Below are 57,671 nucleotides of genomic sequence, written 5' to 3'. Positions count from 1 at the left end.
TCAAAGTTAAATACACCTTCATCATCCCATCCATGCTCGTCATCTCCAATAAGTTTACGAGAAGCATCAGTAGATAAAGTAGTTTTACCAGTTCCTGATAAACCAAAGAATATTGCAACATCACCTTCTTCTCCAACGTTTGCTGAACAGTGCATAGAAGCAATACCTCTTAATGGTAAATAGTAGTTCATCATAGCGAACATACCTTTTTTCATTTCACCACCATACCAAGTACCACCAATAATTTGGATTTTCTCAGTTAAGTTAAAAAGAACAAAGTTTTCAGAATTTAATCCGTGTTCTTTCCAGTTAGGGTTTGTTACTTTAGAACCATTCATTACAACGAAATCTGGCTCACCAAAGTTTTCTAATTCCTCTGCAGTTGGTTTAATAAACATATTTGTTACAAAGTGTGCTTGCCAAGCTACCTCAACAACAAAACGTATTTTTAATCTTGTATCTTCATTTGCTCCACAAAAAGCATCTACAACAAATAATCTTTGATTAGATAACTCCTCAGTAACTAAACCTTTAAGCTCATTCCAAACAGCTTGTGTAGTTGGTTTGTTATCATTAGGTGCTTTTTCAGAATTCCACCAAAAGTTTTCTTTAGTTGCATCATCCTTAACAATAAATTTATCTTTAGGAGAACGACCAGTAAATTTACCTGTCATTACATTAACAGCATCTAATTCTGTTAATTGACCTACCTCAAAACCTTCTAATCCTGGTTTCATTTCTTCTTCGAAAAGAACTTCGTAAGAAGGATTGTGAATAACTTCTTTTACATCTTTAATTCCTAAGTCATTTAATGACTTTACTACTGATTGGTTTAAAACTTCCATAAATCTTGTTTTAATCTATTATTTATTCAATTATTTTTTTATTACTTTTTTCTAATAATTTCTTTAACAAATTTACATATAAAGAAAGGTTCCTACTTATGACATATGTCAGTAAAAAACAACTATTTACTAAAACGTTTTCATTACGTATTTACCTCATATACTGAACTTTAACTCACTGTAAATTATTTATAATTTTGCGAATACGATTTCGATTAAACCTAAAAAAACGCATCTTTTTTATGTCTACAACTATAATTCAATAAATTTTATTTGTTTTAGTAAGCTTTTTTCTTAAGAAACTCAATTGCCAAGAAAATCCACCCCACAATAAGTATTAAACCTCCTAAAGGTGTTACAAACCAAATGCTTTTAGCATCTACACCAAAGGTTATTGCATAAATAGACCCTGAAAAAAACAAAATCCCTACAAAAAACAACATGCTTACTACATTTTTACTCTTTTTAGTAAAGTTTTTAAAAGTGTTAACAAACAGTAATACTAACACATGATACATTTGATAACGCACACCTGTTTCAAAACTTTTAAGCTCCTGTAAACTTAAAGTTTCTTGTAAGGCGTGTGCTCCAAAAGCGCCTAATATAATTGTAGTAGCACCTAAAATTGCAGTTACAAACAAATTTTTATTCATTTTATATGGTTTTATGAACCAAATATATAATACATTATTTAATTAATATTCTTATCTTTAAGTAAAAACGAATCTTATGGAAAATCAAAATGGAAAATTATTAACTATCCTAAAAACTAGTTTATTACATCAAGTGCAAATTGCCAAAACTCTTTTAGCTAATAATAATATTATTAGCTTTATATTAGATTCAAATGTTACCTATACTGGGCTACCATCTTCGGAAGGATACCGGTTAAAAGTAAATTCCTCTGATTATGAAAAGGCAAAAGAAATCTTGGATGAAGTAAATTCAGAAAATAATTAATATTATTAAAATCATTTATAACTTTTTAAATTAGTATTTTCGTATTTGTAGCATCTTTGAAAAAAAATAAAATGCAAAATATTTTAATAATTGGAGCTGGAAAATCATCTTCTTCCTTAATTACGTACCTATTAGAAAAATCCGACTCGGAGAATTTGCATATTACAGTTGCAGATTTTTCTCTTGAGCTTGCGAGTAGCAAAATTCAACATCATAAAAACGGCACAGCCATTTCATTTGATATTTTTAATGAAGTTGAAAGATCAAAAGCAATAAAGAACGCTTCTATTGTTGTTTCAATGCTCCCTGCTGCTCTACATATTAAAATTGCAAAAGATTGTTTAAAATACAAGAAAAATTTAGTTACAGCATCTTATGTTTCAAAAGAAATGAAATTACTAAATAATGAAGCTATAAACCAAAATCTTATATTTTTAAATGAAGTTGGACTAGATCCAGGAATTGACCATATGAGTGCTATGCATCTAATTGATGGCATTAGAAATAAAGGTGGTAACATACTTCTTTTCGAATCGTTTACCGGAGGTTTAGTTGCTCCTGAAAGTGATGATAATTTATGGAACTACAAATTTACTTGGAACCCTCGAAACGTAGTTTTAGCAGGACAAGGTGGTGCTTCCAAATTTTTACAAGAAGGAAAATACAAATATATTCCATATCATAAATTATTTAGAAGAACCGAAATTTTAACTATTGATGGTTACGGAAAATTTGAAGGTTACGCCAATAGAGATTCCTTAAAATATAAGACTGCTTATGGATTAAACAATATTCTAACACTTTATAGAGGAACAATTAGAAGAGTTGGCTTCTCGAGAGCATGGAATATTTTTGTGCAGTTAGGAATGACGGATGACAGCTATACAATTGAAGATTCAATTAATATGAGTTATCGCGATTTTACAAATTCATTTTTGGCTTATAGCCCAAATGATTCTGTAGAATTAAAATTACGCCATTACTTAAAAATAGACCAAGATGATGTTATCTGGGATAAACTTTTGGAAATCGATATTTTTAATCCGAATAAAAAAGTAGGTTTAGATAATGCTACTCCGGCACAAATTTTAGAAAAAATATTAAAAGATAGCTGGACACTTAAAGAACACGATATAGATATGATTGTTATGCAACATTTAATAGGATATGAATTAAATGGAAAAAAACATCAAATTGAAAGTAGTATGGTTTGTAAAGGAGACAATCAAATTTATACTGCTATGGCAAAAACTGTTGGTATTCCAGTTGCAATTGCCACTTTAAAAATATTAAATGGAGAAATTAACGCCAAAGGTGTTTTAATACCAGTTTCAAAAGAAATTTACGAACCCATTTTAAATGAACTTAAAGAGTTTGGTATTTCATTTTCAAATAAAAAAGTTCCTTATTTAGGTTATAATCCTGAAACAATTTCTAGTTAAATTTAACCATTACAATGAAAATTAAAGACAAAAAGGATTTAATATTTATCCTTATACTTATATTTATTCACTTAATATATTTCAGTATTTCTTTTTATTACGATAATTATCATCCTTTTTCTGGTACAAATTTCAAAATGTCAGATTCATATCAGTATTTAATTGAAGCTGAAAATATTATTTCTCAAGGAATTTTTTACTCTGGTGATTTAAATTTACCCATAAATCCACAAAACTATACGCTTAGACCTCCAGGATATCCATTATTTTTGTCATTATTTAATTATTTTGATGCTCCATTTTATGTTATTCTCTTTTTTCAAAATATTATTTCTATTATTTCTATTTATTTAATTAGAAAAACTATTCTTCTTTATAATTATGATAAAAAATATGACTATCTATTTATTTTCTTATTATTTATAACACCTTCACAATTTATATACGCGAATGCAATTTTAACCGAAGTACTATTCCAATTTTTTATTGTACTTATGTTTGTAAACGCTGCAAAATATTTAAAATTTAAAAATCCTAGGGCTGTTTTTTGGTATAGCTGCGCATTAATTGGAGCAGCGTATGTTAAACCTGTAATGTATTTATTTGTAATTCCAAGTACAATTTATATGTTGTACTTAGCTTTTAAACATAAAAAATATCACCCCGCAGCCTTCTCTATATTACCAATCTTGGCTGTTCTATTAATTTTTAAGTGGAATTATAATAGAACTCAACGTATTCAATATTCAAGTATTGAAACAATAAACTTACTAGATTACAACGTCAAATTTTTCCTGCTAAGTAAAATTGGAGAAGAAAAAACTGACAAAATAATAGACAGCATACACAAGGAAGCCAATTTATTAGAAACCTATAATGAAAATTTTACTTTTTTAGATACATCGGCAAAAAATATTATAAAAGAGAATTTATTCTCATACACTATTTATCACTTACAAGGAAGTATATATGCTCTGCTAGACCCCGGAAGGTTCGATTTATCATACTTCTTTATGTTTAAAACACCTAACGCAAAAAATAAAGGGATTTTATTTCATATAAATAATGGTGGTATTAAAGGTGTACTAGCATTTTTAACCAACTCCTATTCTCCAATATTACTGCTGTTTTTGGGTATCATAATATTATTTAACATTATAAAACTATTGGGTTATTTATTATTTATATTTAGCCCATCAATAAATTTAAATATTAGAATTATTTCTGGGTGCTTTTTCTTTTATATAGTTTTACTTGTTGGCCCCGTGGGAGCATCCAGATACTTAATGCCTCTAGTACCTATAATTATAGGTTCAATTCTTTTGAATAATTCTATGCTAAAAACTGTTTCAAATACTTTAAAAAAAAGCTTCTCTAAATAAAACAATGAGTTCAAAAGATCATAAAACAGCAATAATTATAGGTGCAGGACCGGCGGGACTTACTGCTGCATATGAGTTTATAAAACATACAAAAATTAAACCTATTATTGTTGAAATGTCTGGCGATATGGGCGGAATTTCAAAAACCGTTAACTATAAAGGCAACAGAATTGATATTGGAGGACATCGGTTTTTTTCCAAATCAGATAAGGTTATGGATTGGTGGCAAAACATTTTACCCATTGAAAACAATAACTCAGACTCCAAATTAAAAATAAAATATCAAGGGAAAGAAAAAGAAATTGAACACAACAACTCAAAAAAAAATGATTTAGATCCGAATAAAGTTATGCTTATTCGAAAAAGAGTTTCACGTATATTTTTTCTTCAGAAATTTTTTAATTATCCTATATCTCTAAGCTTCCATACCTTAAATAATTTAGGGCTGTTAACTAGCTTAAAAATTGCCTTTAGTTATCTATTTATAAAGATTTTTCCCATATCAAACGAAGTTACCTTAGAAGATTTTTTTATAAATAGATTTGGAAAAACCTTATACTATACTTTTTTTAAAGATTATACTGAAAAAGTTTGGGGTAAATCATGTGCGGAAATTCCTTCCGAATGGGGAGCGCAACGTATAAAAGGTGTTTCAATAAGCAAAGCAATTTTACATGCATTTTCAAAAGAATCGGATTTAAATCAAAAAAATGTTGAAACTAGTTTAATTGAAAAGTTTTTATATCCAAAATTAGGACCTGGACAAATGTGGGAGGAAGTTGCAAAAATAATTAAGCAAAAAGGAGGTGAGATTATAACAAATAGTAAAGCCACGGAACTAATTCTTAAAGAAGGCAATATAAAAAGCGTAACTATTGTTGATTCAACAACAAATTCTAAAATAGTTTTACAAGCGGATTATTTTGTCTCAACAATGCCTGTTAAGGAATTAATAAATAATATAAAGCCTACTGCACCGTATAGTGTTATTAATGTTGCTAATAAATTATTATATAGAGATTTTATTACAGTTGGACTTTTACTTAAAGAATTAAAAATAAAAGATAAAAAGTCTAAAACATTAATTAAGGATAATTGGATTTACATTCAAGAGAGTTCTGTAAAAATAGGGCGATTACAAATTTTTAACAACTGGAGTCCGCACCTAGTAAAAGACCCTAACACAGTTTGGGTTGGGTTAGAATATTTTTGTAATGAAGGTGATTCTTTATGGCTAAAACCTGATTCTGAATTTATCGAATTTGCAATTAATGAACTAGTTTCAATTAATATTATTGAAAAACAATCTGTATTAGATTCAACTATTATAAAAATGCCAAAAACCTACCCTGCATACTTTGGCGGATATAAGAATTTTAGTACAATCCAAAAGTTTACTGACTCAATTGAAAACTTATTTTTAATTGGAAGAAATGGAATGCATAAATACAACAATCAAGATCATTCAATGTTAACTGCAATGATGGCTGTTGAAAACATTAAAAATGGAGTAAAAACCAAAGCTAATATTTGGGAAATAAATACCGAACAAGAATATCTCGAAGAAAGTTAGTTTACATTTTCAAATAAAAATCTTTAACCAATTTTATATAATCATTGGTATAAATATGACGGTCTAGCTCAATTATAAGCTCATTTTCTTCCACAAGTACACTAGAAGATGAAAGTTGAATTAAGCTGCGTTTAATTTTAGAATTTTCTGTTCCTTTTACACGGGTTAATCTGTTTGGATATAATTCTAATTCTTTTGCAATAGAAATAAAATTCCCCTCTTCAGAAAAAGGAATAATAAAAGCACAGCTACCATTTTTAGCCAATAAATTAGCAACTCCTAAAAGCAACTCTTTATAAGTCAAACTTTCCGAATGTCTTGCCATTGCTCTACCATTTTCTAACTCCTTATAAGTTGATGTATAAAAAGGAGGATTCGAAATTATTAAATCATATTCCTCATCATCCATTTCATTTACCAATTCTTGAAAAGATGCATGGTAACAAAACAGACGATCTGCCCAATCACTTTGTTCAAAATTCTCTACAGATTGCACATATGCTTCATCATTTAATTCTACAGCATCAATCAATTCGCAAAAGCTGCGCTGAGCCATCATTAAAGCAATTAAACCAGTTCCTGATCCAATGTCTAAAATGCTATTAACAGAATTATCAATTTTAGCCCAAGCCCCAAGTAACACACCATCAGTTCCAACTTTCATTGCTGTTTTATCCTGATGAATTTTAAATTGTTTAAATTGAAACTGATCACTCATTCGAATTTTATTAAACTTTAATTAATAAAAAAACCTGTTTATTCGTTTTAAATGAAAAAACAGATTTTTAAAATTGTATTTTTAATTTGGGGTATTTTTACCCAGTACCTTTTAGCCCTCCAGATAATGCATTTACAAGTAATAATAATTCCATTAAATAACTATCGCTTTCTTTCGGATTTGAGTCTTTAAGGTTTCTCCATTTCGTTAAATAATCTATTTGAATTTCATGCAATGCTTTTAATGAGTTATTCCTTAATTTGTTATCGTTTAACTTAGAAATTCGCCTCACTTCTACTGAGCTTTCCGTAATTTCTTCAATTTCATCTAAACAATTTTTATAATCATTTAAAATTAGTGTCATTAACTCTTCTTTTACCTTTGGATTCTCAACAAAATTGGTAAATGAATTCATTATTTCAATATCAGAATTTAATAAATTAGATTCGATTTGAATGAGGCTATATTTTAAGAAAGGCCAATCTTTTGCTAATGATTTTAAATGTTCAAAATCATTTGGATGCTTTTTCTGAAACTCCACTAAAGCAGTTCCTGTTCCAAACCACCCACTAATATTAAACCTAGATTGATTCCAACTAAAAACCCAAGGAATAGCACGAAGATCTTCTAAGGATCTTTGACCTGTTCTACGAACTGGCCTTGATCCAATCTTACTTTGCTCTAAAACATCTATTGGAGTTACGGCTGTATAAAACTCAATAAAATTTGGATGGTCTAATAATTTTCTATAAGTTGTTCTGGTAAGCTCAACTATTTCATCCATTATTTTATAACGTTGTTCATCTTTAACTTTAGATTCTTCAACCATAGCTTGTCTTGCTGTCCCTGCAACAAACATTTCTAAATTATAAGCTGCAGTAAGACGATTGGCAAATAAATTAGCAATAGATTCTCCTTGCACAGTCATTTTTATTTGCCCACTCATAGAACCTGCCGGCATACTATCTAAAAATCTATGAATTTTTCCTCCTCCTCTACTAATTGTTCCTCCTCGTCCGTGGAAAAAGCAGAGTTTTACATCAAATTCTTTCGCTACTTTAGTTAGGTTTTCTTCTGCTTTGTATATATTCCATCGGCTTGTTAAAATTCCACCATCTTTATTACTATCACTGTAACCTAACATTACTTCTTGAATAAATGACTTAGAATTTAACCGTTGCTTCTCAACAATTGGATGTTTTAAGAAAGCGGTTAAAATTTCCGGACCAGCAATTAAATCATCAACAGTTTCTAACAGTGGAACTACTGGAAGGTTCGTATCTTGTAGTCCAACTTCTCTAAGTAACAAATACACTAATAATAAATCGCTTAAACTACGAGTCATACTAACAATTACAGATCCAATTCCATTTGTACCGTATAAATCTACATATGTTTTAATTTCTCGCAAATACCCAAGAACATTATCAGCCTCTGGCCCACAAGAAACACCAGCTACTAAAAACGGACGCTTATTTTTTAATTCTTTATTTAAAAAGGACAATCTTTTTTCTTCATTCCAACTTCCATAATCAAAATCCGTAAAACCTGAGGCTGCTAATATTTGACTAATTGCTTTTTCGTGGTAAGCGCTATTTTGTCTAATATCTAATTTTGTTAAATGGAACCCGAAGTTTTGCACTAATCTTTCAATAGGAAACAACCACTGCTTAGCAATTTTTACTGCACCTAAATCAATAAGCAACTGCCTTAATTTTTTAAGTTCAACATCTAAAACATCAGCCGATTTAAAATAACTTGCCTCTCCTAAAGTATGATTATCTTTAATTGTATTATTTAATTGAAGCAATAGTAAATTTATAAATTGACGTAATGGTTCTGACGGGTTTCGCTTTAATGCTTTTTCTCCTTTTGCTCCAAATAACGAGGCTTTTTGTTCAAGTTCGTTAAGAAAGTCCGACGCAATTGTATTTTGAAAACTAGAAAAACTAAGTTTAGCCGCCAAATCAACTAATTGTTTTTGAATCATTTTCAACATTAATCTTCTATGCAATCTTAAAGTTGAAGCAGTAAATTTAGGTGTTACAAACGGATGTCCATCACGATCACCACCAACCCAACTTCCAAACTGAATTAAAGGAAAATGTTCTGGCCATTCTAATAATTCCGGAGAAAAATCCATTTCTTCCCAAGCATCTTTCAAACGCTGATCTGTTAATTTAACCGCTTCAGGAAACACATTATTAAAATAATGCATAAGATTATTTCTCTCATCTTCTAACCGTGGCTTTTCAAGATAAATTTCACCTGTTCTCCACCAACGCTCCATTAAACTAATAATTTCTTGTTTTAAAAGCGATTGCTCTGAAGTTGACCAATTTGGATTTTCCTTTTTAACCAATAACAAGTACAATTCTCGGTGAATATCAATTACAGTTAATCTTTTAGCTTCCGTTGGATGGGCTGTTAAAACCGGCACTACTTTAACTTCTCTTAGTTTTTCAGCTATCTTACACTCATTAATTCCTTCTGTTTTCCATTGATTTAGCGTATAACCCCAAGATCCTTTTGTAGATTCAATACCAAATTGTGTTTCTGATTTTCTTCTATATTGTGTTGCGGCATTTTCTTCAACTAAATTCAATAGCTCAAAACACATTCCAATTGCTTGTGTAAATTTTTCATTGGAATAATTAGCTGTTTTTTTTACAGAAAAGTTATCAATTGGCAACCCATCAGCTAAGTTACTCTCTCCAATTGATGTCAACATTTCTTTAAATAAAGTTATTAAATACTGGTAATCTTCTCTTATTTTTCTTAATCCTTCTTTTTGAAGTAATTCATTTGCCATATTTCTTTTTTTAGTTATTGTAGAATACGAGTATTTAAATTGAACTAATTGAAACTCTGTATTTTCTTGTCAAATTTATTGATTGTTAAGTTAATTAACAATTTTTATAAAATGTAGTTACGTAAATGTTTTCGTTACTTTTTTTTTAAGTAAAAACAAAGCAGGTATCTTTTTTAAATATTAATACGATAATTTAGTCTTAAAATACTTTCTTTTGCAAGTTCATTTTCTATAGAAAACACTACATTTGAAAAAAACATGAGAAAGTATTTCTTATTAATTTACACCACATTTATTACTGTATTCTCCTACTCGCAAATTACTTTTGAAAAAGGATATTTTATTAATAATTTGAACAAAAAAATTGAGTGCTTCATAAAAAATGTAGATTCGAGAAACAACCCAACTAGTTTTAAATATAAAATATTTGAATCGGATAATGAAAAATCAATTGGTATTGATTCCGTTAAAGAATTTTATATCTATAAAGCTTCAAAATATATTAGAAAAACTGTTAAAATTGACCGATCAAGTAATAAACTAAATAAGTTAAGTAGAAATAAAAAAGTAATTCTAAAAGAAGAACAAATATTTTTAAAAACGCTTATTGAAGGCGAAGCCAACCTTTATTTATTTGAAGATGGGGTATTGATGAGATTATTCTACAGCTATAAAAATTCAGATATAGAACAATTAATTTTTAAAAATTACTTAACAACAGATAATAAAATAGGAGAAAATAACAGATTTAAACAGCAATTATGGAGTAACTTAAAATGTTCTTCCATAAAATTAACAACCATAAATAAACTACAATACACAAAAAAGAGTTTATTTAACTTTTTTAATCAGTACAATAAATGTACTAATTCAGAATATTCAAATTTTGAATTGAGGCAAAACAGAGATTTATTTAATTTATCAATTAGACCTCAATTTAGAACATCATCCTTATCAAATGAAAACTTTTTTTTAGATTATAAATACACTGATTTTGGCAGTAAAAGTAGTTTTGGTTTAGGAATTGAAGCTGAACTAATATTGCCTTTCAATAAAAACAAATGGGCTTTAATTTTTGAACCTACTTATCAATACTTTAAATCAGATATTTCAAAAGTTGTAGGTGAAGCTTCAGGAAGAATTAATATAACATCCGTAAAATACAATTCTATTGAATTACCTATTGGTATTCGTCATTATTTTTTCCTCAAAAAAGGTTCTAAATTTTTTATAAACACTTCAATTATTATTGACACACCATTAAACTGTTCAATTGATTATAAAGAAGAGGATGGTTATGTTTTTAGTAAGGTTGATATAAAAAGCGGAATTAACCTTGCATTAGGAGCTGGCTACAAAATGAAAGATAGATATAGTATGGAGGCTAGATTTCATTCTGTAAGACAATTAACAAACAGCAACGCTTCCTATGATTCTCCATATAAAACTGTTTCTATAATTTTGGGATATTCATTCTTATAAAAAAGAAGCCTTACATTAATGTAAGGCTTCTTTTGCAGAGAGGAAGGAACTAAGACTATTCCCACAAGCCCTTTTCTTAAAGGGCTTATAGCTCCACTGTTTTTTACTGACCCCGAATTAGCCCCTTTTTATTTGATTTGAAATGTATTCATTTATGATATCTATTTCAATTCCTGAGTATTCTGAAAACTCATTGATTGTAATAAATTGATGAGGTTGTTTACCTAAATGCTCCTTAATTTTATTTAAAAGTTTACGCCCATAGCGTTCACTTCTGCCTGTGATGCATTGAATGTCTTTTGGGTATATGCAAGCTCTTACTATCTTCATTTTAATACTCTATCCATGCTTTATCCTACTAGTATCCTACTAGCATCTATTCTTGAATGAATCCCTCAATTTGGATTAAAAAGGACGTTTTCGGAATGGATGGATTTCAATTTTTGATTTCTTTTATAAAGATAAGTTGCTTTGTTGAGAATTAAAAATTTTATAACATTATGGCCAAACAAACTGGTATTATTAGATTGAAAGGAACTATTGGAGGTATTTCCTTTTACAAAACTGCTGATGGACATCTTGCCCGTGAAAAAGGTGGTGTAGATGCTTCAAGAATTAAAAATGATCCTGCGTTTCAAAGAACACGTGAAAACGGTGCTGAATTTGGTGTTGCTGGAAAAGGTGGTAAAGTATTGCGAAATGCAATTCGGCTTCTTTTACAAAATGCTAAAGACAAAAGAGTGGTGAGTAGATTGACAACTGATTTGTTGAAAATTGTAAAAACCGATGCTGTTAATGAAAGAGGTTCTAGAACTATTGAAGATGGTAACCTGGAACTCTTGGAGGGCTTTGAGTTTAACATCAATGGGAAATTGGGTGCTACTTTGTATACTCCTGCCGTGAATGCGTTTGATCGAGTAGCTGGCGATGCAACTGTTGGCGTTGCTCCTTTTTCTGCAAAAAAACGTATTGCTGCGCCTGCAGGAACCACACATTTTAAAATGGTTATGGGAGCTGCTGAAGTTGACTTTACCAAAGAAACTTTTGTTTTTGAAAGTGATGAGACTGCTGTATTACCTTATGAAAATGCACCAACTGCACAAATCGATTTGACTGCTACTGTTACTGCAAATTCTACTTTACCTGTAGTTCATGTATTGGGAATTGAGTTTTATCAAGAAGTAAATGGTGAAATGTATTCATTGAAAAATGGATCATACAACGCCTTGTCCATTATTGATATTGACACTGTTTAATGTATTTACTATTACACAGAACTTATTTTAAGGAGGGCACGAATAGTGTCCTCTTTTATAAAAGACAATTTTTAGGCTTTGCCATTGAATTACCTTGGTTGGATAACAAGCTAAACATTTCTTGTATTCCTGAAGGTGTTTATACGTTGAAACCTCGTTATTCAGAAAAGTTTAAGCATCATTTATTGGTTGAAAATGTTCCTGGCAGAAGTTTGATCTTGATACATCCTGCCAATGATGCAAAAAAGGAATTGAAAGGTTGTTTGGCTCCTGTTTCAACATTGACTGGTATTGGAAAAGGATTGCAATCTACACCGTTATTTCAAAAAATAATTTCTAGTTGTTACCAAGCATTTGACCGAAAAGAAACCATCACATTAACTATAAAATCTTAATTATGAAATTAACTCAACGATATAAAAAAAAGACTCCTAATTTTTTTAGAAAACTTAGAAACATTGGCATTGCTTTGGCTACTGCTGGAGGTGTTATTATTGCTGCTCCAATTGCAATGCCCGCTATTGTTGTGACTATTGCAACTTATTTAACTGTGGCAGGAACTGTAGCCACTGCTGTAAGTCAAGCTGTAGTATCTGACACTAAAACTGATCCCGAAACTACAACTAATGACAACAAATAATTATCAACTAAAATCTGGTGTGTTTGGGGGCACACTACTATCAACTGTTTTCAATATCAGCTTGCATGATGTAGTTTTTACTGCTGTTATGGCTGTTATTGGAGCAGTGATTAGTTTTTTTGTTTCTTATATACTACGAAAGTTATTTGCCGATAATAGTTAAAGTGTGAATAGTAGTAAGATATTATACAGCAAGGGAAAGAATGATGAGTGTTATACACCTGCATATGGCGTTACTCCTATATTAAAATATATTCCTAAAGAAGCCATTGTTTGGTGTCCGTTTGATACAGCCGAAAGCGAGTTTGTAAAACAAATTAGTAAGCAGAATAAGGTTGTTTTTAGCCATATTAACAATGGGCAAGATTTTTTTTCTTATGAACCTGAACAATGGGATGTATTAATAAGTAATCCACCTTTTTCTAACAAACGTAAATACTTTGAAAGGGCTTTATCATTCAATAAACCTTTTGCACTGATTATGACCAATACCTGGCTTAATGATGCGGCTCCAAAACAACTTTTTAAACACAAAGAATTGCAACTCTTGCTATTTGACAAGCGCATGAAGTTTCTTAATAATGGTATTACTGAACGTAAAATTACGTTTAGCAGTAGTTATTATTGCTGGAACTTTTTACCTCAACAAATTGTAATTGAGGAGTTGAATGTTTAGCTGTTTAATTTAAGAGCATTAAACATTTCTTCCAATTTAAGGCTAATTAAACAGGTTTGTATATTCTCTAAACATATAAATCTTTCCTCTTTTAGCTCCTGTGGTTTCTTTTATTATGTCTAGTTTTTCTAAATCATCGATTAATTTATATACAGAAGGCAATGAGAGGTTTGTTAAATCTTTCACCTTACTAGCGTCTAGAATTGGGCGCTGAAACAAATAATTTACAATTAACTGAGCATTATTAGAACGGCTTCCTAAAGTTTGAATTTTAACTTCTACTTCTTTTTGTAACTTAAGAATACTATCAAAAGTAGTTACACTGTTCTTAGCAGTTTCGATAACTCCAACTAAAAAAAATTTAAACCATTGCGTTAAGTCATTTTTTTCACGTACTCGCGTTAAATTGTCATAATATAAAGACCTGTTTTTCTCAAAAAAATCAGAAAGGTATAAAATTGGTTTTTTCAGAATTCCTTTTTCAACTAAATATAAAGTAATCAATAATCTCCCAACTCTTCCATTTCCATCTAAAAATGGATGTATTGTTTCAAATTGATAATGTATGAGCGCAATTTTTAATAAGTCCGGGAAATATGATTCTATACTATGAGCAAACTTTTCTAAGTCCCCCATATAATCGTTGACACTTGAATGAATTGGAGGTATAAACGTAGCGTCATTAATGCTGGCTCCACCTATCCAATTTTGGCTACTCCTAAATTCTCCAGGCAACTTATGCTTTCCTCGAACTCCCTGTAATAGAATCTTATGAGTTTCTTTTATTAAGCGTGATGAAAATGGTAGTTTTTCAAGATTTGCAATTGCTGAATTTAAAGCTTCTATATAATTTTGAACCTCCTCCCAATCATCTCTTTTTTCATCATTCACATCTTCTATATCCAATAAAGCATCTTCAATATTCGTTTTAGTCCCTTCTATTTTGCTAGATTGAGTTGCCTCTTTTAAAACGTGCATACTTATAAAAAGATCAATATTTGGGATGTATTCTGAATACATATCTAGTCTACCAAGTTGCCTATCAGCCTGACTTAACAGATTTAACAGTTCCATATCATCAATTTTCCATTCTTGATTTATCCTATTAGGCTGAAAACTCTTATAAGTCCCTTGATGTATCTGATTTCCTGCTTTAAAACTTTTCATATTGCTTTTTAATTAAAACTTTATCAAAGGTACTTCTTATTTAAGAAAATCACAAAAAACTTAATTAAGGAATTACTATTTTAATTTTTAATAGAAAAACTTAAATAGCGAAGTGTCTTTATTAAGATTTTTAATTTAGAATAACTATAGAATTAATGATAACAAATCAGAATATCTAAATTACACCTATTTGCTAGTTGAATCATATTGTTGGTTCCTTTGCTTTTCCCATCCCAAAAGGCTATTAATGCATTGGCATAATTTGCCATTTCTTGATTTCTTTTTGGCCCAGCTGACTTTCCATATTTATTCCAGTTTGCAGGGAATTGAGTGATTTCATATCCTCGTTCTTTTGCGTACTGTTCTCCTAGTTTATCTGCTCCTCGGCATGTACCACTTACAATTTCAATATTGTTTTGATCCCGGAGGAATTTGTCACATATTTCTTTTAATTTTTGGTAATCGGTAAAGGATCTGGATCCTGCTATAATTATTTTCATTTTCTTTTAGTTTTAAATGATGAGATCCCCCAGTCGAGCTGAGGGTGACAATTTGAGATTCCTGCCTTCGCAGGAATGACAAGAAAGTTTAAGACCTCAACAAAGCAATTTTCAATTTTGAAATTGCTACTAGTTGTTGCTGTAGATTTTCTTCAAAAGCATTGATTTTTTTAAGCTTTTCAACCTTGGTTTTCCACTGTTGTTGCTCATAGTTATGGAGTGCTACATTAATCACTTTTTTAGCATCTGAAATACAGATAAATGGAATGACACTTCCTTTTAAATAGTATGCGAAATACTTGCCTATTTTAAGAGATAAGCATAAATAATATAGAGATTCCCGGGTTTCCTCTAAAGGTGTTGTAATGACATAACAATTTGGGCAAGGCTTCTCCAGTGGCTTACCACTGTTTAATCCTTTATTTAGAATAAAAAAGTGCGGTGTATTATAGGCTCTTCCGCTTCGGTGGGTTTTGATTTCATAAGTTGGCATAGTTCTCGAATTAAAAATAACATCCTGGCGCCATCTGGCTCTATCGCTAAAAGCGTCCACTGGACACTTTTTACGCTCAGCCCTGCTTCGCGCATATAAATTTTTAAACAAAAAGAAAAAAGAAAGCACCCCTGTTGGTTGTGTGGCAAAGGCTGTCAAGGTTTTTGTAAAAAATACAACCGGTGTTTTTTATAAAAATTTGAAACGAGCTGTAAATGAGGTGGAGATTTTTTTCAAAACCCGAAGGGCTTGACCTTGAAAGTCTAAGTGCGGCTGGAGAAGGGAACAACCGATTTTTGCGACCTTTTTTATTTTTTAAACCTCGATTATTCTTTGAAATGATTATAAGAATGTTCATTTCAGCAGGTAATGGTAAGCCTAATGCGGTAGCATTAACGCGAGCCGCCGCGAGCAGGAACAAGGGTGTTGGGGCAAAAGTACGTTGAGGTTCGAATAAGTACGTGCAACAACTACGTGGTACACGCAAGGGTGGCGGTGTTTTTGATGCTGCTGGAAAAGCAAGGGCACTTTATGGAGTGAATTTTATGTTGTCATTATTCATTTTGCCTTGATGCAAAACGAATCAAAAAATCAAGACTTATTAGAATAGCTTTGCATTCTAAGTCATCTCACTTTCACACCCAGGTCGCTGCGCTTTTTGGGTTGCTCATACGCTTCGACAACTTGAATTGCTATTGCTATTTTAATAGGTCGTTTTTGTGAGTTGAGGTTTTTAGTATATTTCTACATTTTGGAGTACAATGTTAACGGAATACATTGCTCTTGTGCGCGTTTGCAATATGTTTTAATTGCGAGTGTTAAGGAGTAATTAAATTATATGCAAAATGGAGGTCTTCAAAAACTGTGACACCCTTTTTTTAGCCCGAAGTGACCAAGCAGGCGAGCCAAATTGTGTAATAGCGGTTTGCCCCTAATAATTATGAATGGATACTTTATTGGGTTTTAGGGGCAAAAGATAGCTATGCGTGAGGAATATGTGGAATGTGTGCAGTAAAATAAATAAATTGTGCTAAATGAGGACTGTGGACGATTAGTGCAATTTATGGTATATGCAAGGGAATTATTAACCCCTCCGCCGATGGCACCTCCCCTTTAAAAAAGGAGAGGATTTATGTTTTATTTATTGAATGCCCTTGCAGATATATTTTATGAAACAAAATGGAGCGTATTGTGAACACCTTATTACCTGCACGAATATTTCTAGCTTGTAGGAATGTTTCTAATGGAAACGGATTTAAAAAGCGCAAAGGCTAAAAGTAAGTGCCACATTTTTGGTGGCTCTTTCTGCGCGAAATTGGAAGCTTTATGAAATGGAGAGCAAACGGTATGGAATAATGCTGGAGATGGTGCTATTTTCAATTTTGATTCATAGGTGAGAAATAGACCTTCTATTGAATTAATTTGGTTTAATGTTACAATGGATTAAACTGATATAGGTTGCCCTTTGTTTTGTTAATATTCGTTTTTGAATAGTTAAATCCATTATACTAATTTGTTATTGATTTAATAAGAGTGTCAGTTCAACATATACTTTAATAAATAACTATCATTTTAAATTAAATAGTAAAAATTCTATTTACTCTTAAAAACTTGAAAACCACCTAAATCATAAATTTTAGATGGTTTAAGAGCTAATTGTATTTAGCTTAAGTACATTAGTTTTTTAATATCCTGTATAGCCATTTTAAATAACTATTACATTGCAGATTGATAAATTGCAATAGCATCGTCAACATTAACCTCTCTAGGGTTACCTCCGGTGCAAACATCAAGAATTGCGTTTTCTGCCATTTTTTCAAAATCTTCTTCTTTAACACCTAATTCTTTCAGGCCAGAAGGAATTCCAACAGCTGCTGATAGTTTTTCTATTGCTTTTATTGCAGCATTTGCACCTTCAAGATCACTCATGTCAAGCACACCAACACCCATTGCTCGAGCAACTCTTTTAAGTTTATAAGTACAAGAAGGGATATTAAATCGCTCAACGTGTGGTAATAGAATAGCATTTGCTACTCCATGTGGTAAATCATACATACCACCTAATTGATGTGCCATTGAGTGAACAAACCCTAAACCTGCATTTGAAAATGATTGACCCGCAATAAATTGTCCCCAAGCCATTTTACTTCTAGCCTCAAGATCATCTCCATGTTTTACGGCTTGCTCTAAACTTTGAGAAATTAATTTTATAGCCTCCAAAGCCAAGGCATCTGACCAATCAAACGCTCCTTTTGTTAGGTAAGCTTCTATAGCATGTGTAAGAGCATCCATCCCCGTTGCAGCAGTAAGTACAGCTGGTTTCCCCAACATTAGTTCAGGGTCATTTACGGCGATTGAAACTAAACAGTTTTTATCAACCATCACCATTTTCACTTGTCTTTTTACATCTGTAATAACATAGTTTATGGTTACTTCGCTAGCTGTACCAGCTGTTGTATTAATTGCAATAATAGGTAAGGAAGATTTTTTAGATACATGAATACCTTCATAATCCTTAATATTACCTCCATTTGTAGCTAAAATACCAATCGCTTTTCCGCAATCTTGAGGAGACCCTCCGCCTAAAGTTATAAGCATTTTCTTGCAATAATTTTAATCCATTGTTAACATTTTTAACAGTCGGATTTGGCTGAACATTGTCAAAAGTAACAACTTCAATATTTGAAGTTGTTAGAACATCTATTACGTTTTGAGCTACGCCGATTTGAACTAATATTTTATCTGTAACAAAAAGAGCTTTTTTATATGGAAGTGCTTTTAATTCTTCTCCTAAATCTTTTAATGCACCTGGGCCTATTAGACTTAATGGCGGTAAATATATTCTTCTACTTTGTAACATTTCATATTTATTCTTTGTTAAATTAAAACGACTGTCAAACTCATTGCCCCTTGAGCCCCAATCACAAGACATTGTTCTATATCTGCTGTTTTGGAAGGACCTGATATAAACAACCCAAAAGAACGTTCTCTACCTGCTATTTTCTTATACGCATCGTGCAGATGCAAACACAAATTTTCTTTTTCTAGAACAATCACTAAGTCGTTGGTAATAAATGGCAAAACTCTAATTGGGAAATCCTGTTCAGAAATCCATATTGCACCATTTTCTGCAACACCAAATTCACCTTTAATAATAGCTAAATCAATATTTTCTAATTGGTGAGGTTCTGTTTCTTTACTAATTGGAATCGTTCCAATATCTGAAGTTTGCGAATTCCCAACTATCTTTTTAGCCTTAGGATACCGTTTATTAATTTCAGTAGTTAAATTTTCATTCTTTTTCAATTCTTGAATAGTACCACCCACCAATTCAACATTACTTTTAAAAGTATCTAGTAAGTTCACTTCTTCTGAAAAAGCTTCCAAATTAATTTCATGTAAAGGCAACAACGCTGGCTTGTTTTGTTTTATAGACTTTAAAATTGCTTCTCTACCCATTGTTCTTTCTTTTTTCTTTATACCAATCATCGAAATTTTGATTCTTTACTTCAGGCAATTCACGTGCTTTTCCCCAAGCGTTTAATTTAGAATACACCATAAATCGAGGAGCATATTTTAACATGAATCGCGCCGATTTACCTCCAATATTGTAAAGTGTCCTATTTGAGAGCACTACGCCTGCAATTTTCAATATAGTTTTCTTAACTAAAGGTTGTTTTACATCTTTTGTAATGATTTGTCGCCATGAATATAATTGTTCGTGAATGTTAATCTTCACGGGACAAACATTGGAACAAGAACCACACAGGGTAGATGCAAATGGCAATGAACTATGTTTTGTTAAATCTTTACCCGGAGATAAAATTGAACCAATTGGTCCTGGAATGGTAGCATCATAACTATGCCCACCACTTCGCCTGTAAATAGGACAGGTATTCATACAAGCCCCACATCGAATACAATGAAGTGATGCTCTAAAATCTTCACGACTTAATTGTTCTGTTCTTCCATTATCTACAATTACAATATGCATTTCTCTCCCTTCTGTAGGTTTGTTAAAATGCGATGAATAAGTTGTAATGGGCTGGCCTGTAGCACTTCTTGCTAACAAACGTAAAAAAATTCCTAGATGTTCTTCTTTTGGAATTATTTTTTCAATTCCCATACAGGCAATATGAACAGGTGCACTATGAGACCCCATATCTGCATTTCCTTCATTTGTGCAAACTACAATACCACCAGTTTCAGCAATTGCAAAATTAACTCCAGTTATGGCGGCATCGGCTTGTAAAAACTTTTTTCTTAAATGTTTTCTTGCCTCATTTGTTAAATATTCAGGATTTCCATTACTAGGTGTTGTTCCTAAATGTTCTTGAAACAATTCATCAACCTCTTCTTTAGTTTTATGAATTGCTGGCAATACAATATGACTTGGTGATTCTTTTGCAATTTGCACGATATATTCACCCAAATCTGTATCGACTACTTCAATTCCTTTATTTTCAAGGTATGGATTTAAATGGCATTCTTCAGTAAGCATTGACTTACTTTTAACCACTTTTTTTGCTTTTTTATCTTCTAATATTTTTGAAACAATTTGATTATGTTCCTCAGCACTTGATGCCCAATGAACTTTAATTCCATTTGCTAACGCATTCGCCTCAAATTCAATTAAATAATCATCTAAATTTGATAGTACATTTGCTTTAATCCCTGAAGCTAACTCGCGCAAATATTCCCAACCTTTAACTCCGTGAGCTGCATTGTCTCTTTTTTCTCGAACATACCACAAGGCTTTATCGTGCCAATTTACTTTGGCTTCATTTTTATTAAATACTGCTGCTTTTTCTGAATGAGACATACTTATAAAGTTTTATTTAAGATTTCTGCAATATGCATAACTCTTAATGGTTTGTTATCTCTATTTATTAACCCTTCTAAATGCATTAAACAAGAATGATCTGCTCCAGTAATTACTTCAACTCCACTATCTAGGTGATCTTTAATTTTATCTTTACCCATTTTCACAGATACAGCTTCTTCAAAAACAGAAAAAGTTCCTCCAAAACCACAACATTCATCTTCTCTATTTAATTTCACTAGCTCTAGACCTTTCACATTGTTTAATAAGTCTTCTTCAGTAGAATAGTGCGGCTCCATTCTTTCTGAACAAGAACCCAAATTTAAGCCGCGAAGTCCGTGACAACTTTTATGAAGTCCAACTTTATAAGGAAATGAAGCGCCAACTTCCGTTTTACCCAATATTTTAACTATGAATTCACACAATTCATAAGCATTTTCCCTAACTTTAACTACTTCTGGTGTTTGTTCTAAAATATCAAAATGCTTTTTTATATGATAAATACAACTTCCTGAAGGACCAACTATAAAATCGTATTCTTTAAAATTCTCCACAAATAATTGGCATGCTCCTTTTGAGTCTTCTTCATATCCCGAATTTCCTAATGGTTGCCCACAACAAGTTTGGGTTGAAGGATAATAAACATCTACATTTAATTTCTCCAACAATTCTAATGTTGCAATGGCAACTTGTGGATACAACTGATTGATATAACAAGGTATAAAAAGACCTACTTTCATCTAATTTAATTTTGAAATTGTATTGATTAACAAAAAAAAGAATTGAGCCTAATAATAACTCAACCTTCATCGAAATATAGAATTAATTAATCATAATTATTTTTAGTATTAAGAAATTATTAAATACAGAAGGCATTATATAATCCTCATAATCCAGACTATTGGTAGCACTTTTTTTTAAATACTCTACATTTATTTCTCCAAACACCTATTACCAGTATTAAGGTTTTTTTAACCTATTTCATAAATAAATTTATATAATTTTTATTTTATATCCATTTAATTATTAAATCTTGTACTCTAAAATTAACAAATCCTATTAATCTTGGTTCAAATTTATCGTAAGTAAGAGCAAAAACTGTCCTGTACTATCCTATATTCATCATTATAGTTGAATTCAACTCTTCATCGAATTAATCTAATCCGAAGCCTATAATTTTTACCTTTTTTTTATTAATTACAAATTTTAAAATACTCTATAAATTCGAACAAATTAAATACACTTTTGAACTTTTTTTAGCATTAAAAAAAGGAGCTTCTCCAAGCTCCTCTTATTAACCAAACTTTTTAACTTTAATAATTATTATTTTTTAATAATTAATTAAACTTAATTAACTCAACATCTTATACTCCTATAAAATCACTGCTAAATTATTAATTTAAAAATACTCAATCATCCTGTACTGTCCTGACTCTAATTATATTATTGTTAAATTAACTATTGAAATTTCAATAAAAAACTAATCATTTTTAATTCATTATTTAATGATTTGCTTTAATGACTTTTGTAAGCATATAGCACCAAGAAACAGTGTTTATAAACTAATAAAATCCCTTACTAGAAATACCTTATTTAGTTTCTTATTTCGTATTAAATTATAACCGCTGTTGTTTATTTATAACTAGCTGCTTGCTGTTGTTTTATTTTTAGAGCATTTCGCATTTCTTCAATTACCTTTTTGTAGCTAACATCCGTCGCAACATTCTTATTCTCTTCAGGATCTAATTTACGGTTGTACAACATTTCCTCTCCGTTTTCATACAAAGAATAAGTAAATTCTTCCGTAACTATGGCATCAGCTGCTTTAAACCTCGCATATACATTTTCTCTAAACGACTGTTTAGGTTCATCAAGAATAGATTTAAAACTCTCTCCCATAATGTAATCAGGTGTAGGAATATTAGCCAAGTCACAAAGTGTAGGGTAAATATCAACACTCTCAACCAAAGCTTCTGTTAGCATACCTTTTGCTTTTCCTGGCACTTTTACAATTAAAGGAACTTGCAAGGCATTATGCAAGGTATTGTGTTTACCCCAAAACTCATGCTCTCCCAAATGCCAGCCATGGTCTCCCCATAATACAACAATCGTATTTTCTGCTAAGCCAAGGTTTTCAAGCTCACTCATTACCTCGCCAACTAATTGATCTACATAACTTACACAAGCATAATACCCATGGCGCATCATTTTATGAAATTCATTGGTGTTAGGTGTATATTCTCCAAAGCTATAGGTTTTAAATTCTCCACTTCCACGCAATCCACTAGGGGCATTTTCAGGAAGATAACGGTTATCAGCTATTTCAATGGAATCTCTATCATATAAATCCCAATATTTCTTAGGTGCATAAAAAGGCATATGAGGACGAAAAAATCCACAAGCCATAAAGAAAGGTTCTCCAGACACTTTGAAACTGCGCAAATCACTTATGGTTTTTTGTGCAATTTTATAATCTGGGTAAAAACTATCTGCTACCTCTGGAGCTTCGTATACGCGACCATTACCTGATTTCATAAGTAATTGTTCAGTTTCTGGATCATAACATACGGCATGACCTCCTGCCGGCATCCACGGTTTTTGACTCCAACTAGCATCCTGAACATCTTTATTATAATGGAAAATCTTTCCGTTAGATATAGTGGTATAACCAGCTTCTTTAAATATACCTGGTAATGTTTTAGCATTTGGGACATCCTCTTCTGCCTTAGCTCTATAATCTATAAAACGTGTTTTTGTAGGTAGAATACTTGTAAGTAAACTGGCTCTTGAAGCTCCACAAACAGGTACATTGCAATAGGCTCGGTTGAAAACAAACGCATCTTGAGCCAATTGATCTATGTTTGGAGACTTAACTTGTGGTACACCATAACACCCCAATTCAGTTCTTAAATCATCAATGGCAATAAATAAAACATTAGGTTTCTTTTTTAAAGCATCTTCTTTTTCTGATTTTTGCTTCGTTGTACACGAAAAACTAATTAAAATAGTTAATACAATTAAAATGTATTTATTTTTAAAATTCATCATACGCTATTTTATAAATGGTTAATTACCAATGTTCAATTATTAAATAATCTTCACTATTTAAAGTGTTTTTTATTGAATCAGGTATTTTTCTGCTCGGAGTATCTTTATCTAGTTTAAAACCTTTATTCCCTTTAGGAGTTACAAGAGGCATATTCCCTATTTGATCATTTAAAAAATCTCCTTGGTCTTTCATCCAAGTAAACATATCTTTTGTTAATCGCTCTTTAACATCTTTGTAATCTGAATTTTCAGCTAAATTATGTTGTTCAAAAGGATCGTTTTGTAAATCGTATAACTCTTCAAAAGGTTCATTTTTAAAATGCATTGCACCTCTTTTAATAAAGAAATCTATATTTGGTTTTCCTGTTAAATTTTGCTCAACCACTTCTAACGAATTAAAATTTCTAATGTATTTATATTGTTTATCACGAATCATTCGTGAAGGAAAAACTTCAGAGTTTAGAATATTTTGGTTGGTTCTAATCCCATATACATATTTATTAATTTCAATATCTTCACCTTTAAGAATTGACAAAAAACTTTTACCATCCATATCTGTCCCTACTTTACCACCTGCAATATCCATAAAAGTTGGGAGCACGTCAGTATAATGAATTAATTGGTCTGATATTGAACCTGCATTTATTACTCTTGGCCAACGCACAACAAAAGGCACTTTTAAACCAATATCTTTTACGGTGAATTTCCCAGAAACTCCATGGTCTGCACTATAAACAAATAAGGTATTATCATGTAAATAAATATCAATTAAATTTAGCACACTTTCTAATTGCTTATTGTCTTCTTCAATACTTCTATAATAACCTGCTCTACTCTTAATATATGATTTACTACTTTTCTTATGCGCATTGAATGGATAAAATTTAAGGTCTTCAGCATTTGGGTTTTCTACATCAAAATATTTTCCATGAGGGTATTTTGAAGTGATGAACATACAAAATGGCTTTTTTGAAGTTTTAAAGTAATTTTCTATGCTATCTAAAGGAATATAATCTCTAGGAACATTCTTTTTAGGAACTGGCTCCCATTCCCTATCCCACTGATACACATTAGATGGCTTTACATGGCTTTTTCCTGCCAAAACAACTTCATAACCCAAATTTTTCATCTTAATTGTAACACTTTCAATATTTGGTCTTGTAGCTGTATGATTTGCAAAACAACCATTTTTTAATGGGTATTTACCTGTAAAAATTTGTGATCTACTTGGCGCACAAATGGCTTGAGCAGTAAAAGCATTATTAAAAAGCATCCCTTCTTTCGCCAATCTATCTACGGCTGTTGTTTTTACCTTTTTATTCCCATAACAGCCATAATCATAAACATCTTGATCATCTGCCAAATAAAAAATCATATTGGGCTTATTTAATCTCTGTATTTCTTTTTCAGCTTCCTCATTTAAAGCTTTATTCTTATTAGTTAAACAAGCAGTAAAAACAAAGGCTACGGTTCCTAAAAGAAAAAAAACGAAATATTTTTTATTCATTTTAATAGTGTTTATTTTTTATATTTTATATTTTTGAATACCATCTATCTGAGGGTAAGGTACTTTCTCTCCATTTTTCGCCCAAGTTCCTGTAGGAGCATCCCTTTTCATAAGCCATTCTCGAAGTTTATTGTTCATCTTATTCGCTAAATATAGTGTCTTTTGGCTTGGGCTTTCATCTAAAAGATTAACAGTTTCACCTATATCTTTACTAAGATTATAAAGTTCATATGAATCATCTTCGTAGAGATAGAACAATTTATAATGTTGGTTGTCGGTATCTCTATAATGAATAACTGATTGAGGCATATTACGCACATCCATATACCCTGGAAAATGCCAATACAGCTCTGTTTTATCATCAAGTACTTCTGTTTCTTCTCTTAAAACAGGTGCAACCGATTTTCCATCAATTTCATGCTTTTGAGAATCAGGTAGCTCTGCCCCAGCCATTTCGGCCAGTGTAGGATAAAAATCAATGGCATGAACTTCTTGAGCAGTGTTCACTGTATTTGGTGAAATAACACCTGGGTACTTGAAAATCAAAGGTACGCGAACACCTCCTTCATAATACGTTCCTTTTCTTAAACGCAATGGTGTATTATCAGTAGGTCCCATAAAGCCACCATTATCTGAATAGAATACAACTAACGTATTTTCAGCAATACCATCTTGAGTATTGCCATCACCATTTGGATCATCTAGCGCATTTAAAACACGTCCTACAGTTTGATCCAAAAGTTCAACAAAGGCAGCGTAATTAACGCGTTTATGACGAGGATCCTGTGATGTTTTGGCTTCATATTTAGCTTCCAAATCAGGACGCGGAAGAATGCTCACATGTACTGCATGAAAAGGAACATAAGCGAAAAATGGTTCTTTTTCTTGTGATCTATCTTTAATATAATCAACAACAGCATCTCCCAAGGCATCAGTAAGATGTTTAGGTGTGCCTTCCAATAGCCAGGGATCATTTCCATTTTTCATTGGCACTAAAACATTTTTAATATAAGAAGCATCATAAGGTTGTGCATAGTCTTTTAATCCTACGTGATTAAAGATCCAACCTTTAGCATCATCATTTTGCGCAAAGAACTCATTTTTAACTTTTACACCATTTACGGTAGCATTTGTTTCTTTTCGTAGTGCCAGATTATAATCAACACCCAGATAAGTAGCAGCGTGCGCTTCCTTTTTAATAGCATGTAACTTTCCAAACCAAGCCGTGTGATAACCAACCGTTTTTAAGGTTTCAAACATAGATACACATTCTTCTTGTAAATAATTATTTTGAACGGGAGGTTTGATAGATGTAACAATACCTTTCGAAGCTCTTTTAAGGCTTCCCACATTATACACTCCATTTTGCAATCCTGTTGCGTATTGCCCAGTATGAAGTGCTGCGCGAGTGGGTTGGCAGTTTTGCTGTGTATATGCATAAGTAAATGACTTCCCTTCCTTCGCCAATTTATCTATGTTCGGGCTTTCATAATATTTAGAACCATTATCCAAACTTGTGTTAGGTGAACTTAAATCTGTCCAACCTAAATCATCTGCCATAATAAAGATAATATTGGGGTTCTGTTTTTCTTCTGTATTCTTGCTTTTTTCTGATGATAATGATGTCTTACATCCTACAAAAAGAATTGTAGCACAAATGAATATTGATATTTTTGAAAAAATCTTCATTTTAATATTACTTTTTTATTAGACTCTTTTTATACTAAAATAAATTTTAGATGTATTTAATGTTTTGCTCCAATTACTTTTACCTCTTTAACTTCCTCTCCATTTATTCTTGCCTTTTGCTCAACAAAATAAGGTTGAAAAGTATAATTAGATTTTGAATCCCATTTTGAATTCACCGTTGGTAACAAAGCTTTTAATGCTGCTATTTTACTCTTAAATTTAGGATTGGATGCTTCATTGGCCCATTCGTTTGGATCTGTACTATGATCATAAAATTCTTCAGCTCCATCCTCATAACCAATATATCGAAAACCATCAGCTTTTACCGCATGGTTATTCATTCCAAAAGTAGTAATGGCATAAGCACCTTCTTCATTTTTTTCATTTTGCAACATTGGCACTAAACTTTTGCCCTCATTTCTTTCATAAGCTGGTAAACCACTTAATTCCAACAATGTTGGATAAATAGATAACATTTCTACTGGCGCATTAATTTTTTTCCCTTTAGGTACATTTGGCCCAGCAAACATTAACGGTGCTTTAGTGGCAGTTTCCCATAATGCATGTTTTGCAAATGTTCCTTTTTCTCCTAAACGATATCCGTGATCTGACCATAAAACAATAATCGTATTGTCTGCGTAATCACTACTTTCTAGTGCATCTAAAACTCTACCTAACTCATAATCTACATAACTCATACACGCCAAATATGCTTGAACAATTTTCTTCCATTCTCCACTTTCTATTGCCCATTCAGTTGAAGGCATCATAGGTAAATCATTAATTTTCATACCAACAGGAGGAATATCCTTTAAATCATCAGACAAATATGGTGGTGTTTCAATTCCTTCCAAAGGATGCATATCAAACCATTTTTGTGGCACATACAAAGGCACATGTACACGTAAAAAACCTAGTCCCATAAAAAAAGGTTGCTCATATTTTTTATGTAAACGCTCTACCACCCAATTTACAGATTGATGGTCCGGCATTAACGTATCATTTTCAGGAAAAGCACCCCAATCGGTGCTTGTTCTTCCATGTGTACCTTTTATTCCTTTACCAAAACCGTCCCAAACAAATCTCTTTTCAGGATATGGTCCAAAACCTTTCACACGCCCTCCATCCTCATCAAACATACCCTTTGGTGCGTAAATATGAAAAAGTTTACCAATTCCCATAGTATAGTATCCATTATTTTTAAAGTACTCTGGAAGAAAAGTAATATCTTTTGTTGCTGAGTTTTCTTCTCTACGAATTTTATTATCGGGTGTCATACCATAAATACCCGTTGTTGAAGGTCGAAGACCTGTCATTAATGATGCTCTTGATGGCCCACATAATGGTGCTTGACAATGTGCGTTGGTAAACGTAACACCTTTTGCTGCTAGCCTATCAAAATTTGGTGTTTTTGCATTGGAAAAACCATCAATAGGTGTTATCCAATTGTTTAAATCATCAACTGCAATAAACAGTACGTTTGGTTTTGAAGCCTCTTTAACTTCTTCTTTTTTTTCCGTTGAATTGCAAGATGAAACCATTACAAAAACAGTAACTAATAAGATGTATACATTTTTCATAAAAAGTACTATTCAGCTCTAAACACTTTAATTTTTTCTTTTAAATCATCTACAATTTCGGGATGATTCTCAGCTATATTGTTTTTTTCAAATGGGTCTTCATCAATATTATAAAGCTGAATTTTTTCATCCTTTTTTCTAATTGAATCTGGGACAATTAGTTTAAAAGGAGGAAAAATAGCCATATTATAAAACATACTATTTTCTATCGTATCAAAATCATGAGCGTAAATCTCTCCAAATATTCCTTTTCTATTTTTCAGTTGTTCTTCATCCAACACATTAATTCCTTTCATTTCTTTCGAATGTTCAATTCCCAATAAACTTAAAACCGTTGGTACCATATCAATACTACTCACCACATTTTCAGCATCCATTTTAGGGTTTATTTTCCCTTCCCATTTATATATAATTGGAGTTCTCATTCCCAAATCATAAGGTGCACGTTTAGAATTTTTCATATAGCCACTTTTTTCAGGGTCTTGCACCCAACCATTATCACATACGTAAACAAACAAAGTGTTTTCTGTTAGTCCTCTGTCTTCAAAGGCATCAAATAATTCCCCACAAGTTTCATCAAACCACTCACACATTGCCCAATATTTTGCTAGATGTTCAGACGTTGTTTTCTTCATATATTTATCTAACAATCTTTGAGGTGGATTATGTGGTCTATGAGGTAAAAAGGGTGCATACCACATAAAAAATGGTTTCTTTTCTTTTACAGCTATATCAACATAACTACATAAAGTATCTAACCCTTTTCTTCCAATTTCTAAGCCGTAATCACCGTGTCTTCCGCCACGATTTGGGTTTCCATGAGTCATTCCATCATCAAAACCTCCATTTTTATGGTTACCTATCCACCATTTACCCGTTTGAAATGATAAATAGCCTTTCTCTTTTAATAAATCTGGCAGTGTATTTAATTCTTTAAAGTTGTCTATTATAGGTTGATAATTTTTGGCTCGCCATTCTTTTTTGTTTTCTCTTTTATCACCTGGAAGTACTCTGTCGTTCCCTAAAACTCCATGCTGCTTTGGGTATAGACCGGTAATAATGGTTGCTAAAGATGGAGAACATAAAGAAGTTGGCACATAGCCTCTTTCAAATGTTAAGCTTTCATTAGCAAATTGGTCTAATCTTGGGGTTTCAATATTCTTATCGCCCATAAAACCGTAATCTGTCCAGGATTGATCATCAGATAAAATAAAAACAATATTTGGAAGTTCTTCTTCCATTCTCTTTTTAGTTTCAGTTATATTTTTCTTGTTTTTATTTCCGCAAGAAAAAAACAAACTAACTATTATAACTAGTATACTTACACTTTTTAATTCTCTCATTTTTATATTTTTTTTCTACAATCTATTTTAATTCTTTTACGACCGAAACATTGATTTTTACAGGTTCTAAAAGTCCCGACATTTGCAATGGACTATCTTTACTCCAATGCTTCCAAGATGAGAATGTTTGTCTTTTGGAATCACGAGATTCTGGATTTCCTAACCAACTAGGAAGTTCTTTGGTTTTTGTACCCCTTCGTTTGTAATCTAAAGGCTCTTTTTCATCACCAATTATTCGATTTACCCATAAATTTGTGATTTTTATTCTTACTGTATTGTTGCCTTTTTTTAAATATTCATCAATGGATACTTTAAAAGGAGCTTTCCATAAGGCACTTACTTTTTTATCGTTGATATATACTTCTGCAATTATTGAAACACTGCCTAGATCCAATTTGTAAGCATATTCTTTTCCTAATTGTTGTTTAGTTAAAGTAAATTCCTTTTCATAAATCGCAGTTCCAGAAAAATATTGAATTTCTTCTTCAGAAGCTTCTGACCAAGATGTTAATGTTTTATAATTCTTTTTAATTGATGTTCCGTTTTTTAAAGGAAAAGTAACTTGCCAATCCTTTGAAAGCTCAATAGGTTTTGGAACCTTTACTTTTACTTTTTTCGATTTTCCTGAGGATGTCGTATACGACAAACTTCCAGAAAAAGGTGTTTTCCAAATCGTATTGCCTTTTGTTTTATATATTTCTGAGGCAGGAATAGATCTGTTTAAGTTCAAAAATTCACCTTCAGGAATTATAGTGGTTCTTAAAATTCCATCGGTTTCAAATGTAATTTTTAGAAAATTATAAGCATTTTTTAATGTTTTTCCATTTACCAATTCATCTGAAATTTTGATATTAAAATTCCCAGTAGTTACTTGTTTTTGAATGTTTTCAGTAACATCAAAAGCTTCAAAGTTTTTAGGAACTCCTTTGGTTTCTGCTTTAAATTTACCAAACACTGCAGAAATTATTTTGAGTGGTTGATTACCAGCATCAATGCTAACTAGCTCTCTCTCTTCTGCGTGAATATGTTCGACTTTATCTCCAATTTGATACTCCATTCTAAACTCTTTTACATAACCCATTGCTGGATCACAATCACAAAAACCCCTAGACATTTTAAAATTTACTTTTCCGTTTTTTACAACTTTTTCTACTTTATCAGTAATATCTACCAAACCTTCTTGTAAAAAATTACCATATTCTGCTTTGATTATTTTTAAATTTGATAATGGTGTAGGTGTTGGTTTTTCTAATTTTACATCAACTTCAACAATATGATCTTTACCTGCTGAATTTTCTTTAAAAACGATAAAAATGGATTGTTCACTTTCTAAATTTAAAGGAATACTTATGGTTCCATCTTCATTACTTTTCCAAACAGCTACTTTTTTTATTTCGCCAGTTTCTGCATTCCATAGTTCAGCTTGTTTGTCTTCTACTCTAAATCTTCCAACAATTTCTCTGCTTTCTTTTTTTGTATTGGCGATAAAAAAAATGTCTGCTTCTGCTGTTTTTCTGTGAATAAAACTGATGTCGCCTTTACTGCCTTTTTCAACTGAAAAATCTGGTGTAATTTTATTTTCTTCTAAAAATTGATTGATTGAAATATCCTTAATTGAATTAGAATCCCAAAGTTTTTTAGCAGTATTTTTAATAACAACATCGTTCTGTGGATAATTAGTTAAACTTGGAGATTGTTTTGGTCTTTTCCCAATAATTGCAGCTCCATCTTTAACCAAAGCCTCTATTATTTTTAAGGTTTTAGGCGTAATCCAATCGCTTTCTGGTAGAAGTAATACTTCATAAGCTACTCCAAATTTTGTAACGATTTTTCCTTTTTTTACAGACAATTCTGATAGTTTGTTAGCACCAATCAAATCGTAGTCATATCCAGATTTCTTCAACTCTGGTAGTAAAAAAGCGGTGTTTGGAGAAGAATCTCCAGTAAACACCAACACATCAGCAACATTAGTCCCCTGTTGTAATAAAAATTGTGATTTGGCAATATAATCTAGATAGCTTTTGCTTTGCTTCCACCAAGTATTCAAACGATTAAAATCAAAACCGTGATAACTTAACGCCATTCCTGGTCCAATATCCCAAGGTTGATGCACGTACGAATGAAATATAAAACGTGTAATGCCTTCTGCCCAAGCTTTATCGCCAATAGATTTTATAGTTGCTGGGTGTTTGTCCCAACCTCCAATTCCTGTAAAAGATTCTGCACCAACAATGCTACTTCCATTTAAATGCGCTATAGAAGATACAAATTTAGGGGAATCAAAAAAAGGATAACCTCCACTCCAAAACTCACACATTACAATATCACCTGTCGCACCTACTTGCATATTATCAAAAGGGCCCCAATAAGGTTCTACAGAAAATTTTAAATTGTTTTTATGACACAATTCTGCAAAATGCCCATAATAATTTTCAGCAATTAAATCGCCAATAGTTCTTCTAAAATCCCATTGAAAACGTTCTGTAATTTCTCCACTTTCTATATAATAGCCTGCCAAAGTTGGTAAATAGGATGTTAAATTATATCCTCTTAATTTTTGAAATTCATCTTCAAAACCAGAAGTCCAATTTTGAGAACCTACTTCGTAACTATCAATCAAACAATTATTTACAGTTTCCCCTACTAAGCCCCCTAATTTATTTAAAATGGGCTGTACACCTTTGCTCCAATAATCATCTAATGCAACTGTAGACATTTTATCTACTTCTAAACCGTGACCACCATCTACGGCAGGTCTATTTTTTGCACCATTTGGCGTATGTCCTATTCGTAAAATAATCCATTCGCCTTCTGGTACATTCCATTCTAAAACACCTTCACTAGAGAACTTAGAAGTGATATTAATAATGCTTTCTTTTTTTACAATTGCAGCTTCTGGAATTTCTTTAGTATCTGGCAATAAGTGATTTCTAATTCTATTTGATAAAATTTTATAATCTAAACCATCAATTTTTAAAGAATCTTTTGGTTTTGGAAACGCTAAAACTGCAATATCTTTATAAAAATCAAATTTTGTTTTAGGTTTGGGTAATTTGCTATGAAATTTGTTTCCACCTTTTACAATTAGCTCACTAAAAACCACCGTTTGCATCGCATTTCCTGGCGTTACCCAAGGACCTCCAGAAGAAGACCAACCAGGACCATTATGAAATGTCAATTCTAATCCTAATCGTTTAGCTTCAGTAGCTGAAAAATGAAATAGCGATAACCATTCATCAGACAGATATTTTACAGGACCTTCGGGAAAACCTAGGTGTACATTAAACAATTGTGCCTCTTGAATGCCCACTTGTTTCATTGCTTCTAAATCTTTTGTAATTCCAGATTTAGAAACGTTTCCACTAATCCAATGCCACCAAGTTCTTGCTTTTGCTTCGTTGGGTGGATTTTGAAATCCCGAATTTAAATTTTGAGCCTGAATACTAAAACTTAAAAATATAAGTACTGTACTCCAAAGAATGTTTTTCATTTTTAAAAATTTAATCAATAAATAATTCATCTATAAATGGTCCACTTTCTCCGGTTGTCTCTATCCTAATATTATTTGCTCCCGCTTTAAGTCTTAAAATAGCTGGAACAAATTTCCATTCTTTTTCCCAACCTCCAGTTGGTTTAAACTCAAGTGTTCTTATGTACTCATCATTTAGATACAGTTTCATTGTATGTAATTTTCCAACATTATTGTGCATATATCTAAAACGCATACTGTAATCACCTTCTTCGCCATCGTTTTCTTGGTAGAATGTTACAGCACCTTCTTTTCCATCAAACCTAACAAATCCACTACCTTTGTAACGGTGTGCCTCATTACTCACCGTTGCATCTCCTCTAAGAATACCTTCTTCAGCCGAAATGTTAACTCCTCTTCCAATCCACATATCTTTAGAATGTTCATCTCCCCAAAATAGGCCTTCGTTTTTACCAAAGGTTTCGCTTAGTTTTAATACTACTTTTCCGTTTTGCTTTATTACAGCTAATACTGTTGTACCTTCAGAAACTTCAAAAGCTCCTTTGTAAATTGTACCTTTTATTTCTGGGTCTTCTCCATTTATTGAATAAAGAATTTCTAAATCTTCAAAAATTGATTTTCCTATGATATGAATCTGTTCTGCTTCAATTGTAATTTTATTTGAAGTATATAAAGCTTTATCTCCTAAAATAGATGCCGTTATTATCGATGCCTTTTTAGCATTTGGAAGCTCTCTTAAAAACAATCTCGTTTTCCCAAAAAACAATGCTCTAAAGTCTGATTTTGTTCTACTGGTAGGATCTATAGGGTTTCCATTTTCCATAGAAATCCTTTTTACATCACCTTGAATATTGTAATAAACTTTATTTTCTCCATAAGGATATAAATTATTGTTTTCATCTAAACTTTCTGAAGTAATAATATAACTTGTGGTAAAACTGTCTTCTGCTTTTAATTTTTGAATACTCGTCTTTAATTTTGAAGGTTGTTTACTTGTGTTAAATGAAGTTCTTTTTACTTCTTCACCTTTTTTGTAAGCTACTGCTTCTAATTTTCCTTCTTCATAAGGCACCATCCATTCACATTGCATTTCATTCCAAACAGTTCCTGGCTTATCTTTTCCTAACGATTTTCCATTTAAAAATAATTCAACTTCATCGGCATTAGAATACACCCAAACAGGAATTACAGTTCCTTTTTTCATTCTAGGATGCGACCAATGCGGGAGCATGTGCAACATCGTTTCCTTTGTCCACTGACTTTGATAAAAATAAAATAGGTCCTTTTTAAATCCAGCAACATCTAAAGCTCCACCCATAAATAAATTAAAAGGTAAACCTCCATGAACTAAACCTGCTTCACCATAATAGTCGAAACCTGTCCAACGGAAGTGTCCACTATGCCAAGGATTGTCTCGCATAACTTCCCAATATTTTCTAGCGGAAACCCTTACGGTTGCATTGTCATAAGAAGAATTAAAACTTTGTTTTCTGTTTCTCCAGTTTTTAGGATTAATTCCTTCATAAAAGAAAATTTCTTTCTCGGTTAAATTAGGCAACTCATAAGTTCCTGGTAATTCATTATCACGCCACCAAGTTTGTGTTCGATAGTAACCTCGTGTTTGCCAAGTGTGAGGCGCTTCAGTAGAAATAAATGGTTTATCAAACGTTCTACTTTCTATAAATGATTTGGTCTCAGAACCTCCATTTACACCCGTAATATCCATATCTTCAGGATTTCCTGCACCTGAAGTAAACAATCGGGTTGGGTCTAAACTTTTCCCTAATTTCACCAATTCTGGAGCAATATCGCTATGTGTTTCATTACCTAAACTCCAAACAAAAATACTTGGATGATTTCGGTCTCTAGTAATCCATTCCTCAACATCACGCTGCCACCATTCGTTAAAAGCTTGTTTACCGTAATCTTGAGGGGCTTTTTTATGCCAACCATCAAAAATTTCATCCATAACCAATAACCCGATTTCATCACATATATCGTAAAACATTGGTGGTGTTGGGTTATGAGAAGGACGAATAGCATTAATACCCATATCTTTTAAACTCTGTAATTTCCAACGCAACATTGGTTTTGTCCAAGCACCTCCTACAGGACCACCTTCCCAATGTTCACAAACGCCTTTTAATTTTACATTTTCGCCATTTAACCAAAAACCTGTTTTGGCTTCCCATTTTACGGTTTTAAAACCAAAAGTGGTTTCTATTTCATCAATTACTTTTTTGCCTTTTAAAATTTGGGTCATCGCTGTGTATAATACAGGTGTTTCTGGACTCCATAACTTTGGATTCTCAACTTCTAATTGATATTTTGGATTTGAACTTTTTAATTTTTTAGATTTTTGAGTCAATAGTTTTCCTTTAGAAGAAAAAAGTTTAACCACATATTTTAAACCCTTAATATTTCCATAAACCTCAGCATTAATAAAAACTATAGCTTTATTTTTTTGAATAGATGGTGTTTTTATAAAAATACTATTTGGTTTAAAATGAGTTGGATTTACCTCAATTAATGTTACAGTTGCATAAATTCCACAAGGATGATACCAGCGAGCTGAAGGCTCTAAAGAGTTATCAACTCTTACGGCAATGGTGTTTTTTCCTTCTTTTAAATATTTTGAAATATTATAGCGAAAACTAATGTATCCATAAGGTCTTTTCCCTAAATAATTACCATTTACCCAAACTTCACTGTTCATATAAACACCATCAAAATTGATGTAATTTATTTTTGATAAGCTTTTCTTTTGAATGTTAAACGATTTACGATACCAACCTATTCCTCCATCATGATAACCACCACCTTGCCCTTGATCGCCACCTTTTCTCACACCTTTTTCAAAAGACCAATCGTGAGGAATATTCAACAACTCCCATGAAGAAGAGTTAAAATTTTCTTTTGAAAAATTAACATCATCTTCTAATATAAAATGCCATTTGTAGTTAAAATTAGTTTCTATTCTCTGAGAATAACCAAGTGTACAAACAAAAAATAGTACTAATATTGATTTTATTTTCATTTTAATTTTAATTCTATTCATATTTAATAAAACAAACTTAATCCTAAGTAGCATTTTATTTATCCTGTTGTGTCATGTATAATTTTAATTATTTTCACTGCTTATTTCAAACTACTTACTACATGACACTACAGGTCAGTTTTATTATTAATATCTATTAAATTTACAAACAATACTTTTTTAAAATAAATACTTAAAAAAAACAATGATGTATCTAAATCAAAAGAGACGAATATTTTTTCTTTCAATACTATTGGCTTGTATTATTTCATTCTCTTGTTCAAAATCTGATCCTTTCATTGAAGAAATTCCAGATGAAAATACAAATCCGCCAGAAGAAGAGATTATAGATCCCAATAAAATTGTAACTATTAACACAAGTGCTGTTCTTGGAGAAATGTATAATTTTTGGTCAACAAGACCAATGGTAAATCAAACACGTTTTAATGGTGCAAGTTTTAGATCGTCGCTTGAACCAATAAAGGATTATGTGAAAAGTTATAATATGGTGAGGGTTTTAGGTGGTAGAACAGATAATTTAAACACTTTTTTTAATGGTGTAGATGGTTCTGGCAATATTATAACAGATTTTAGTGGCTTGTTAACTAGCATGCGTGGCTTCATGGAAACCGGTTTTAAGCCAAGGATAGTTCTAGATAATGTTCCGTGGAAAATGAATGCTGTTCAGGAAGTAAATAAATATGGTAATACAAACCCACCTGATGATTACACTATTTGGAGAATATATATAAATGCTTTCTTACAAACCCTTGTAGATGAATTTGGATTGAATGAAGTTAAAACTTGGCGTTTTAGGGTTGCCACAGAGCCTAATTATGCTCCAGAACATTGGAATGGAACGAAAGAAGATTTTTTTAAACATTACGACATTACTGTTGATGAAGTTTTAAAAGTAATTCCTGATGCCATCATTGGTCCTGGAAATTTACTTACAGAGGGCGTTGCTACATATACCACAGAACTAATAGATCATTGTGCTACAGGTACAAATTACGCTACTGGAAAAACAGGAACAAAAATGGATTTTTTCTGTATTTCATATTATGAGAAGTTTGATCAAAAGACTATTAAATTACCTGAAACTGTAGAACCTTATAGAGCAAAACTAAATAGCTATTCTCAATTTAGCAACATTCCTTTTGACATCCAAGAATTTGGAGTTTTAAGAGATGAAAACGGAAATAGAGGTCTCAGCCTTAATGATGGTACTGAAATGGGAGCAAGTTGGTATGCTGCGATAGCAGATTTGGCTTATGGATATAATATTACAGAAATATACGACTGGGGTCAAGAAATTGAAGCCAGTAATTTACCTGCGGGAAGAAGAAACGTTACTGAAATGTTTCAAAAAATGGAAAATGGAAATAGATTACAAAGCATTAAAAACAACACTTCTGGTCATAACGGAATTATACCTGTTAGCAAAAATAATAAAATTTATTTGCTTGTTTACAATCACAATTCCAGTAGAAATAGCGGTACAACTAAAACTATTTATCCTCAAATTGAAGGTGGTCTAATTTCAGGCTCAACTAAATGGAAAATGAATGAATGGACTATTGATAAAACACACGGTATTTTTATGCATGAACTTTATAAAGATTGTTCAGATGCAGGTGTTGCAATAAAAACTAATGGACGCAAATACGGTAATAGACCTTCGGATTATTTTGAAGATGGGTGGAAAGATGTGTTAAACTCTAATTTAGCAAAATACGAATCAAAAGCTAAATTACCTCAAACAATCAAAGATTCAATTATTGAAAAAAAGGATAACAAAATTACATTAAAAGTAAATTTAGAACGTCATAGCGTTAAGTTAATTGAACTAATTCCTCAATAATTAAAATATAATGCATCTTATCAATGGTTAAGTTAAAATTCAGTATAATTTTAGTTATAATAACTTTTGTAGCCATAAATTTTTCTTCTTGTAAAAAAGAAAACAACGCTACAGCTAATAACATATCAAAAGGAAATCGAATTAAATATAATTTTAATCCAGATTGGAAATTTATAAAAGAAAACCCTAAAAACGCACAAGAATCAAATTTTAATGATACATCTTGGAGCGCTATAAGTTGCCCACACACATTTAACGATATTGATACATTTGACGATTTAAGCCATGGACACCATAATGGTGAAGATAACCAATGGCGAGGAACAGTATGGTATCGCAAACACTTTCAACTTGACAAATCTGATTCAGAAAAAAAAGTATTTATCGAGTTTGAATCTGTTAGACAAATAGCTGATGTTTCACTTCATATTGGAACGGGAAAAATTGTAAAAAGTCTAAAAGACATCCTGCTTTTGAAATAGATAATTTACAAAGCATAAAGCAACACTTACAAAACAACAACGTTAAAATTACAGAAGACATAAAAATACTAAGAATCTATCGGTTTTCTTTTTATGAGCCTTGGAAAAACAGAATTGAGATAAAAAAGTCTAATTAAAATTCAACTATAAATTTAATCGTATAATTATTAAAGAATCAATAATCAAAAAAAGTGGTTGAAATTTCTTCCAACCATTTTTAAATATTTTAGACCTAATTGTATTTTTTTTGTGAAAAAATTTAATCTTTTTCCACTTTAGTGTGCGTAGTATTTGCCCATCTAATTTGAGCTCTCCCACCTTTTACACGATATGCACCATATCTAATTTTCGATTCTGTTGCACGTTCTGCTTCAGGAATATTCCAATTAAAAGTTTCTCCCCCAATTATTGCATCGCAATAGTGTAATTTTTTTGTAGCATCGTTAGGGTCTTCTCTAAAACCTACTTTTAGCTCAAAATCAGTTGCCTCATTTTTCTTTATGTTCTTTAAGAAAACAATTTCTCTGCCGCTTCCTGATCCTCCACGAACTAAGATACGTTCCGCATAAATATCAAACGACACTTGCTTATTTGCATCAGCACCTGTACCATATACTGGTTTAGCTAAATACAAACAAATGGCTGGATCTGGCGAACCACCACCTCCAGTATGTTTACCTTTAGCCTGTGCTATGTAACTACCATCATTGTTTTCTCCAGTAGTATCTCCTACTTCAAGAACTCTTACAGTCCCTGTAAATTTCACAAAAGTTCCTATACCTGTTTTTGCTACTCTTGGTAATGAACGCTCAATTCTAGGCTGCAAACCATTTGAATCTATATGATTAGAACCATCAGTTATATTATATATACCCCAAACTTTTCCATCAATCGTACTTTCTTTGTAATTTGCATAGCAACTCCTATCATCAATGGTTCCTATATTAACAGGATTTGGTAAATCATCCGATGTCCTAGTAGCATTTTCGCCATCTGAATTACACGTTGTATATGTACCTGTATCTTCATCTGCTATGACTACTTCTGGATCAGGATCAGGGTCTTCTTTAATAATCTCTATGATATCATCATCCTCATCATCAGATTGACATGAAATGAAAATCACAAAAACAAATAAAGTGGTTATTGTGATGAACATGTAATTAAACTTACTTTTTCTCATGATTATAAAAAATTATTTTAAACAAAATTAAATTTTTAAAAAAAATAAACCATCCTGAACTATCCTGATTGAATATTTTTAAAATACAGTTGTTTAGAATTATATCGTATTTTTGTATATTCATAATAAGAACATCTGATACAAAAAAAAATAACGAAAGATGTTTGCAACCTTCGCTATTCTTTTTCAATTATAGTTGTTTTGTATTTATTTCTAAAGACTATTATTCTGTCAATTCAAGTGTAAATTCTTCAAATTTCACATTTCTGTCTCTAATCACTAAAGTGTCTTTAACGGCATGTGTTTCGTTGTTCGCTGTATCTGTATATGTATAATCTAAGTAGATTGCATCACGTTTTTTTCCTCCCCATTCATCTCCATCTTCAACAAACTTTCCTGAGCCTGAAATATTATAGATATCATCATTAAAACTAGAAATTGTACAATCACCATTTTCATTAAATGATAATTCCATATTTACACTTCCAGGACTTGAAAGTCCACCCCTTCGCACAAGATTAGACAATTCAACATTAAATCTTCCGCTTGTAGATAAGGTAACCAATTCATCCCTTACCACAAATTCAGCTTGGTAAACATTACTCACTTTCTCTCCTGAAGCATTAGTCATTACATCTTCACCTCGGCGCAAATATATGCCTTGATATTTATTCATAAATTTAATACCGTAAAGTGTATAATCTTTTGGCTCAGATGCCCAATCACTACCTTTTACCTTAACAGGGTTTATAACATCTTCATTAGGAACCCCAGTTAAAAGTGAATCTAATTGTTCGTAATCTGTAATTTTTAGTGGGAGTACATAATTAACCTCATTTTCACCTGCAAAAGAAAGAGGGTCTTCAAAAAATGCATCATTAAGTTGTACAGGAATACGTCCTTTAGTAGAACCCACTGGAATTGTTACTGGACTCTCTTGTTCAATAGTATAATAAGAAGATGGCAACACCTGTACATTTACTGAGCTAACACCTATCACAGAAGGGTTTATCAATTCAGGCGCTAATTCAAAGTGCACCTTTCTGTTCGTTGTATTTTCATAAACTCCAGACATAATAACCCCTATTTCAAACCTACCATTGTTATCGTTTTCATTAAAACCTAAATCATATTTACCTAAAATTAAAGTTCTAACGGGAGTTTGATATGGGAAATACACTGAAGTTGAGCCAAAGTCGTCAAATTCATTAACCTGATTCTCGCAAGCCATCAAACTAAGGGCAAAAGCGACTAATATTAATTTTATTTTCATGTTTAATATTTTTAAATTCATTTAAAGTATACAATTATACTACCAGCCATTATTTTGTTCAAGTTCAGAAAACTTTAACGTTTCGTCATTTGGAATTGGCATATAGGTAGCAAAAGGTTGATAGTTTCTAGTTTCAACAGTAGGTAATTCTACATAATTATTTCCATTGTAAAAATATCCTTTGGCAGTTTCATTTAATGATACCCCCCATCTTCTAAGATCCCAAAACCTATGACCTTCAAAGCTAAGTTCTAAACGTCGTTCATTTCTAATAAGTTCTCTCATTTCCTCTTTACTTGAAAGAGAAGTTAAATAATTATCTGGCTGTGCAATTCCAGCTCTTTGGCGAATTGCGGCGATAACATTACGTGCACTCATGCCATTAACCTGATAATCTGGACCTCCAATTTCATTTGCTGATTCTGCCAAAATTAAAAACAATTCTGTGTATCTAAAATATACATTAAAGTGTCTCTTTCCTGATGTAGTTCCATCACTATTAATTCTTACGTCTGGACGTAACAATTTTTTAAGATAATACCCTGTAGTAGTAGAAAATTGAGGGATAGAATCTAGTCTATCAATTCCTCCTCCATTACCAGTATTAATAGTACCTCCTCCAATAGAAGCTCCATTTACAACAATGTATTTTGTTAATCTCGGGTCTCTATTTGCATATGGATTCTGAGCATCAAAACCATTAGCTTCAGTTGCAGGAAATCCATTTTTCATAGGAAATGCCATAACTAAATTATGCGTAGGGTTTATCTCTCCTTTTCCATTTACTGAAGGCGGGAACATTCTTTGTTCGTATGTTGAGCTATTACCACCAATTGAACCACGCCACAGCATTTCACCTGTGTTTATATCATCATCTGACGTGTAAAATTCAACACCTCCTGGTGCTAAACCAGAAACTCCTCCAATAGTATTTAACAAGTCACTTGCGTTTTCGGCTGCTTTTTGATAGTAATCTTTTTGGCCATTTAAAAATGATGGACTAGCAGCAAACAATGCCAAACGTGCTTTAAGTGCTTTTACAATTCTACCTGAAATACGTAAATCATAGGCACTTCCATTCACTACTTTATATTTTCCTGGATCATAACCTGAGTACCATGGATCAATATCTGCATCATTATTTGAATAATCTGTTGGTAATAATGTTAGAGCCTCATCAAAATCTGTCATAATTTCTTCAACAGAAGCTTCAAATGACAAACGTGGTATGTTAAAATTTCCTTCAGAGGTAATAAACTCAAGAAAGTATGGAATTCCTAGCAAGTTTCCAGAAGTTCCTTTTCCTGCATGAGCTTGTAGCACATAAAAGTGATGTAAAGCTCTAAGCGCAAGAGCCTCACCCTTCATACGTTTGTTAAATAGTTCATTAGTTTCTACATCTCTGCTCCACTCTATTTCACCAGCATTAATTATTTCTAAAAATCTGTTTAAGTAAAATACTTTTTCAAAATTATTCCAACGTGCGGCTGGATTATATTGAGCTGATAATTCTCCAAGAGCTATTCTTTTGTAACCATTACTCAATTGATTATTAATAGCATCATCAGTTGCTGCTTCAGAAAACGCATACTGACTAACTAGTCCTGTATAACCTTGTAATAATAATCCTTCTGCCGTTGCTGGATCTGAATTCACATAATCAAAGTCTAGCCTGTTTTCATCAATTGGGTCACAGGCAATCATGCCGGCAAAAACCAACATAATTAATATATATTTTATTAAATTTTTCATTTATCTAAATTTTCTATTTATATTAAAATGACATTCTTAAACCAAGAGTATATGCTCTAAATTGAGGTGTTCCACCAATTGACAATTGACGAATATCTCTGTTTTCAGCTACTTCTAAAAGGTTGGTTCCTGAAAGATTCAAACTAAAATCTTCCATCCCAATTTTGTCACATAAGTCATCAGTAAATTCATATGTTAACTGAGCACGGTTAATTTTAAAGAAACTTGTGTCGTACATCCAAAAAGTAGATGTTCTAAAATTGTTTGAATTGTTTCCTGAAGATAACCTTGGAAATGTTGCGGTATTAGCAGTTTCAGGTGTCCAACGTCCTAAAACAACCTCAGAATATTTATCATTTCCGTTTACTTGATAATAGCTATCATTCTTAATTGCATCAGCTCCAAATTGACCTGTACCTAGTATAAATAAGTTAAACGATTTGTACTTAAAGTTTAAATTTAAGCCATAAGTCCAAGGACTACTACCTTGTCCAATAGCAACATTGTCATCGTTATCAATACTATTATCTCCGTTTTGATCTATATATTTTATATCACCTGGTTGAACTTCACCAAAAATTGGCACCGCTAAACCATCCTTTAAAATATAATTACCGTCACCATCAATATTAAAGTCAGCTTCCGAATAAAATCCTTGGTCAACTAATCCAAAAATTGTAGATGTTTCTTTTCCAACTCTATTTTGGTAGTCAAACTCGTTAACTTCAGATCGTTTTGCTGCTATAGACTCGTTATATAAAATATTTGCACCGACACCTACAGTAAAATCATTAATGGTTTTATTGTAATTTAATCCTATTTCAAAACCTTTATATTCATTTTTATTATAATTATCATACGGTCTAAAAGTATTATAATAAGATGGATATTTATCAGTTAAAAAAGTTAATTGCTTATCAAGTTGTGTTTTAAAATAATTAAATTCAAACCAAAGTGAATTCATTAGGTAACTTTCAAAACCAATATTTAGGTCGATACGTTCTTCAAATCCCATATTAGGATTTCCTCCTTGTGAAACATCTTGTCTACGGTTAGAACTTTGACCATCTGCCCAGTTAAACGTTCCGCCATTAGAATATGTTTCATTGTATAAATAATATGCGTCGATTCCGATATCTGATTTTATGATACCTCCTGATGCTTTTAACTTCAAATAGTCAATAACCTCGTTATCTTTCAAGAAAGACTCTTCACTAAGTATATATCCTAATCCAAGTGTTGGTGAAAATCCACCTCTATTACCTTCTGGTAATTTAATTGAACTAACGTAAGCCCCACTAAAATCAACAAACATCTTTTTCTTATAATCATACGCTAATTGAAATCCGAGATGAGTATCTATATCTGTTTGAAGCACATTGTTTCTCTTCATTGAGTTGTAATACCCTAAGAAAGTAGTATTTAAGGAGTGGTTCTCTGCAATAGTTTTTTTATAATTTACAAGACCATAAAAACCCAATCTTGATACAAAACCATTAGTGCTAACATTTTCAGTTAAATCTTTTAAATCAGTACCATATGGTGTCAATGCTGTTATTTTATCATCTGTCCATTCTGCTTCATAAACTTTATACTGGTTTCGAATTGATAATTTATATGAATCATAAAAATCAAAACTTAAATAAGTTCTTGCTGACAACCCTTCAGTTATCATATCTAGATCAAAATCTATTGAGTTATTAAACTGTGTTGAACGAATCACATTATTTTGATAACCTCCAGCAATAGCATTAGCAATAGGGGTATCATTTTGAAACTGTTGGGCTCCTCCTAACAACATTCCATCATATATCCTAGCTGACTCAATTTGAGCAGCAAGTCCTGGATTTCCAATTGTATCTACCATACTTACAGGGATTAAAGGCACATATGAATTAGGTTTAAAATTTGTACCAGCATTCAATAAATTAGATAAAGCGCTTTTACTTGAACTTATAATTGCAATTCCATCAAGACTACTTTTAATCCAATCGTTTACTTTAAAATCGATGTTACCTCTTACATTAAATCTATTATCCCCTGCATTGGCATCTGGGTTAATGTTAACCCATGATTGATTACGGTTCCATCCGGCATTAACGTAATATTGTGACTTGTCATTTCCACCTGAAAACTCGGTAATTACACTTGTTGAAAGTACAAATGGTCGGATATAATCGTCTGAATAAAAGTCAACATCTGGATACCTATAATTATTTGGATTATCTAAATAAGGTGTAATATCTTCAGGCTGAAAAGAAATATCTTGCCCATCGTTTATTCTTGCTTCATTAAATAGTTGCATGTATTGAGCAGAACCAAGATAATTAGGTAAAGCAATAGGCACTCTTATACCAGAACGAACATTAACATTTACTTCTTTTCTATTAATTTTTCCACGTTTGGTATTGATAATGATTACACCATTTCTTCCTTGACTCCCGTATAAGGCAACTGAGTTTGCATCCTTAAGAACTGTAATCTGGTCAACCTCTTCCATATTTAAAATATTTGGGTCACGACCAATTACACCGTCAATAACAAAAATTGCATTTCCTAATCCTCTAATATTTGAGGAACCTTTAACACCTAACATTAAACCATTAATGTAATCTCTAACCCACTGTGTATTGTCATAGGTTAAACGATCTTTTGTGTTAATTGATGACATCGCACCAACAACTTCACGTCGGTTTTTAGTAGCGACTCCCATATTGATTTGATCGTCTTCTGTAGCAAGGAACGGTGATTTCACTAAAGTAATGCTACCTATTAAATCAGACATGCCAACAAGTGCTGATTCAAATCCCTTTTTTTGTATTACAACAGACTCAGAGCTCTGTAATTTAATTTCAAACTGTCCATTATTGTTTGTAATTGTTTGCACGCCATTAGGACCAAAAACATTTACTCCGCTTATTGGACTACCTTGTTCATCAACTATGGTTGCTTTTATCTCTGTGCCTTTTGTTTGTGCTATTGTAAAATTACTAAAGCAAAACAAGGCTAAGCACACAAGAGTAAACAACTTATATAATTTATTTATCTTCATTTTTTTTTCTTTATATTAATTATAACAAATTGTATAAAACTACCATCCTGGATTTTGAGGGAAGCCCTCGTAAATCTGCGTTTGTTTAGCCTCAAAAGGTATCCAATAATGTTTTGGATATTCACAAATTCTCTCAACAAGTAACCTTTCTGTAAAAGACGAATGATCTTTAGGAAATTCAAAAGCTAGTTTTCTTTTATATTTATCTAAATGTGCTATTCCCCAACGACGCAGGTCAACCCATCTATGAGCTTCAAAACTTAATTCAACTGCTCTTTCTCTTCTTAATTCATCCATAAACTTATTGTTATTAGACACAATTGAAGCGTTAACATTAGGAATACCAGCTCTACTACGTAATAAATTAATAGCATTTACTGCAGTTAAGCTATAAGATCCAGGCGCAGTAGTTGCACCTTTTGCAGCATGTAAAGATTCGGCATACATTAAATAAACATCTGTAAGTCTCATATGCAAAAGTGTCCCCTTATAATTTTGAATAATTCTGTTCCATTTGCTATGAAATTCTCCATCAACTACAGGATAAAATTTCTTACGCATATATCCCGTTGTAGATGGTTGGTTATCACTACCTGTACTACGGTGTTCACCCCCTGTAAAAAGCTGCGCTTTTTTATGTTTAGCAGGTATGCTCGCTTTTGTTCCAAAAGAATCGCCATCTACAACAATCCATTGATAAAAACGTGGATCACGATTTGCGAATGGATTATTAGGATCATATAATGTAGGACCATAGTTTCCAGTCATATCGTCTTCAATTGATAAACCATTAGCCATTCCGAAATTATAATGAATAAAATTATGAGTAGGGCTAGAAATTTCAGATCCAGACCTTCCATGAATGTCTCTGTCCATTCCTGATGTCATAAATCTTTCTGCTTGGGCAGCATTACCACTTGTAGGGCCAAAAATAAACTCTGTACTACCCGGCCACATATTGGCCGCTGGTGTTTTCCAAAACACTTCTTCATATTCTTCCAAATCGCTAGCTAATCGATAGCGGCCTTGATCAGTTAATTTAAGAACTCCTGCAAAAGCATCAGCTGCCATATTCGCTAATTCGGTATCATACTCGTAAGTATTCATAGCGCCGTTGTTACCATGCATTAATGGACTTGCAGCAAGAAGCAGATTTTTCCCTTGAAATGCATAAGCAGCTCCTTTAGTAAGTCTACCCATATTATCACCTAAAGTTTTTTGTCCGAATGAAGTATCATCCCAATTTACAGGCAATAACTCAATAGCCTTCTTGTAATCTTCATTGGCTGCTAAAGCACTCTCTTTATAAGTTGCCGGACGTGGTACGTCAAAATCACCTACAAACACTCTATCTATATAAGGAAAGCGTCCCCAGAACTTCATAATTTCATTATGAAAAAATGCTCTAAAAAAGTAAGCTTGTCCAAGTATAATATTTTTTTCATCCTGAGATAAACCTATCATTAAATCTTCACTCTCAAGTACAATATTTGCGTTACGAATACCTTTTAAACTACCATCCCATAATCCTGGTCTTCTACTTTGATTATTTTGAGTAGTACTTGCGTTGTTGGTTCCATACGTAGAATTTTTCCAAGATGTTAAATAACTGTAATTAGCACGATTTAATCCATTTAGGTTACCGTTATCAATCAAATAACTTGCTTTCCAGGTTCTATTACCATGTGCATCATCTCCATATAAATAATCTTGGAAAGTATGAGCTGAAGTTCCATAATCAACGACTAAGCCGTACATTTCTTCAACAAATCCTTGTGCACTATCGAAGTTTGAAAAAACATCGGTTTGACTCAATTCTGATTCCGGAGCAATATCTAAGTAGTCCTCGCAAGAGAACGACAATATAAGCCCCATGAATAATAATATTTTTGCTATATAATTTTTCATTACGTTCTTTTTAAAAATTCATGTTAAAACCAAAGTTAAACCTTTTTAAGGTTGGGTAATCTCCTCTAAAACTAGAATCTGCGGTAACTGTACCATTAAATTCTCTGTCATCAGGTAAGTCCGTCCACAGGATTAAATTATTTCCATTAACAAAAAACTGTAGGGACTTAACCCCAAGCTTTTCACATGTTTTTTCTGGTATATCATATGATATTGAAACAGCTTTTAGTCGCGTTAATGATGCATCATACCAGTTGTCTCTTGGGTTAGTTGCACCTTGCGCCCTCCATGCAGGCTGCGTATCTGTATTATTAGGCGTATCAACAGTCCAATAATTTGTATCTTGTGAAAAAATCAAATGAGTTTGATTTGTAAACGTTCTGTTTCCAAAACTTCTATTAGCATTTTGTGTTCCATACAGCTGAGCCGAAACACTAAAGCCTTTGTAACGTCCTCCTAAAGTAGCACTCCAGTTTCTTTGTGGACGAACTGGGTAACCAAAAGGTGCATTATCAAAAGAACTATTATAAATACCATCTCCATCAAAATCTACTACATCATAATAACCTACACGTGTTAGATTCTGATTTGTGACTTGAGGTGTTGACATATAAACATCATCCCAGCTAGTCATGATTCCTACAGGAATGGCAGTATTTGATTGACCTATTGGGAAACCTGCATCCTTTTGATAAAAAGGTTGAAACACTGGGTCATCTCTAACTATAACTTCATCTTTTGCTTGTGTATAGTTAAAATTACCAAAAAGATTTAATCCATTCTCGAAGGTATGATTTGCACCCAATACAACTTCAAAACCTCTTACTTCTACTTGTCCTTTATTAAAATCTGGAGGAATTGCTCCAAACCAATCAGGTACGGCTCTTGATGAGCCAGTAACAAGAATATTATCACGGTTTTCTGCAAAATAATCAACTTCAGCAGTTACCATATTATTAAACAATCCTATTTCAGCACCAATATTGTACTTAATAGCTGTTTCCCATTGAAGATTTGGATTCCCAACTTGTGCCTCTCTATAGAAAATGTAAGGTGATGTTCCTCCGTAATTACTTGGTACCAAATATGCCGATCCTCCATTTGACCACGTGCTAATATATCTCCATCTACCACTAAAATTATCATCACCAATAAGTCCGTAAGATCCTCTAAATTTAAGTTTATTCAACCAATCTACCTCTTCCATAAAAGATTCGTTTGTTACAGTCCAACCTGCTGCTGCAGAAGGAAAGAGTTCAAAACGAAATCCTGGACCAAATTTTTCTGAACCATTATATGCTCCATTTATATCTAAAAAGTATCTGTTGTCATAATCATAGGTTGCTCTAGCTACCCAATCTTCACGAAACGTAGGAAAAACACTTCCTCTAGCACGTTCTTGTCTTCTAAATAAAAATAGTCCTGTTACATTATGCTTGTCTCCAAATGTTTGGTTATAATTCATAGAAAAGTCATAAACCATACTACGATCTCTACGCTGACTAGCAGTACCGCTATTTCCATCAATTATTTGTGAAGGACCAACAGTCCAAGGTCTAATTACGAAACCAAAATCATTTACACCATTTGGAGATAAAAAAGTCTCTGTATCACCATCATAGACTCTATATATTAAATTTTCTACCCCATCTGCTCCATTATCATTTAAAGATTGTAGACTTGTCATATTATTATCTAGCGAAAATCGAGCTTGAGCTGATAAACCTTTTGCTATAAAATCCAATTTTTGCTTCAGAATAAAATCTGTATTTACCTGAAAATTGGTATACGTATCATATCCTGTATTAGTTAAACTTACAATAGGATTGGTGATACCATACCCGTCGTCTTTATATTGTCCATATAAACCATCAGGATATACGGGCGTATACAAATTAGGAGCAATTTCGTAAAGTCCATTTGCAACGACATTTAAATTACTAGGTGATTCTCGAGTTCCTAAGTAACCAGAAAGGTTTACTGAAAGTTCTGTAGTATTAGTAATATCGAAATCAATGTTACTTCGGTAATTAAACCGCTCGTACTTATATTCACCTAGATACCCTTTTCCGCTATCGTATTTACCACCATCAAAAATATCATTTACTGTTTGAAAAGCTAAACTTCCAAAATACTTGGCAGATTTATTACCACCACGTACAGATAAATTAACTCTATAATCTTGAGCAAAATCTTTCAATAGTTCATCCTCATAATTAATATTAGGATATAAATAGCTTTCTTCTTCAGAAGATGGATTACGGTATTTGTCTACAATAGACATTGGTTGAAAATCACCCCATCCAATAGGTGAAATAGGCAATTCTCTTAAAATAGAACTATTTGCCTGCATTATTGCATCATATGAATCCAACTTTTCCGGCAACTTAGAAACAAATTTAACGGTAGAATTAACAGCTAAAGACAATTGAGCCTTACCCACTTGACCACGCTTAGTAGTAATTAATATTACACCATTTGCCCCCTCTACCCCAAATACAGCTGTGGCTGAAGCATCTTTAAGAACAGATAGCTTTTCAATGTCGTTCATATCGATATCAGTCATGGATCTCTTAACTCCATCAACAAGAATTAGTGGACCTCCCGAACCGTTCCATGAACTTTGACCACGAATAAAAATTTGCATATCTGACTGACCTGGAATCCCACTACCTTGAATAGCAGTTACACCAGGTAAGTTTCCTTGTAGCGCTTCTTCAACATTGGCTATACCAGCGGCTCTTTCCATTAATGCAGCTCCTTTAATCTGAGTAATCGCCCCTACGACACTCTCTTTCTTCTGAGTACCATAACCTACAAGTACTACTTCGTCTAAACTTTCTACATCACCTACTAAAGTTGCATTAACCGTTGTTCTTCCATTAATCGCAATTTCCACTGTTTTAAATCCTAAATAAGAAAACACTAGAATGTTTTCACCTTCAGTTAAATCAATAGAATAATTTCCCTCAAAATCCGTAGATGCTCCTCGAGTGGTTCCTTTTTGAAGAATAGTCACACCCGGCAATGGCATCCCACTTTCATCTGTCACAACACCTGAAATCCTATTTTGAGCTTCTAAATTAATTGCAGTAAAACTGGAAAAAACTATTACCAGCAGTAACGCTAACCCCGAAACAGGAAATTGTTTTTTTAAATTTTGTTTCATATTCAGTTTAAATTTTAACATAAATTAGTTTGATTTCATTATAATTATTACTCTTAATGCAAAAAGGCCAAATCATAATAATATGTTAACAAATCTACAAAGAGTATCAAGTATTGGTATCCTGTACTATACTGTAAAACATAATTTTATTAATTCCAGTAATTTTTATTATGAAGATATTTTTTTTTAGGAGAATTAACTTGTTTCATATAATTAAATGCTAGAATTTGATCAATTATTTTTTTAAATAGTATAAATTATTCTTATTTCCTTGCTTGTGACAAACCATAAAAAATGAAAAAACCTCTACAAAATAATTATTGTAAAGGCTATAGTTTTATTGTTATTCACACTCACTAAACTGGAGCACATGAGACTCTAACTAGCTCATAATAAAATACTTCTTTTTTCAAATTCTTTCTCTAATTTTATCTTGGAATATCATTTTGTAAAAACGCACCATTATTTTTTGGCATTTGTGATTCAAGAAGACTCTTCATTTTGTGTTCTACTTTCTCATATTTTAGATTTCCCGATAAATTAACAAAAGACAACAAACTATTTTTATGTTCATATAATTCGACACTTAAAACCTCCTGTGTTTTAGAATCTCTCCACTCGGTATACCTCCAATTTCCATCTGTGGCTGTACATCCCATAATTTTAGTTCCTCTTGGATACACGCTAGTTGCTACTTCATCCCATTTTAGATTTGGATTATCTACTACCGGTAAAATACTTTTTCCATTAAAATTTAAGCCTTTTAATCCACAAGCATCGACTAACGTAGGAAATAAATCAACATTTTCTATTAATGCATTTGATGTAACACCTACTACTCTATTTTTATAACCTGTTTCTCTACTTACTATAAAAGGTACTCTTACATCAATTTCTTTATTTGAATGTTTACACCAAGCCCCGTATTCTCCAATTTTATATCCATGGTCACTCATAAATACAACCATTGTGTTTTTACGTAAGTCTAACTCTTCTAATGTTTTTATAATTTTTCCTACTTGAGCATCAATATAACTTACAGAAGCATGATAACCATGTATTAACTGTCTTGTTAAATCATCGTCTAAATCACCTTCTTTAGGAATACCATAATAACCTTTCAATTCTCCCCAAGTACTTAAGGCTAACCTATACATTCCTTCTGGTTTTTCCCTAGAAGGCACTTTAAAGTCTTTTTTATTATATAAATCCCAATATTTTTTAGGTGCGTTAAACGGTAAGTGAGGCTTACTTAACCCAACAAACATTAAAAACTTTTCATTTTTTAATTTATGAAGAGTTTCTATTGCTCTTTTTGCTGAACGACCATCCTTATAACCATCATCGGCTACATTGGCATCTTCAAAGGCTGGCCCTTTTAAAGATTTTACACCTTTTGCTTTAAGACACGCCAATAATTTAATATTTTCAGGTTTTAAATAACTATCAGGTTCTTTAGGGAAATAATGTGTCCAAACCTCTTGGTCATCACGACTATGATGATAAACCTTACCAATACTTACTGTTTTGTATCCATTTTTATTAAATAACTGCGGTATTGACACAATATCTTTATGAACTTTACGTAAAGGTGTAAAAATACTGTATATCCCTAAATTTTCAGGGCGCAATCCAGTTAACATACTCATGCGTGAGGGAGCACAAATGGCTTGTTGTGAATAAGCTTTATTAAACATCACTCCTTCACTTGCAAGTTTATCTATACTAGGTGTTTTTGCTGTTTCACTTCCATAACAACCTAATTCTGCTCTTAAATCATCTACTATAAAAACCAATACGTTTGGTTTTTCTTGTGCTGCTAAGCTACTTAACCCTATTAAACAACTTACTACAATAAACACTACAATTCTATTCATATTTTTTTAATTTCACTCTCTATTTAATGATTATATGGCTGATTGAACAATTCCTTTACTCTGTTTGAAACTCGAAAAATCAATGGTATTTTTACTACATTGTTTTCAATCTTAAATTACTTTTCAATATAGTTCAATAATATTTTTTTTACATCGTCAACATTTCCTTGTTTTAATCCTCCATTTGTAGCTCCGGTTATCCAATACAATACCATACCAGCATCTGAACAATCCCACTTACCTTTTTGAAATTTAACAACATCATCAACTTCTGCAATTTTTCCTTGAATCCATATACTTTGAATTATAGGGTCTGAATGATTTTTAGCCCAATCCCAATCTTCAAGATCAACTTTTAATTTAATATTTTGGTCTGGAATTCTAACTTCTTCCACCCCAAAATCTAAAATATCTTGCCATTTATAGAAATCTCCTGCATTATCATTTGCCGGGTGATGCGTTACAACCTTTACAAACTGATGCTTATCTTTAGGTGCTAATTTTAAGGCAAACCCAATGATATCTGGTTCTCCAGCTTCTATAATCCAAAGAGGATCTTCAGCAGAAGATATACTTATAGCATGTGCCAAATCATTAATGGTTTTATCTAACTGCCACTTGGCATCTAAAAAAGTAAGTGATTCAAAACCACCCCAACGTCTTGAAGTAACATCACAACAACTTTGCATTAAAGCATGACGTTCTTTTTCAGCTAAGACTGAAATCTTTTGATTTCTTATCAAATCACAACTATGTGAATAATGAACAAGTTTATTTTCGAGACCTGAAGCTCTTAACAAAGCAATAGAAACTGCTGTTCCTCCAAGATCATCTGGATCTGGAGAATTACCATCTGCAACAATGGCAATTCTTCCTGCTGGTGGATTTATTGTTTGCGATGAAACAGTTGAGTTTATGGCAATCACAAAACATATTATTAGTTTTATTATTTTCATTTTTTAAGCTTTGATTTAAATGTATAATTCCCTGGTTTTACTTCTATGTAGAATACATTTTTTTCGGTTGAAATCAACTTCATATTTTTATTGTTTTCAAAAGCCTTTCCATTAACATCAAGAACTTGGCTTGTATCAGCTGGAATAACAATTAAAGCTGTTGTATTTGGAGGAACAATTACATCTAGATTAAACTGCCCATCCTTAATTTCCCAAGAAGAAGATGTCTTTCCATAAGGTGTGTTTAAGGAGGCAGATGCAGATGTAAGTGGCTGCCTTACTTGTGGTGCAATACATATTTTTTTATATCCTACTTCTAAGGGAGCGATTCCAGCAACACGTTCGTACATCCACTCTCCTATTGCACCATATGCATAATGATTTAAACTATTCATTCTCATCGGATTAAAACCTTCTTCTTTACTATAACTGTTCCATCGCTCCCAGATTGTTGTTGCTCCTTGATTAATAGAGTAAAACCATGATGGGTACGTTTCATTAAACAATATTTTATACATTAAATCAGTTTCACCAGTTTCATCTAATACTTCAGATAATAAAGGTGTTCCTAAAAATCCTGTACGTAAATGATTATCAGCATCTGCTATTTTTTCTAACAAATGTTTTTTAGCATTTGCTTGTTTATCTTCAGATAATAAATCAAATGCTAGTGCTAATAAATAAGAAGTTTGTGTTTCGGAAATTCCTTTTACTTTTCCATTCTCATCAAAAAACTCATTTTCAAAAGCCTTCGCAACCAATTTATATAATTCTTCATATTTAGCCTGTTCTTCAGTTCTTCCTAATACTTCTGCTGTTTGTGCAGTTAATTTGGCTGAATGTGCAAAAAATGCAGTTCCTATCAAACTATGTGAAGTATCTCCTTTGTTATTTCCATTCGCAGGATATGGTTGTAACCAATCCGCAAAAGAATTCATATACGAAATATAATTTTTTGAAGTTTCATTATGATGTTGCACCCATTTTTTCATCATAACATAATTTTCTTCTAAAACACCTATATCTCCAGTTCTAAAATAAATTTTCCAAGGAATAATAGTACAAACATCACCCCAGCCAGAACTTACTTTATTGTTATATAAAACATCTGGTACTACAAACGGAATACCTCCATTATCATACTGAGACTCACGAACACTCTGTAACCAACTTGCCCAAAATTTATGAACATCAGCATTAAAAATCGACGTTGGACCAAAAACCTGAGCATCTCCAGTCCACCCCATACGTTCATCTCTTTGCGGACAATCGGTTGGAATATCAAAGAAATTTCCACGCAATCCCCAAACAATATTACTTTGTAACTGATTTAACTTTTCGTGTGAAGATGTAAATGTTCCATTTTCTTCAAAATTTGAATATTGAACTAATCCTGTTACCCAATCTTTTGATGGTGTTTTAGAGGCATCAAATCCGCTTAGCTCTACATAACGAAATCCGTGAAAAGTAAACTTTGGCATCCATTCTATTACACCTTCTTCTGACGCGGTGTAATAATTGGTAGACTGAGCGCTTCTATAATTTTCTGTATAAAAAGATCCATCTGGTGATAGCATTTCAGCAAATCTAACTTTAAGCATTTCTCCTTTTTTCATTGGTACTTTTAACAAAGGTACACCTACCATATTTTGCTGTAAATCGAAAATAACTGCTCCATCTCTATTAATAATATCTTTTGTTTCCAATTCAATCTTAGATTTTACTGTTGTATGTCGTTTTGGTTCTAACTTTATATCATTACTAACTGGAAAAGCATTTACCGTTTTCCAATCTTTATCATCAAAGTTATTAGTTGTCCAATTAGCCATTTCTAAATTAGCATCATAAGATTCACCATCATAAATTTCAGAAACTCTTATAGGCCCATTTGTTGTTCCTTTCCAACTTTTGTCAGAAACAACAATATCTTTAGAACCGTCTTTCATTGTTACTTCTAACTGACATAAAACCTTTGGTGATTCTGTATTGCTCCAAAAAGACTTCATCCAACCTAATCGTCCAGAGTGCCATCCTGCAGCAACTTCAACTCCAATAGTATTTTGTCCTGATACTACTAATTCACTAACATCATATGTAATGGTTTCAATACGTTTTTTATAAGGTGTATACCCAGGAGGCATAACATCATCACTAACATCTTTTCCATTTATAGCTACATCAAAAACACCTTTTGCAGTTATAAACAATCTTGCCGAGGCTACTTCATTAGATAGCTTAAAATCTTTTCTTAAGTATTGAGGTCTGTGAATTACATTATCTTGACTTCCAAGTACACCTTCTTCTTTGGTTGGTAAACCTATCCATTTTGCATTCCAATCACTATTGTTTAACAATCCTAATTCAAAATGATTGATTTCACTCCACTTTGAAGCTTCTTTATTTTGATTCCAATATTTTACTTGCCAATAAACTTTTTGACGTGAATTCAATACTTTTCCATCATATTGTATAAAGGTTGATTGACTGCTTTCTTGCTTTTCAGAATCCCATAAATCCGCATTATCAGGTAACAAATCTGTGGCACTAGCTACTACTATTTGATATGCTGATTGACTCAATACCTCTTCGGAAACTGGTAATTTCCATGAAAAATCAGGAGTGCTATCATAAAAGCCTAAAGGATTTTCAAACCCTTCTGAAATTGTTAATTCTTGAGCTTCTGCTATTGTTGCTTTCTCTTTGCGTGATGCTAGAGTCAATAAAATAAAAGCGCTTATTGCGTATAAAAAATATTTGAAATTTGATTTTTTAAACATGATTTAAAGTTTAATTTGAAAGTTATATGTTCCTGGTTCTGCTAAAACTTTGACTAAATTTTTAGCAGAACTGATTAATTTTAAATTTGAAGTTTCCATGAAATTATTTCCGTTTACTAATAAATTTTCTTCATCACCATAAGGTATATGCACTTCTGCAGATGTGTTAGGTGGAATTACGATCTCAAGTCTAAAGGAATTATCATTAATTTTCCAAGATGACGATGCTTCTCCATAAGGTGTTTTTACACTTGCAGCAGCCGATGTTAAAAACTCGGTATTTGGCTGTGGTGCGATTCTAATTTTCTTGTATCCTGATTCTAACGACGCTAAACCTGCTATACGCTCGTACATCCATTGACCAATAGCTCCGTATGCATAATGATTTAGACTATTCATACTTTGCGAGTTGTAACCACTTTTTTTACTAAAACTATTCCAACGTTCCCACATTGTGGTTGCTCCTTGATTTATAGAGTAAAACCAAGATGGATATGTTTCTTTAAATAGAATTTTATACATTAAATCTATCTCTCCCATATCATCTAAAACCTTTGGTAAAATTGGCGTTCCTAAAAAACCTGTTCCTAAATGATTGTCTGCTTTTTTAATTTCTTCTAATAAATGCTTTTGTGCTTTTAATTTAGTTGCTGGTTTTAACAAATCAAAATATATGGCCAGTAAATAGCTTGTTTGTGTTTGCTTTTTATTTTTAAATTTTCCGTTTTCATCAAAATACTCATTTTCAAAAGCGTTAGCAACAGCTTTATGTAGCTCTTTATATTTTTTTTTATCATCTTTTTCACCTAAAACACCAGCAATTTTAGAAATTAAATGTGCAGAATGTGCAAAATAAGCAGTATTAATGAACTCTTTTGGAGTATCTCCTCGATTTCCCATTTTACCTGTTTTAGTA

Annotated in this window: 40 protein-coding genes and 1 pseudogene (2 of these 41 only partly in view); 12 read left to right on the top strand and 29 right to left on the bottom strand. The window is 32.1% G+C overall.

Annotation, left to right across the window (positions count from 1 at the left end):
• Positions 1–845 carry the 5' portion of a phosphoenolpyruvate carboxykinase (ATP) gene (pckA, locus tag Q0776_RS06185; protein WP_298366063.1) on the bottom strand. 775 nt of this gene lie to the left of the window's left edge, so the window shows 845 of its 1,620 coding nt (coding positions 1–845); the start codon lies at positions 843–845; its stop codon lies off the left edge, out of view.
• 278 nt (positions 846–1,123) lie between these two features.
• Positions 1,124–1,498, bottom strand: coding sequence for a DUF423 domain-containing protein (locus tag Q0776_RS06180; RefSeq protein ID WP_298366061.1), 375 nt, complete (start codon positions 1,496–1,498; stop codon positions 1,124–1,126).
• 76 nt (positions 1,499–1,574) lie between these two features.
• On the opposite strand from Q0776_RS06180, the gene Q0776_RS06175 reads away from it, so the two are divergent.
• The 4 genes from Q0776_RS06175 (at position 1,575) to Q0776_RS06160 (ending at position 6,202) form a co-directional block, all read left to right on the top strand.
• Entirely contained in the window at positions 1,575–1,805 is a 231-nt protein-coding gene (locus tag Q0776_RS06175; RefSeq protein ID WP_298366060.1) for a DUF2007 domain-containing protein, read from the top strand.
• 71 nt (positions 1,806–1,876) lie between these two features.
• A complete protein-coding gene (locus Q0776_RS06170; protein WP_298366058.1) occupies positions 1,877–3,247 on the top strand; it encodes a saccharopine dehydrogenase family protein in 1,371 nt (456 codons plus the stop codon).
• A gap of 137 nt (positions 3,248–3,384) precedes the next feature.
• Positions 3,385–4,629: a hypothetical protein gene (locus Q0776_RS06165; RefSeq protein ID WP_298366057.1), complete on the top strand. Its 1,245-nt coding sequence runs from the start codon at positions 3,385–3,387 to the stop codon at positions 4,627–4,629.
• 4 nt (positions 4,630–4,633) lie between these two features.
• Positions 4,634–6,202 carry an NAD(P)/FAD-dependent oxidoreductase gene (locus Q0776_RS06160; protein WP_298366056.1) on the top strand — a complete coding sequence of 523 codons (1,569 nt, stop codon included), beginning with the start codon at positions 4,634–4,636 and terminating at the stop codon, positions 6,200–6,202.
• A gap of 1 nt (position 6,203) precedes the next feature.
• Here Q0776_RS06160 and Q0776_RS06155 read toward each other — a convergent pair whose 3' ends face one another.
• On the bottom strand, positions 6,204–6,920 hold the full coding sequence (locus Q0776_RS06155) for a methyltransferase (protein WP_298366053.1): 717 nt from the start codon (positions 6,918–6,920) through the stop codon (positions 6,204–6,206).
• Positions 6,921–7,017: 97 nt separating this feature from the next.
• Positions 7,018–9,732, bottom strand: a complete 2,715-nt coding sequence (locus Q0776_RS06150) for a phosphoenolpyruvate carboxylase (RefSeq protein ID WP_298366050.1) — start codon at positions 9,730–9,732, stop codon at positions 7,018–7,020.
• Between the two features lie 258 nt (positions 9,733–9,990).
• On the opposite strand from Q0776_RS06150, the gene Q0776_RS06145 reads away from it, so the two are divergent.
• Positions 9,991–11,214: a tRNA modification GTPase gene (locus tag Q0776_RS06145; RefSeq protein WP_298366049.1), complete on the top strand. Its 1,224-nt coding sequence runs from the start codon at positions 9,991–9,993 to the stop codon at positions 11,212–11,214.
• A gap of 117 nt (positions 11,215–11,331) precedes the next feature.
• Here Q0776_RS06145 and Q0776_RS06140 read toward each other — a convergent pair whose 3' ends face one another.
• On the bottom strand, positions 11,332–11,544 hold the full coding sequence (locus Q0776_RS06140; protein ID WP_298366048.1) for a hypothetical protein: 213 nt from the start codon (positions 11,542–11,544) through the stop codon (positions 11,332–11,334).
• Positions 11,545–11,714: 170 nt separating this feature from the next.
• Here Q0776_RS06140 and Q0776_RS06135 point away from each other — a divergent pair, with 170 nt between their 5' ends.
• Genes Q0776_RS06135 through Q0776_RS06115 form a run of 5 tightly spaced genes read left to right on the top strand, consistent with a single transcriptional unit; the run spans position 11,715 to position 13,786 of the window.
• Positions 11,715–12,470 carry a hypothetical protein gene (locus Q0776_RS06135; RefSeq protein WP_298366046.1) on the top strand — a complete coding sequence of 252 codons (756 nt, stop codon included), beginning with the start codon at positions 11,715–11,717 and terminating at the stop codon, positions 12,468–12,470.
• Positions 12,470–12,865, top strand: coding sequence for a DUF5675 family protein (locus Q0776_RS06130; RefSeq protein ID WP_298366044.1), 396 nt, complete (start codon positions 12,470–12,472; stop codon positions 12,863–12,865). The genes Q0776_RS06135 and Q0776_RS06130 overlap by 1 nt, the downstream gene beginning before the upstream one ends.
• 2 nt (positions 12,866–12,867) lie before the next feature.
• Positions 12,868–13,110 (top strand): hypothetical protein, encoded by a 243-nt coding sequence (locus tag Q0776_RS06125; protein WP_298366043.1) that lies wholly within the window; start codon positions 12,868–12,870, stop codon positions 13,108–13,110.
• Positions 13,097–13,273, top strand: coding sequence for a hypothetical protein (locus Q0776_RS06120; protein ID WP_298366041.1), 177 nt, complete (start codon positions 13,097–13,099; stop codon positions 13,271–13,273). Before Q0776_RS06125 ends, Q0776_RS06120 begins: the two co-directional genes overlap by 14 nt.
• A gap of 3 nt (positions 13,274–13,276) precedes the next feature.
• Positions 13,277–13,786 (top strand): tRNA (adenine-N(6)-)-methyltransferase, encoded by a 510-nt coding sequence (locus tag Q0776_RS06115; protein ID WP_298366040.1) that lies wholly within the window; start codon positions 13,277–13,279, stop codon positions 13,784–13,786.
• 42 nt (positions 13,787–13,828) lie between these two features.
• Here the strand turns inward: Q0776_RS06115 and Q0776_RS06110 are convergent, their stop codons facing one another.
• From Q0776_RS06110 to Q0776_RS06045, 14 genes and pseudogenes are all read right to left on the bottom strand, one after another.
• On the bottom strand, positions 13,829–14,953 hold the full coding sequence (locus Q0776_RS06110; RefSeq protein WP_298366037.1) for a Fic family protein: 1,125 nt from the start codon (positions 14,951–14,953) through the stop codon (positions 13,829–13,831).
• A gap of 152 nt (positions 14,954–15,105) precedes the next feature.
• The gene (locus Q0776_RS06105) at positions 15,106–15,453 is read right to left on the bottom strand and encodes a DUF2493 domain-containing protein (RefSeq protein ID WP_298366034.1); all 348 of its coding nucleotides are present in this window, start codon (positions 15,451–15,453) and stop codon (positions 15,106–15,108) included.
• A gap of 88 nt (positions 15,454–15,541) precedes the next feature.
• Complete coding sequence (locus tag Q0776_RS06100; protein ID WP_298366032.1) at positions 15,542–16,105, bottom strand: hypothetical protein; 564 nt, start codon at positions 16,103–16,105, stop codon at positions 15,542–15,544.
• Between the two features lie 1,557 nt (positions 16,106–17,662).
• Positions 17,663–18,806: pseudogene (locus tag Q0776_RS06095) on the bottom strand (iron-containing alcohol dehydrogenase).
• Positions 18,807–18,823: 17 nt separating this feature from the next.
• Positions 18,824–19,435, bottom strand: a complete 612-nt coding sequence (locus Q0776_RS06090) for an LUD domain-containing protein (RefSeq protein WP_298366030.1) — start codon at positions 19,433–19,435, stop codon at positions 18,824–18,826.
• A complete protein-coding gene (locus Q0776_RS06085) occupies positions 19,398–20,768 on the bottom strand; it encodes a lactate utilization protein B (RefSeq protein WP_298366028.1) in 1,371 nt (456 codons plus the stop codon). The genes Q0776_RS06090 and Q0776_RS06085 overlap by 38 nt, the downstream gene beginning before the upstream one ends.
• A 2-nt stretch (positions 20,769–20,770) precedes the next feature.
• Positions 20,771–21,508 (bottom strand): (Fe-S)-binding protein, encoded by a 738-nt coding sequence (locus Q0776_RS06080; RefSeq protein WP_298366027.1) that lies wholly within the window; start codon positions 21,506–21,508, stop codon positions 20,771–20,773.
• Positions 21,509–22,400: 892 nt separating this feature from the next.
• Positions 22,401–23,816 carry a sulfatase gene (locus tag Q0776_RS06075; RefSeq protein ID WP_298366025.1) on the bottom strand — a complete coding sequence of 472 codons (1,416 nt, stop codon included), beginning with the start codon at positions 23,814–23,816 and terminating at the stop codon, positions 22,401–22,403.
• 22 nt (positions 23,817–23,838) lie between these two features.
• Entirely contained in the window at positions 23,839–25,323 is a 1,485-nt protein-coding gene (locus Q0776_RS06070; RefSeq protein WP_298366023.1) for a sulfatase, read from the bottom strand.
• 18 nt (positions 25,324–25,341) lie between these two features.
• A complete protein-coding gene (locus Q0776_RS06065) occupies positions 25,342–27,012 on the bottom strand; it encodes a sulfatase (RefSeq protein ID WP_298366019.1) in 1,671 nt (556 codons plus the stop codon).
• Positions 27,013–27,068: 56 nt separating this feature from the next.
• The gene (locus Q0776_RS06060) at positions 27,069–28,592 is read right to left on the bottom strand and encodes a sulfatase (RefSeq protein ID WP_298366017.1); all 1,524 of its coding nucleotides are present in this window, start codon (positions 28,590–28,592) and stop codon (positions 27,069–27,071) included.
• Between the two features lie 8 nt (positions 28,593–28,600).
• Positions 28,601–29,935, bottom strand: coding sequence for a sulfatase-like hydrolase/transferase (locus Q0776_RS06055; protein WP_298366015.1), 1,335 nt, complete (start codon positions 29,933–29,935; stop codon positions 28,601–28,603).
• A gap of 22 nt (positions 29,936–29,957) precedes the next feature.
• A complete protein-coding gene (locus Q0776_RS06050; RefSeq protein WP_298366012.1) occupies positions 29,958–33,425 on the bottom strand; it encodes a glycosyl hydrolase in 3,468 nt (1,155 codons plus the stop codon).
• 10 nt (positions 33,426–33,435) lie between these two features.
• Positions 33,436–36,462 carry a glycoside hydrolase family 2 TIM barrel-domain containing protein gene (locus Q0776_RS06045; RefSeq protein ID WP_298366010.1) on the bottom strand — a complete coding sequence of 1,009 codons (3,027 nt, stop codon included), beginning with the start codon at positions 36,460–36,462 and terminating at the stop codon, positions 33,436–33,438.
• 205 nt (positions 36,463–36,667) lie between these two features.
• On the opposite strand from Q0776_RS06045, the gene Q0776_RS06040 reads away from it, so the two are divergent.
• Both Q0776_RS06040 and Q0776_RS06035 read left to right on the top strand, forming a co-directional pair.
• On the top strand, positions 36,668–38,326 hold the full coding sequence (locus Q0776_RS06040) for a hypothetical protein (RefSeq protein WP_298366007.1): 1,659 nt from the start codon (positions 36,668–36,670) through the stop codon (positions 38,324–38,326).
• Between the two features lie 23 nt (positions 38,327–38,349).
• On the top strand, positions 38,350–38,808 hold the full coding sequence (locus tag Q0776_RS06035; protein ID WP_298366005.1) for a sugar-binding domain-containing protein: 459 nt from the start codon (positions 38,350–38,352) through the stop codon (positions 38,806–38,808).
• 259 nt (positions 38,809–39,067) lie between these two features.
• Here the strand turns inward: Q0776_RS06035 and Q0776_RS06030 are convergent, their stop codons facing one another.
• The 10 genes from Q0776_RS06030 to Q0776_RS05985 form a co-directional block, all read right to left on the bottom strand.
• Positions 39,068–39,991 (bottom strand): hypothetical protein, encoded by a 924-nt coding sequence (locus Q0776_RS06030; protein WP_298366002.1) that lies wholly within the window; start codon positions 39,989–39,991, stop codon positions 39,068–39,070.
• Between the two features lie 223 nt (positions 39,992–40,214).
• Complete coding sequence (locus Q0776_RS06025; protein WP_298365999.1) at positions 40,215–41,264, bottom strand: DUF5627 domain-containing protein; 1,050 nt, start codon at positions 41,262–41,264, stop codon at positions 40,215–40,217.
• A 39-nt stretch (positions 41,265–41,303) separates the two neighbouring features.
• Complete coding sequence (locus Q0776_RS06020) at positions 41,304–43,016, bottom strand: RagB/SusD family nutrient uptake outer membrane protein (protein WP_298365997.1); 1,713 nt, start codon at positions 43,014–43,016, stop codon at positions 41,304–41,306.
• Positions 43,017–43,038: 22 nt separating this feature from the next.
• A complete protein-coding gene (locus tag Q0776_RS06015) occupies positions 43,039–46,068 on the bottom strand; it encodes a SusC/RagA family TonB-linked outer membrane protein (RefSeq protein WP_298365994.1) in 3,030 nt (1,009 codons plus the stop codon).
• A 39-nt stretch (positions 46,069–46,107) separates the two neighbouring features.
• Entirely contained in the window at positions 46,108–47,976 is a 1,869-nt protein-coding gene (locus tag Q0776_RS06010) for a RagB/SusD family nutrient uptake outer membrane protein (RefSeq protein ID WP_298365992.1), read from the bottom strand.
• Between the two features lie 10 nt (positions 47,977–47,986).
• Positions 47,987–51,145 carry a TonB-dependent receptor gene (locus Q0776_RS06005; protein ID WP_298365989.1) on the bottom strand — a complete coding sequence of 1,053 codons (3,159 nt, stop codon included), beginning with the start codon at positions 51,143–51,145 and terminating at the stop codon, positions 47,987–47,989.
• 428 nt (positions 51,146–51,573) lie between these two features.
• Positions 51,574–53,022 (bottom strand): sulfatase, encoded by a 1,449-nt coding sequence (locus Q0776_RS06000; RefSeq protein WP_298365987.1) that lies wholly within the window; start codon positions 53,020–53,022, stop codon positions 51,574–51,576.
• 116 nt (positions 53,023–53,138) lie between these two features.
• Positions 53,139–53,978 (bottom strand): hypothetical protein, encoded by an 840-nt coding sequence (locus Q0776_RS05995; protein ID WP_298365984.1) that lies wholly within the window; start codon positions 53,976–53,978, stop codon positions 53,139–53,141.
• Complete coding sequence (locus tag Q0776_RS05990) at positions 53,975–56,755, bottom strand: alpha-L-rhamnosidase (RefSeq protein WP_298365982.1); 2,781 nt, start codon at positions 56,753–56,755, stop codon at positions 53,975–53,977. Before Q0776_RS05990 ends, Q0776_RS05995 begins: the two co-directional genes overlap by 4 nt.
• A 3-nt stretch (positions 56,756–56,758) precedes the next feature.
• Positions 56,759–57,671, bottom strand: partial view of a family 78 glycoside hydrolase catalytic domain gene (locus tag Q0776_RS05985; RefSeq protein WP_298365980.1) — the 3' portion only. Its footprint extends 1,874 nt past the window's final position; 913 of the gene's 2,787 nt are visible here — the last part of the coding sequence; the start codon falls outside the window, past its right edge; its stop codon occupies positions 56,759–56,761.

Source organism: uncultured Lutibacter sp. (assembly GCF_947495725.1).
GTDB lineage: Bacteria > Bacteroidota > Bacteroidia > Flavobacteriales > Flavobacteriaceae > Lutibacter.
The sequence above is the reverse complement of the archived record's forward strand: the minus strand, read 5'-3'. Positions and strand labels throughout refer to the sequence as shown.

What these genes read in the sequence shown, in the direction of transcription:
- Q0776_RS06180 (WP_298366061.1), bottom strand. Translation starts at nt 1,498, where the DNA reads ATGAATAAAAATTTGTTTGTAACTGCAATTTTAGGTGCTACTACAATT.
- Q0776_RS06175 (WP_298366060.1), top strand. Translation starts at nt 1,575, where the DNA reads ATGGAAAATCAAAATGGAAAATTATTAACTATCCTAAAAACTAGTTTA.
- Q0776_RS06170 (WP_298366058.1), top strand. Translation starts at nt 1,877, where the DNA reads ATGCAAAATATTTTAATAATTGGAGCTGGAAAATCATCTTCTTCCTTA.
- Q0776_RS06165 (WP_298366057.1), top strand. Translation starts at nt 3,385, where the DNA reads ATGTCAGATTCATATCAGTATTTAATTGAAGCTGAAAATATTATTTCT.
- Q0776_RS06160 (WP_298366056.1), top strand. Translation starts at nt 4,634, where the DNA reads ATGAGTTCAAAAGATCATAAAACAGCAATAATTATAGGTGCAGGACCG.
- Q0776_RS06155 (WP_298366053.1), bottom strand. Translation starts at nt 6,920, where the DNA reads ATGAGTGATCAGTTTCAATTTAAACAATTTAAAATTCATCAGGATAAA.
- Q0776_RS06150 (WP_298366050.1), bottom strand. Translation starts at nt 9,732, where the DNA reads ATGGCAAATGAATTACTTCAAAAAGAAGGATTAAGAAAAATAAGAGAA.
- Q0776_RS06145 (WP_298366049.1), top strand. Translation starts at nt 9,991, where the DNA reads ATGAGAAAGTATTTCTTATTAATTTACACCACATTTATTACTGTATTC.
- Q0776_RS06140 (WP_298366048.1), bottom strand. Translation starts at nt 11,544, where the DNA reads ATGAAGATAGTAAGAGCTTGCATATACCCAAAAGACATTCAATGCATC.
- Q0776_RS06135 (WP_298366046.1), top strand. Translation starts at nt 11,715, where the DNA reads ATGGCCAAACAAACTGGTATTATTAGATTGAAAGGAACTATTGGAGGT.
- Q0776_RS06130 (WP_298366044.1), top strand. Translation starts at nt 12,470, where the DNA reads ATGTATTTACTATTACACAGAACTTATTTTAAGGAGGGCACGAATAGT.
- Q0776_RS06125 (WP_298366043.1), top strand. Translation starts at nt 12,868, where the DNA reads ATGAAATTAACTCAACGATATAAAAAAAAGACTCCTAATTTTTTTAGA.
- Q0776_RS06120 (WP_298366041.1), top strand. Translation starts at nt 13,097, where the DNA reads ATGACAACAAATAATTATCAACTAAAATCTGGTGTGTTTGGGGGCACA.
- Q0776_RS06110 (WP_298366037.1), bottom strand. Translation starts at nt 14,953, where the DNA reads ATGAAAAGTTTTAAAGCAGGAAATCAGATACATCAAGGGACTTATAAG.
- Q0776_RS06105 (WP_298366034.1), bottom strand. Translation starts at nt 15,453, where the DNA reads ATGAAAATAATTATAGCAGGATCCAGATCCTTTACCGATTACCAAAAA.
- Q0776_RS06090 (WP_298366030.1), bottom strand. Translation starts at nt 19,435, where the DNA reads ATGATTGGTATAAAGAAAAAAGAAAGAACAATGGGTAGAGAAGCAATT.
- Q0776_RS06085 (WP_298366028.1), bottom strand. Translation starts at nt 20,768, where the DNA reads ATGTCTCATTCAGAAAAAGCAGCAGTATTTAATAAAAATGAAGCCAAA.
- Q0776_RS06080 (WP_298366027.1), bottom strand. Translation starts at nt 21,508, where the DNA reads ATGAAAGTAGGTCTTTTTATACCTTGTTATATCAATCAGTTGTATCCA.
- Q0776_RS06075 (WP_298366025.1), bottom strand. Translation starts at nt 23,816, where the DNA reads ATGATGAATTTTAAAAATAAATACATTTTAATTGTATTAACTATTTTA.
- Q0776_RS06070 (WP_298366023.1), bottom strand. Translation starts at nt 25,323, where the DNA reads ATGAATAAAAAATATTTCGTTTTTTTTCTTTTAGGAACCGTAGCCTTT.
- Q0776_RS06065 (WP_298366019.1), bottom strand. Translation starts at nt 27,012, where the DNA reads ATGAAGATTTTTTCAAAAATATCAATATTCATTTGTGCTACAATTCTT.
- Q0776_RS06060 (WP_298366017.1), bottom strand. Translation starts at nt 28,592, where the DNA reads ATGAAAAATGTATACATCTTATTAGTTACTGTTTTTGTAATGGTTTCA.
- Q0776_RS06055 (WP_298366015.1), bottom strand. Translation starts at nt 29,935, where the DNA reads ATGAGAGAATTAAAAAGTGTAAGTATACTAGTTATAATAGTTAGTTTG.
- Q0776_RS06050 (WP_298366012.1), bottom strand. Translation starts at nt 33,425, where the DNA reads ATGAAAAACATTCTTTGGAGTACAGTACTTATATTTTTAAGTTTTAGT.
- Q0776_RS06045 (WP_298366010.1), bottom strand. Translation starts at nt 36,462, where the DNA reads ATGAAAATAAAATCAATATTAGTACTATTTTTTGTTTGTACACTTGGT.
- Q0776_RS06040 (WP_298366007.1), top strand. Translation starts at nt 36,668, where the DNA reads ATGATGTATCTAAATCAAAAGAGACGAATATTTTTTCTTTCAATACTA.
- Q0776_RS06035 (WP_298366005.1), top strand. Translation starts at nt 38,350, where the DNA reads ATGGTTAAGTTAAAATTCAGTATAATTTTAGTTATAATAACTTTTGTA.
- Q0776_RS06030 (WP_298366002.1), bottom strand. Translation starts at nt 39,991, where the DNA reads ATGAGAAAAAGTAAGTTTAATTACATGTTCATCACAATAACCACTTTA.
- Q0776_RS06025 (WP_298365999.1), bottom strand. Translation starts at nt 41,264, where the DNA reads ATGAAAATAAAATTAATATTAGTCGCTTTTGCCCTTAGTTTGATGGCT.
- Q0776_RS06020 (WP_298365997.1), bottom strand. Translation starts at nt 43,016, where the DNA reads ATGAAAAATTTAATAAAATATATATTAATTATGTTGGTTTTTGCCGGC.
- Q0776_RS06015 (WP_298365994.1), bottom strand. Translation starts at nt 46,068, where the DNA reads ATGAAGATAAATAAATTATATAAGTTGTTTACTCTTGTGTGCTTAGCC.
- Q0776_RS06010 (WP_298365992.1), bottom strand. Translation starts at nt 47,976, where the DNA reads ATGAAAAATTATATAGCAAAAATATTATTATTCATGGGGCTTATATTG.
- Q0776_RS06005 (WP_298365989.1), bottom strand. Translation starts at nt 51,145, where the DNA reads ATGAAACAAAATTTAAAAAAACAATTTCCTGTTTCGGGGTTAGCGTTA.
- Q0776_RS06000 (WP_298365987.1), bottom strand. Translation starts at nt 53,022, where the DNA reads ATGAATAGAATTGTAGTGTTTATTGTAGTAAGTTGTTTAATAGGGTTA.
- Q0776_RS05995 (WP_298365984.1), bottom strand. Translation starts at nt 53,978, where the DNA reads ATGAAAATAATAAAACTAATAATATGTTTTGTGATTGCCATAAACTCA.
- Q0776_RS05990 (WP_298365982.1), bottom strand. Translation starts at nt 56,755, where the DNA reads ATGTTTAAAAAATCAAATTTCAAATATTTTTTATACGCAATAAGCGCT.